The sequence below is a fragment of the Methylobacterium sp. JK268 genome, from assembly GCF_054052225.1.
In genome coordinates this window covers 56,070-112,070 of the sequence record NZ_JBSVZN010000028.1, presented here as the reverse complement: position 1 = coordinate 112,070, position 56,001 = coordinate 56,070, and the positions used below count along the sequence as shown (strand labels likewise).

The 56,001-nt window shown below is 72.9% G+C and carries 47 protein-coding genes (2 of these 47 running past the window's edge); 25 read left to right on the top strand and 22 right to left on the bottom strand.

What is annotated here, in order from left to right:
• Window positions 1-1,214, top strand: the 3' portion of a protein-coding gene (locus tag ACW9J6_RS25465) for a methyl-accepting chemotaxis protein (protein WP_457117179.1). The gene continues 457 nt to the left of window position 1, outside the view; the window shows 1,214 of its 1,671 coding nt (coding positions 458-1,671); the start codon falls outside the window, past its left edge; it ends in the stop codon at window positions 1,212-1,214.
• Window positions 1,215-1,601: 387 nt separating this feature from the next.
• On the opposite strand, the gene ACW9J6_RS25460 is transcribed toward ACW9J6_RS25465, so the two are convergent.
• Window positions 1,602-2,483, bottom strand: a complete 882-nt coding sequence (locus tag ACW9J6_RS25460; RefSeq protein WP_457117178.1) for a peptidylprolyl isomerase — start codon at window positions 2,481-2,483, stop codon at window positions 1,602-1,604.
• A 281-nt stretch (window positions 2,484-2,764) separates the two neighbouring features.
• Between ACW9J6_RS25460 and ACW9J6_RS25455 the strand changes: the two genes are divergently transcribed.
• Window positions 2,765-5,503 (top strand): bifunctional acetate--CoA ligase family protein/GNAT family N-acetyltransferase, encoded by a 2,739-nt coding sequence (locus ACW9J6_RS25455; protein ID WP_457117177.1) that lies wholly within the window; start codon window positions 2,765-2,767, stop codon window positions 5,501-5,503.
• 69 nt (window positions 5,504-5,572) lie between these two features.
• Here the strand turns inward: ACW9J6_RS25455 and ACW9J6_RS25450 are convergent, their stop codons facing one another.
• A complete protein-coding gene (locus tag ACW9J6_RS25450) occupies window positions 5,573-5,893 on the bottom strand; it encodes a hypothetical protein (RefSeq protein ID WP_457117176.1) in 321 nt (106 codons plus the stop codon).
• A gap of 101 nt (window positions 5,894-5,994) precedes the next feature.
• Window positions 5,995-7,770 (bottom strand): hypothetical protein, encoded by a 1,776-nt coding sequence (locus tag ACW9J6_RS25445; RefSeq protein WP_457117175.1) that lies wholly within the window; start codon window positions 7,768-7,770, stop codon window positions 5,995-5,997.
• Between the two features lie 378 nt (window positions 7,771-8,148).
• Here ACW9J6_RS25445 and frc point away from each other — a divergent pair, with 378 nt between their 5' ends.
• Window positions 8,149-9,426, top strand: a complete 1,278-nt coding sequence (gene frc / locus ACW9J6_RS25440) for a formyl-CoA transferase (protein ID WP_457117174.1) — start codon at window positions 8,149-8,151, stop codon at window positions 9,424-9,426.
• Window positions 9,427-9,544: 118 nt separating this feature from the next.
• A complete protein-coding gene (locus tag ACW9J6_RS25435) occupies window positions 9,545-10,477 on the top strand; it encodes a methionyl-tRNA formyltransferase (protein WP_457117173.1) in 933 nt (310 codons plus the stop codon).
• A gap of 4 nt (window positions 10,478-10,481) precedes the next feature.
• Here the strand turns inward: ACW9J6_RS25435 and ACW9J6_RS25430 are convergent, their stop codons facing one another.
• The 3 genes from ACW9J6_RS25430 to ACW9J6_RS25420 all read right to left on the bottom strand — a co-directional run bounded on the left by ACW9J6_RS25430 (window position 10,482) and on the right by ACW9J6_RS25420 (window position 15,891).
• Complete coding sequence (locus tag ACW9J6_RS25430; protein WP_457117172.1) at window positions 10,482-11,147, bottom strand: glutathione S-transferase family protein; 666 nt, start codon at window positions 11,145-11,147, stop codon at window positions 10,482-10,484.
• 181 nt (window positions 11,148-11,328) lie between these two features.
• A complete protein-coding gene (locus ACW9J6_RS25425) occupies window positions 11,329-13,779 on the bottom strand; it encodes a hypothetical protein (protein WP_457119162.1) in 2,451 nt (816 codons plus the stop codon).
• A gap of 573 nt (window positions 13,780-14,352) precedes the next feature.
• The gene (locus ACW9J6_RS25420) at window positions 14,353-15,891 is read right to left on the bottom strand and encodes a sensor histidine kinase (RefSeq protein ID WP_457119161.1); all 1,539 of its coding nucleotides are present in this window, start codon (window positions 15,889-15,891) and stop codon (window positions 14,353-14,355) included.
• A gap of 232 nt (window positions 15,892-16,123) precedes the next feature.
• Between ACW9J6_RS25420 and ACW9J6_RS25415 the strand changes: the two genes are divergently transcribed.
• The 4 genes from ACW9J6_RS25415 (at window position 16,124) to ACW9J6_RS25400 (ending at window position 20,980) form a co-directional block, all read left to right on the top strand.
• Window positions 16,124-16,579: a (2Fe-2S)-binding protein gene (locus tag ACW9J6_RS25415; RefSeq protein WP_457119160.1), complete on the top strand. Its 456-nt coding sequence runs from the start codon at window positions 16,124-16,126 to the stop codon at window positions 16,577-16,579.
• 17 nt (window positions 16,580-16,596) lie between these two features.
• Complete coding sequence (locus ACW9J6_RS25410) at window positions 16,597-18,807, top strand: molybdopterin cofactor-binding domain-containing protein (RefSeq protein ID WP_457119159.1); 2,211 nt, start codon at window positions 16,597-16,599, stop codon at window positions 18,805-18,807.
• 118 nt (window positions 18,808-18,925) lie between these two features.
• Window positions 18,926-19,540, top strand: coding sequence for a uracil-DNA glycosylase family protein (locus ACW9J6_RS25405; RefSeq protein WP_457119158.1), 615 nt, complete (start codon window positions 18,926-18,928; stop codon window positions 19,538-19,540).
• Between the two features lie 120 nt (window positions 19,541-19,660).
• Entirely contained in the window at window positions 19,661-20,980 is a 1,320-nt protein-coding gene (locus tag ACW9J6_RS25400; protein ID WP_457119157.1) for an Hsp70 family protein, read from the top strand.
• A gap of 358 nt (window positions 20,981-21,338) precedes the next feature.
• On the opposite strand, the gene hydA is transcribed toward ACW9J6_RS25400, so the two are convergent.
• A complete protein-coding gene (gene hydA / locus ACW9J6_RS25395; protein ID WP_457119156.1) occupies window positions 21,339-22,859 on the bottom strand; it encodes a dihydropyrimidinase in 1,521 nt (506 codons plus the stop codon).
• Between the two features lie 128 nt (window positions 22,860-22,987).
• On the opposite strand from hydA, the gene modB reads away from it, so the two are divergent.
• A complete protein-coding gene (modB, locus tag ACW9J6_RS25390; RefSeq protein ID WP_457119163.1) occupies window positions 22,988-23,677 on the top strand; it encodes a molybdate ABC transporter permease subunit in 690 nt (229 codons plus the stop codon).
• The gene (modC, locus tag ACW9J6_RS25385) at window positions 23,674-24,774 is read left to right on the top strand and encodes a molybdenum ABC transporter ATP-binding protein (RefSeq protein WP_457119155.1); all 1,101 of its coding nucleotides are present in this window, start codon (window positions 23,674-23,676) and stop codon (window positions 24,772-24,774) included. The genes modB and modC overlap by 4 nt, the downstream gene beginning before the upstream one ends.
• 56 nt (window positions 24,775-24,830) lie before the next feature.
• On the opposite strand, the gene ACW9J6_RS25380 is transcribed toward modC, so the two are convergent.
• The 6 genes from ACW9J6_RS25380 to ACW9J6_RS25355 all read right to left on the bottom strand — a co-directional run bounded on the left by ACW9J6_RS25380 (window position 24,831) and on the right by ACW9J6_RS25355 (window position 31,937).
• Window positions 24,831-25,523: a DUF4142 domain-containing protein gene (locus ACW9J6_RS25380; protein ID WP_457119154.1), complete on the bottom strand. Its 693-nt coding sequence runs from the start codon at window positions 25,521-25,523 to the stop codon at window positions 24,831-24,833.
• Between the two features lie 168 nt (window positions 25,524-25,691).
• Entirely contained in the window at window positions 25,692-26,477 is a 786-nt protein-coding gene (locus ACW9J6_RS25375) for a DeoR/GlpR family DNA-binding transcription regulator (protein WP_457119153.1), read from the bottom strand.
• Window positions 26,478-26,583: 106 nt separating this feature from the next.
• Window positions 26,584-27,180 carry a Dps family protein gene (locus tag ACW9J6_RS25370; RefSeq protein WP_457119152.1) on the bottom strand — a complete coding sequence of 199 codons (597 nt, stop codon included), beginning with the start codon at window positions 27,178-27,180 and terminating at the stop codon, window positions 26,584-26,586.
• A gap of 109 nt (window positions 27,181-27,289) precedes the next feature.
• Window positions 27,290-28,939, bottom strand: a complete 1,650-nt coding sequence (locus tag ACW9J6_RS25365; RefSeq protein WP_457119151.1) for a L,D-transpeptidase family protein — start codon at window positions 28,937-28,939, stop codon at window positions 27,290-27,292.
• A gap of 490 nt (window positions 28,940-29,429) precedes the next feature.
• On the bottom strand, window positions 29,430-30,635 hold the full coding sequence (locus ACW9J6_RS25360) for an acyl-CoA dehydrogenase family protein (RefSeq protein ID WP_457115206.1): 1,206 nt from the start codon (window positions 30,633-30,635) through the stop codon (window positions 29,430-29,432).
• Window positions 30,636-30,917: 282 nt separating this feature from the next.
• Window positions 30,918-31,937: a TRAP transporter substrate-binding protein gene (locus ACW9J6_RS25355; protein WP_457115207.1), complete on the bottom strand. Its 1,020-nt coding sequence runs from the start codon at window positions 31,935-31,937 to the stop codon at window positions 30,918-30,920.
• Between the two features lie 370 nt (window positions 31,938-32,307).
• Between ACW9J6_RS25355 and ACW9J6_RS25350 the strand changes: the two genes are divergently transcribed.
• The 6 genes from ACW9J6_RS25350 (at window position 32,308) to gor (ending at window position 37,264) form a co-directional block, all read left to right on the top strand.
• Complete coding sequence (locus ACW9J6_RS25350; protein ID WP_457115208.1) at window positions 32,308-32,439, top strand: hypothetical protein; 132 nt, start codon at window positions 32,308-32,310, stop codon at window positions 32,437-32,439.
• A gap of 111 nt (window positions 32,440-32,550) precedes the next feature.
• Window positions 32,551-32,991 (top strand): hypothetical protein, encoded by a 441-nt coding sequence (locus tag ACW9J6_RS25345; RefSeq protein WP_457115209.1) that lies wholly within the window; start codon window positions 32,551-32,553, stop codon window positions 32,989-32,991.
• A gap of 140 nt (window positions 32,992-33,131) precedes the next feature.
• A complete protein-coding gene (rpiA, locus tag ACW9J6_RS25340) occupies window positions 33,132-33,839 on the top strand; it encodes a ribose-5-phosphate isomerase RpiA (RefSeq protein WP_457115210.1) in 708 nt (235 codons plus the stop codon).
• Between the two features lie 200 nt (window positions 33,840-34,039).
• Entirely contained in the window at window positions 34,040-34,585 is a 546-nt protein-coding gene (locus ACW9J6_RS25335) for a DUF2059 domain-containing protein (protein ID WP_457115211.1), read from the top strand.
• 3 nt (window positions 34,586-34,588) lie between these two features.
• Window positions 34,589-35,821, top strand: coding sequence for an O-antigen ligase family protein (locus tag ACW9J6_RS25330; protein ID WP_457115212.1), 1,233 nt, complete (start codon window positions 34,589-34,591; stop codon window positions 35,819-35,821).
• Window positions 35,822-35,863: 42 nt separating this feature from the next.
• Complete coding sequence (gene gor, locus ACW9J6_RS25325; RefSeq protein ID WP_457115213.1) at window positions 35,864-37,264, top strand: glutathione-disulfide reductase; 1,401 nt, start codon at window positions 35,864-35,866, stop codon at window positions 37,262-37,264.
• 13 nt (window positions 37,265-37,277) lie between these two features.
• Here gor and mdoH read toward each other — a convergent pair whose 3' ends face one another.
• A complete protein-coding gene (gene mdoH / locus ACW9J6_RS25320) occupies window positions 37,278-39,095 on the bottom strand; it encodes a glucans biosynthesis glucosyltransferase MdoH (RefSeq protein WP_457115214.1) in 1,818 nt (605 codons plus the stop codon).
• A 147-nt stretch (window positions 39,096-39,242) separates the two neighbouring features.
• Here mdoH and ACW9J6_RS25315 point away from each other — a divergent pair, with 147 nt between their 5' ends.
• Genes ACW9J6_RS25315 through ACW9J6_RS25300 form a run of 4 tightly spaced genes read left to right on the top strand, consistent with a single transcriptional unit; the run spans window position 39,243 to window position 42,425 of the window.
• Window positions 39,243-40,103 (top strand): zinc-dependent alcohol dehydrogenase, encoded by an 861-nt coding sequence (locus ACW9J6_RS25315; protein ID WP_457115455.1) that lies wholly within the window; start codon window positions 39,243-39,245, stop codon window positions 40,101-40,103.
• Window positions 40,103-40,507: a 6-pyruvoyl trahydropterin synthase family protein gene (locus ACW9J6_RS25310; RefSeq protein ID WP_457115215.1), complete on the top strand. Its 405-nt coding sequence runs from the start codon at window positions 40,103-40,105 to the stop codon at window positions 40,505-40,507. Before ACW9J6_RS25315 ends, ACW9J6_RS25310 begins: the two co-directional genes overlap by 1 nt.
• Window positions 40,504-41,556 (top strand): glycosyltransferase family 4 protein, encoded by a 1,053-nt coding sequence (locus tag ACW9J6_RS25305; RefSeq protein WP_457115216.1) that lies wholly within the window; start codon window positions 40,504-40,506, stop codon window positions 41,554-41,556. Before ACW9J6_RS25310 ends, ACW9J6_RS25305 begins: the two co-directional genes overlap by 4 nt.
• A complete protein-coding gene (locus tag ACW9J6_RS25300) occupies window positions 41,553-42,425 on the top strand; it encodes a class I SAM-dependent methyltransferase (protein WP_457115217.1) in 873 nt (290 codons plus the stop codon). The genes ACW9J6_RS25305 and ACW9J6_RS25300 overlap by 4 nt, the downstream gene beginning before the upstream one ends.
• A gap of 16 nt (window positions 42,426-42,441) precedes the next feature.
• Here ACW9J6_RS25300 and ACW9J6_RS25295 read toward each other — a convergent pair whose 3' ends face one another.
• The 5 genes from ACW9J6_RS25295 to ACW9J6_RS25275 are packed head-to-tail and all read right to left on the bottom strand — an operon-like array spanning window position 42,442 to window position 45,311.
• The gene (locus ACW9J6_RS25295; protein WP_457115218.1) at window positions 42,442-43,221 is read right to left on the bottom strand and encodes an anti-sigma factor family protein; all 780 of its coding nucleotides are present in this window, start codon (window positions 43,219-43,221) and stop codon (window positions 42,442-42,444) included.
• Entirely contained in the window at window positions 43,218-43,775 is a 558-nt protein-coding gene (locus tag ACW9J6_RS25290) for a sigma-70 family RNA polymerase sigma factor (RefSeq protein WP_457115219.1), read from the bottom strand. The genes ACW9J6_RS25295 and ACW9J6_RS25290 overlap by 4 nt, the downstream gene beginning before the upstream one ends.
• 2 nt (window positions 43,776-43,777) lie before the next feature.
• Window positions 43,778-43,957, bottom strand: coding sequence for a hypothetical protein (locus tag ACW9J6_RS25285; RefSeq protein ID WP_457115220.1), 180 nt, complete (start codon window positions 43,955-43,957; stop codon window positions 43,778-43,780).
• Window positions 43,954-44,340 carry a cupredoxin domain-containing protein gene (locus ACW9J6_RS25280; RefSeq protein WP_457115221.1) on the bottom strand — a complete coding sequence of 129 codons (387 nt, stop codon included), beginning with the start codon at window positions 44,338-44,340 and terminating at the stop codon, window positions 43,954-43,956. The genes ACW9J6_RS25285 and ACW9J6_RS25280 overlap by 4 nt, the downstream gene beginning before the upstream one ends.
• 11 nt (window positions 44,341-44,351) lie before the next feature.
• Window positions 44,352-45,311, bottom strand: coding sequence for a metallophosphoesterase family protein (locus tag ACW9J6_RS25275; protein ID WP_457115222.1), 960 nt, complete (start codon window positions 45,309-45,311; stop codon window positions 44,352-44,354).
• Window positions 45,312-45,465: 154 nt separating this feature from the next.
• On the opposite strand from ACW9J6_RS25275, the gene ACW9J6_RS25270 reads away from it, so the two are divergent.
• The 4 genes from ACW9J6_RS25270 to guaD all read left to right on the top strand — a co-directional run bounded on the left by ACW9J6_RS25270 (window position 45,466) and on the right by guaD (window position 51,923).
• Window positions 45,466-46,293, top strand: coding sequence for an FAD binding domain-containing protein (locus tag ACW9J6_RS25270; protein ID WP_457115223.1), 828 nt, complete (start codon window positions 45,466-45,468; stop codon window positions 46,291-46,293).
• Window positions 46,290-49,070 (top strand): molybdopterin-dependent oxidoreductase, encoded by a 2,781-nt coding sequence (locus tag ACW9J6_RS25265; protein WP_457115224.1) that lies wholly within the window; start codon window positions 46,290-46,292, stop codon window positions 49,068-49,070. The genes ACW9J6_RS25270 and ACW9J6_RS25265 overlap by 4 nt, the downstream gene beginning before the upstream one ends.
• Window positions 49,071-49,252: 182 nt before the next feature.
• Window positions 49,253-50,590, top strand: a complete 1,338-nt coding sequence (locus ACW9J6_RS25260) for an NCS2 family permease (protein ID WP_457115225.1) — start codon at window positions 49,253-49,255, stop codon at window positions 50,588-50,590.
• Window positions 50,580-51,923, top strand: a complete 1,344-nt coding sequence (gene guaD, locus ACW9J6_RS25255) for a guanine deaminase (protein WP_457115226.1) — start codon at window positions 50,580-50,582, stop codon at window positions 51,921-51,923. Before ACW9J6_RS25260 ends, guaD begins: the two co-directional genes overlap by 11 nt.
• Window positions 51,924-52,192: 269 nt before the next feature.
• On the opposite strand, the gene otnK is transcribed toward guaD, so the two are convergent.
• From otnK to ltnD, 3 genes are read right to left on the bottom strand one after another with little or no spacing between them, the layout of a single operon-like run.
• On the bottom strand, window positions 52,193-53,464 hold the full coding sequence (gene otnK / locus ACW9J6_RS25250) for a 3-oxo-tetronate kinase (RefSeq protein ID WP_457115227.1): 1,272 nt from the start codon (window positions 53,462-53,464) through the stop codon (window positions 52,193-52,195).
• Window positions 53,461-54,243 (bottom strand): 2-oxo-tetronate isomerase, encoded by a 783-nt coding sequence (otnI, locus tag ACW9J6_RS25245; RefSeq protein ID WP_457115228.1) that lies wholly within the window; start codon window positions 54,241-54,243, stop codon window positions 53,461-53,463. The genes otnK and otnI overlap by 4 nt, the downstream gene beginning before the upstream one ends.
• Window positions 54,244-54,266: 23 nt before the next feature.
• Entirely contained in the window at window positions 54,267-55,166 is a 900-nt protein-coding gene (ltnD, locus tag ACW9J6_RS25240; protein ID WP_457115229.1) for an L-threonate dehydrogenase, read from the bottom strand.
• Window positions 55,167-55,435: 269 nt separating this feature from the next.
• On the opposite strand from ltnD, the gene ACW9J6_RS25235 reads away from it, so the two are divergent.
• On the top strand, window positions 55,436-56,001 hold the 5' portion of the coding sequence (locus ACW9J6_RS25235; RefSeq protein WP_457115230.1) for a LacI family DNA-binding transcriptional regulator. 481 nt of this gene lie beyond the right edge of the window; 566 of the gene's 1,047 nt are visible here — the first part of the coding sequence; its start codon is at window positions 55,436-55,438; its stop codon lies beyond the right edge, outside the window.

Here is a 56,001-nt window from a genome sequence, read left to right as displayed (position 1 = left end):
CGGTCGAGACGATCGACCGCGACACCGCCCTGAACGCCCAAGCGGCTGACCGTGCACAGAGCGAGGCCGCAGAGGCTTACGAGCGGGCGATTTGGCTGACCGGGCTGCTCTGCACCCTGGCGTTCATCTGCGGCCTCGCCGGAGTCGCTTTTGTGCTCGGCGGCGTCACGCGCCCGATCGACCGACTGATTCTGCGGATGCGGGCCCTGGCCGCCGGAGACCTGGAGCAGGTCGTGCCCTACCGCGAGCGCGATAATGAGATCGGCTCGATTGCGCAGGCTGTCGAAGGCTCGCGAGAGAACCTGATCCGCACGCGTGCTCTGGAGGCGGAGACGGCACAGGCGCGGCTGGCCGCCGAGGAACAGCGTAGGACGGGCATGCGCCAGATGGCCGACGGCTTCGAGACGGCGGTCGGCGCAGTGATCAGCATGGTCTCGACATCGGCCACCGAGCTACAGGCTACGGCCCAGACCATGACGGCCACCGCGGCCGAGACGGCCAGCCAGTCGAGCATGGTGGCGGTGGCGGCAGAGGAAGCCGCCTCCAACGTCAATACGGTGGCTGCAGCCGCTGAGCAGCTCAGCTCGTCCGTGGCTGAGATCAGCCGGCAGGTGGACGGGTCGGCCGAACTGGCGCGCACGGCGGTGGCCGAGGCGGATCAGACCGGGGCGTTAGTGCAGGAGCTATCCGGGGCGGTCGCGCGCATCGGCGACGTGGTCGGGCTGATCTCCAGCATCGCCAGCCAGACGAACTTGCTGGCACTCAACGCCACGATCGAGGCGGCGCGGGCCGGCGAGGCAGGTCGCGGCTTTGCGGTGGTCGCCGCGGAGGTGAAAGAGTTGGCCGGGCAAACGGCCAGGGCCACCGACGAGATATCGCGGCAGATCGCGCGCATCCAAGCCTCGACGGGGCAGGCGGTGGTGTCGATCGGGGTCATCACCGGGCGCATCCGGGAGATCAGTGCAGTGGCGACGTCGATAGCGGCGGCGGTCGAGCAGCAGGGTGCGGCCACCCAGGAGATCGTGCGCAACGTGAGCCATGCGGCCACCGGTACCGGCGAGGTGACCGGCACTATCGCGGGGGTGGCAGGCGCGGCCGAGGAGACGGGCGCAGCGGCCGGTCAGGTGCTTGTTGCGGCCTCCGAGCTGTCGCGTCAGTCTGAGCACCTCGCCGCCGAGGTCAGCTGCTTCCTGACCACCGTCCGTGCCGCGTGAGGTGAAGTCGTCTGGAAAGCAGACCTCGCCAAAGCCTGAGGTCGGTCGCAAGCAGCCCCTCGCATGGTCAAGCTGAGGAGGTTTTGACCCGAGCCCGAGTGAGAGAGGGGTAGCGCGATCGGAGATCGTGCAGGGTGGCTCGGCTTCAGGATTGAACTCCGAAGGTCGAGCAGCCAGCGGCACGGTTCAGACGTCTTGCTGAAGCCGAGCCACCCTCACGGGGGATCTTCGATCCCCCGGCCCCTCTCTCACGTTGGAGAGGGGAGACGTGCCTCTCCATCGCCGCGGACAGCCGGGCCGTGAAACGCTGTTCCTGTCCCGCGCGCGACGCGCCAGACGGGAGCCTTCACACCGGAGAAGGCTCCCGCCTCTGTCTGACCCGGCGCTCTACTTGGCCTCGGGCGCCTTGGCGGGCCCGTCGGGGGCCGCGGGCGTCGGCGCGGCGGGGGCCGCGGCGGTGCGCTCGACCTTCCCCTCCCCGCGCAGCTTCGTGATGATGTCCTGCTGCGTCTTGCGGGTGAGGTAGGTGTCGATCTGCTCCTTCATCTCGTCGAAGGACGGCACCGGCTTCGCGCGCTTCTCCTCGACCTTGATGACGTGCCAGCCGAACTGCGTCTTGACCGGGTCCGAGACCTTGCCCGGCTCGAGCTTGAAGGCCGCCTCGGCGAAGGCCGGGACCATCCGCTCCTTCGTGAACCAGCCGAGATCGCCGCCCTCGGCCTTGGAGCCGGGATCCTTCGAGGTCTCGGCCGCGACCTTGGCGAAATCCTCCCCGCCCTTGATGCGCGCGGCGATCTTCTTGGCGTCGGCCTCGTTGTCGACGAGGATGTGGCGGGCGTGCACCTCCTCCTCGGGCTTCATTGTCTTGACGGTGTCGTCGTAGAGCTTGTGGGCGGCCTCCTGCGTCACGGCCTTCTTGGCCTCGCGCTCCAGGTACTCGTCGAGCAGGAGCTTGTCGCGGAAATAGGCGAGCTTGCGGGTGAAGTCCGGGCTCTCGGCGATCTTGGCCTTCTCGGCCGCCTGCGCGCCGAGCTTGAGGTCGACCATGTAGTCGACGAGGAGGCCCTTCTTCTGCTCCTCGCTCACGCCCGGCAGGGACAGGGCCGGATCGTCCGCCGCCACCGCGAGGTCGCCGGCCGTGACCGGGGCGCCGTTCACCCGGGCCACGACCGTGTCAGGGGCCGGAGCGGGCGGGGTCTGCGCCGCGGCGGGCAGCGCGAGCCCGAGCGCGAGGGCGGCCGCGCGCCAGGTCAGGGAAAAGCTCTGCATCGGACGATCCTTGGGCCTCAAGTCGGGGCGAACGCGGCGGAGAGGTGGCGCAGATCGCCCGGCAACACAAGAGAGTCCCGCCGACGCACGGGCGACCGGGGACACCCCGCGGCAGCGGCGGGATGCCCGACCGGGCTCGCTCGTCCGGATGCCCTATCTCGCCCCACGAGGCTGCATCACGGGGCGCGTCGTGCGATGCAGCCCCGCGCCGGAGCGGCGGAGCCGGCCGGCGCGGGCGCCGTTTCGTCTCGCCAGGGCCGCGCCGCCGGGGAGCCGCATCGATGAGCACCTACCGCTTCGACCGCATCCTCGCCCCGCGCTCCGTCGCCCTGGTGGGCGCGAGCGACCGGCCCGGCTCCTTCGGGGGCGCGATCCTGCGCAACCTGCGCGAGGCGGAGTTCCCCGGCCCGATCTGGCCGGTCAACCCCCAGCACGACCGGGTCGCGGACCTTCCCTGCCTCGCGTCCGTGGCCGACCTGCCGGAGGCGGCCGACCTCGTCGTGGTGGTGTCGCCCGCCGAGACGGTGCCGGAGGTGGTCAGGGCGGCTGGAGAGCGCGGCTGCGGCGGCGCGGTGATCATCTCGGCGGGGTTGGGCGCGGGCGAGACTTCGCTCGCCGAAGCGGCCCGCCGCGCCGCGCGGCCGCACGGCCTGCGGCTCCTCGGCCCGGAATGCATGGGGCTCGCGGTCCCGGGTGCCCGGCTCAACGCGAGCCTCCTCGCCCACCGGCCGCCCAAGGGGGACCTCGCGCTGATCACCCAGTCGCGGACCGTGGCGGCGGGCATCGCCGAGTGGGCGGTCGGGCGGGGCTACGGCTTCTCGGGCGTGCTCTCGGTCGGCCAGGCGCTCGACGTCGACATCGCGGACTGCCTCGACCATTTCGCGGGCGACCGCACCACCCGGGCGATCCTCCTCCACCTGGAGACGATCGCGGACGCGCCGAAATTCATGTCCGCCGCCCGCGCCGCGGCGCGTGCCAAGCCCGTCGTCGTGCTCCGCTCGGGCCGGCACGCGGCGGCGGCCCTCGACGGGCGGCCGGTCACCCATAGCGGGCTCCTGGCGCGGCCCGATGCGGTCTACGACGCGGCCTTCCGGCGCGCCGGCCTGCTGCGCGTGGCGGCGCTGCACGACATGTTCTCGGCGGTCGAGACGCTCGGGCGGCAGCGGCCCTTTCCGGGAAAGCGTCTCGCGGTGGTCACGAATGGCCGCGGCGTGGGGGCCCTGGCGGTGGACCGGCTCGCCGATCTCGGTGGCACCCTCGCGACGCTCTCGCCGGCCGCCGTCGCGCGGCTGGACGAGACTCTGCCGGCGACCGGCCTGGCCGCCGCGCCCTGGGGCAACCCCCTCGACCTCGGCGCGGATGCCGACGCGGTGCGCTACGCGGCCGCGCTCGACGCGCTGATCCCCGACCGCGAGAACGACGCGGTGCTGGTGATGAACGTGCCGACGGCCCTGTCGGGCGGGGAGGCGGTGGCGGGCGCGATCGCGGAGGCGGTGCGCCGCGGGCGCAAGGCGAGCCTGCGGGCGAAGCCGGTCTTCGCGGTCTCCGTGGGCGACGAGACGGCGATCGAGGTGCTCGGCGCCGCCGGCATCCCGCGCTTCTCCACGGATGCCGAGGCGGTCGAGGGCTTCATGCACCTCGTGCGCTACCGCGAGGCGCAGGACGACCTCATGAAGACGCCCGACTCGCTGCCGAAGGACTTCTCCCCGGACGTCGCGACCGCCCGCGCGGTCGTGGAGGGGGCGCTCCGGGAGGGGCGGACCTGGCTCGACCCGCGCGAGGTCGAGACGCTGCTCACCGCCTACGCGATCCCCGTCCTGCCGGTCCGCTTCGCGCGCGACGCGGACGAGGCGGCCGAAGCCGCCTGGCCGCTGATCGCGGCGGGATGCCCGGTCGCCCTGAAGGTCGTGTCACCCGACATCGTGCACAAGTCGGACGTGGGCGGCGTCCATCTCGACCTCACCAGCGAGGCGGCGGTGCGCGAGGCCGCCGCCGAGATCCTGGCCCGCGCCGCCCGCGACCGGCCCGAGGCGCGGATCAGCGGCTTCGTGATCCAGCCGATGCGGCGGGGCCGGAAGGCCCGCGAGCTGATCGCCGGCCTCACCGACGACCCGGTCTTCGGTCCCGTGGTGGTGTTCGGGCGCGGCGGCACGGCGGTCGAGGTCATCGACGACCAGGCGCTGGCGCTGCCGCCCCTCGACCTGCGGCTCGCCGCCGAGCTGATCGGCCGGACCCGCGTCGCGCGCCGCCTGAAGGCCTATCGCGACGTGGCGGCGGCCGACGAGCACGCGATCGCCCTCGTCCTCGTCAAGATCGCTCAGCTCGCCGCCGACCTTCCGGCGGTCCGCGACCTCGACATCAACCCGCTCCTTGCCGACGAGACCGGGGTGATCGCGGTCGATGCCCGGGTGGCCGTCGCCCCGTCGGGAGCGGCGCGGCGGCGCGACGCGGGCGTCGGTCCGAGCCACGCCCGCTTCGCGGTGCGGCCCTATCCGACCGAGTGGGAGCGGCACATCACCCTCGACGCCCACCGGGTCTTCATCCGCCCTGTCCGGCCGGAGGACGAGAGATTGTTCGCGGCGTTCTTCCGCAACGTCAGCGAGACGGATCTGCGCCTGCGGTTCTTCGCGCCCGTGCGCGACTTCAGCCACGCCTTCCTGGCGCGCCTGACCCAGCTCGACTACGCCCGGGCGATCGCCTTCGTGGCCCTCGACGAGGGGGACGGGACGATGATGGGGGCGGTGCGCCTCCACGCGGATGCGAACCACGAGACCGGCGAGTACGCCATCATGATCCGCTCGGATCTCAAGGGGATCGGGCTCGGCTGGGCGCTGATGAGCCTGATGCTGGACTGGGCCCGGGCCGACGGCATCCGCTGCGTCGAGGGGCAGGTGCTGCGCGAGAACACCACCATGCTGGCCATGTGCCGGAAGCTCGGCTTCACCGTGCGCACGGACCCCTCCGACCCGGAGGTGATGCTGGTGACGCTGTCTCTGGGCGAGGAGCGGAGCGGCGCTTAGGCGGGCGACCGCGTCCCGAGCCGCCCGCGAACCCTTCCCGCGCATGGGGGGAAGGGTTCGGGTTCATGCTCAGCGGTAGCGATCGCTGCTCTGGCTCATCCTCCGGGCCACGTCGTCGCCCGACACCGAGCGCTGGCCGAACATCAGCCAGGCGAGGCCGAACCCGATGGCACCGGCCACGAACCAGCCCGTCAGAGTCGTGGCATCGACCTCGCCCACGGCCTCGCGACCGCGCCGGACGTAGTGGGAGCCGCGCTGCGAGACGTCGTCCCACTGGTCGGACGCCTGGTCGGCGAGGTTGCGCGCCGCGCTGGTCGCCTGGTCGTAGAGGCTCTCGCCGCCCTGCGGCCCCCGGCTGCGTGCGCCGCCGGCCTGAGTTCCACCCGCCATGTCCATCTCCTCCGGTCTCACCGCCGCGGATCCTGCCGATGGCGCGGCGCTGGCGACGCCCCAACGTCCCCGCGCGGGCGGGTGTTCCTGGAGGCCGGCCGTCAGGGCTCGGGCGGGCCCCAGGCCCCCAGCGTGTGGGTGTCGGCGCGGGACAGCAGCTCCCGCACGGCCCCGTCGGGGCAGTGTTCGGGCGGGCCCTCGGCGACGGCCGCCAGGGCGGCGCGGGTGTCCGGGTCCGAGAGCGCCCGCAGGAGGGCCGGACGATCCGCGCAGGCGAGCCGGCGTCCCTCGAAACGGGCGTAGACGCGCCCGGTCGCGGCCTCGGCGAAGCACAGGCGCCGCATCTGCCGCGCGCATTGGCGCAGGAACCCGGTATTGCCCGCCGGCGCCATGGCGTCCGGGCCGGGATAGACCTCGACCGGGGCGTTCGCCCCGACATTGATCCGGCGGAACCGCTCGATGTCGAGGAGGCGGCCCGGGTCGAGGATGGTCATCTCGCCGTTCCAGCCGAAGGCGACGGTGCGCGGCCGGCAATCCCGAGGCACGCTGTTGTCCAGGAACTCGGTGTGCACGCGGCGGTGCGGCCTGAGGCTCCAGGTGAAGAACAGCCGCGGCATGCCCGTGAAGGCCTCGACGTTGTGGGCGAGGAGGTCGTCCACGGCCTTGTAGCGGCCGAAGCGCTCGCCCCGCAGCCACGCCCGCTCCACGGTAGCGTCCGGCGGCGTGATCATGAACAGCATGTAGACGCGGTCGCCGAAGCGAGTCAGGAGCTGGCTGCCGTCCTCCTCCCGGGACTCCGCCGCGAAGCTGCCGAACCGGAAGCGGTCGATCAGCAGGTGCGACATCCGCCCCTCACCGGCCTTGGCCGCCATGTAGTGGTCGAGCTTGGTGTTGACGATCTCGACCTCGTGGCCGGTCAGCGTGCCGGCGTAGCGCCGCGCCGGCCCGAGGGCGGCGTAGTCGAGCAGGAACTTGCGCCAGATGTCGGGGCTGATCAGCGCGAAATCCGACCAATCCGCGCCGATGCGGCCGGCCAGCGCCCGCTGCAGGGGCCGCATCGTGCTCTTGCCGGCCGCGGAGGCGCCCTTCACGTTCATCACGACCGGGCGGGGCTGCGGGGGCAGCAGCCGGTAGCCCTCGCGGGCCGCCGCGTCGCGGAACCAGGGATCGAGGCGCCGCCCGATCTCCCGGCTGCCGTAATCGTTCACCAGGAGCGGCGCGGCGATCCGCCCGATCAGGGCGCGGTCCCGCATCAGGCGGCCCCGCTGGCGCAGGATCGCCGCCACGGCCCGGGCCAGCGCCGCGCGCGCCGCGCTCGCCAAGGCGTCCGCGTTCCCCTCCGGAGGATCGGCGAGGAGGCGCAGCGCCCGCTCCTCAACCGTTTCCGTAAGGGCAGGCGCGGGCCGCCGCCCGAGCCGAAACCGCCGGGGCCATCCCGCCGCCGCCGCCGCGGACGGCGCGAAGATCGCGTCGAGGTCGCGGTCGATCGCGGCGACGGCCCGGAGAGTCAGGTCCCGGTGGGACTCCGCGAGGTCGTCGAGGCGCGGCCGGATCGCCGTCGTGAGGATCCGCTCCGTCATGCGGCGGAAATTCACGCCGAGATCGGCGTATTCCTCGCCGGCCGGGACGCTGAGGTCGGCCGTGACGCGCACCAAAACCTCGTGCACCGCTAGTCGCTCGGGCCGGAAGCAGACGAGGTCCTGCGCCGGCAGCCCGCAGACGCCCGCCAGATCCTCCGCCTCACGCAGGGAGGTCGCGACGTTCTCGGGCCGGAACACCGTCGCGAGCGGCAGGAAGGTCCGCGGCAGCGCCGACTGGAGGCCCGGATTCCACGGGCCGTAGGGCGTCGGTGCGGGGTCGGACGCGTCGCGGAGCATCGAGGAGCCCTCCCGGCAGACGGACGCTTGTTTGACACATGGTATCTGGTATGCCAAATTTTGAACACCGACGCGACGGGGAGCCGGTCGATCGGCTCCTTCCGGGAGCCCGCCCCGGGGCCTTGTGGCCCGCGAGGCGGTGCCCCGGCAGAGTGGCGGCGTGAGCGAGGAGGCGCCCGATGGTGAGACCGCACAGGTTGATCTCGGCCGCGGCGTCGACCGGCACCCGGCGGTGCCGGCCCGGCCTCACGGTGCCCACCCGAATGCGCGCGATCCCCCGCGAGACACCCGGAGGAGCCCGGATCGCGCCCGACGCGGCCCGGGCCGTCCCCACCGGCCCCGGCCGGCCCCGCAACCGCTCACAGTGAAGACGATCCCATGACCCAGGCACTCGCAGGCGTGCGCATCCTCGATTTCACGCATGTCCAGTCCGGACCGACCTGCACGCAGCTCCTCGCGTGGTTCGGAGCCGACGTCATCAAGGTCGAGCGGCCGGGCGTCGGCGACATCACGCGGACCCAGCTGCAGGACGTGCCGGACGCCGACAGCCTGTACTTCACGATGTTGAACGCGAACAAGCGCTCCATCACCCTCGACACGAAGAACCGGCGCGGCATGGAAGTGCTGGAGGATCTCGTGCGGGCCTGCGACGTGCTGGTCGAGAATTTCGCTCCCGGCGCGCTCGACCGGATGGGCCTCACCTGGGAGCGGATCCAGGCCCTGAACCCCCGCATGATCGTCGCCTCCGTGAAGGGATTCGGCCCCGGCCCCTACGAGGAGTGCAAGGTCTACGAGAACGTGGCGCAGTGCGCGGGCGGCGCCGCCTCGACGACGGGCTTCCGGGACGGGATCCCGCTGGTGACGGGGGCGCAGATCGGGGATTCCGGCACCGGCCTCCACCTCGCCCTCGGCATCGTCACGGCGCTCTTCCAGCGCACCCAGACCGGCCGCGGGCAGCGGGTCGCCTGCGCGATGCAGGACGGGGTGCTCAATCTCTGCCGGGTGAAGCTGCGCGACCAGCAGCGCCTGAGCCACGGCCCGCTCAAGGAGTACAGCCAGTTCGGCGAGGGCGTGCCCTTCGGCGACGCGGTGCCGCGCGCCGGCAACGATTCCGGGGGCGGCCAGCCGGGCCGCATCCTCAAGTGCAAGGGATGGGAGACCGACCCGAACGCCTACCTGTACTTCATCACGCAGGCCCCGGTCTGGGAGAAGATCTGCGACGTGATCGGCGAGCCGGACTGGAAGACCCATCCCGATTACGCCAAGCCGGCCGCCCGCCTGCCCCGCCTCAACCAGATCTTCGAGCGCATCGAGCGCTGGACGATGACGAAGACCAAGTTCGAGGCGATGGAGATCCTCAACCGCGACGAGATTCCCTGCGGCCCGATCCTGTCGATGCGGGAACTGGCCGAGGAGCCGTCGCTGCGGGCGACCGGCACGATCGTCGAGGTCGAGCACCCGGTGCGCGGCCCCTATCTGACCGTCGGCAACCCGATCAAGCTCTCGGACAGCCCCACCGAGGTGAAGCGCTCGCCGCTCCTCGGCGAGCACACCGAGGAGGTGCTGCGCGACGTGCTGGGCTACGGCGAGGAGCGGCGGCTCGACGTCGCCGCCTCCGGCGCGATCGGCGACGTCCCGAAGATCGCCGCCGAGTAACCCTCTCCCCGCGACCACGGCGCCCGGCACGGCTGGGCGCCTCCCGCACCCGGAACCACGGCGCCCGCCCGGGCAGCCGAACGGGAGCCTGCGCGCCGGGCTTCCGAAGGAGGCCAGCATGCGCATCGCACTGATCGGTCAGCAGGATTTCGGCAGGGCGGTGCTCGACGCCTTCCTGAAGCGGGGCGATACGGTCGCCGGCGTGTTCTGCGCGCCGGACCGCGAGGGTGCGAAGCCCGACGCCCTGACGCAGGCGGCGCGCGAGCGGCATCTGCCCGTCTTCCAGTTCCCGAGCCTGAAATGCGTCGACGCCGCCGACACGCTGCGGGCGCTGGAGGTCGATCTCGGCGTGATGGCCTACGTGCTGCAATTCGCGCCGCAGGACTTCGTGACCATCCCGCGCCACGGGACCATCCAATACCACCCCTCGCTGCTGCCGCGCTATCGCGGCCCCTCCTCGATCAACTGGCTGATCGCCAAGGGCGAGACGCGGACCGGATTAACCATCTTCCGCCCGACCGACGGCCTCGACGAGGGGCCGGTCATCCTCCAGAAAACCTGCGAGATCGGGCCGGACGACACGATCGGGGACGTCTATTTCGGGCGGCTGTTCCCGATGGGCGTCGCCGCCCTGCTGGAGGCCGCCGACCTCGTCGCGGCCGGGCGCCACCGGGAGGTCGCGCAGGACGAGGCGCAGGCGAGCTACGAGGGTTGGTTCTCGGCCAAGGCCGCGCGGCTGCACTGGGACGCGCATGCGGACCACCTCTACGGGGTGATCCGCGCGGCCAACCCGGCCCCCGGCGCCTGGACCACCCTCGACGGCCGCAAGCTTCAGATCTTCGACAGCCGCCTGCACCGGATCGGCCGGATCGGCGACGTCAAGGGGACGCCCGGAGAGGTCGTCGCGGTCGGTGACGATTCGATCACCGTCGCGGCCCAGGGCGGCCGCATCGAGATGCTCCGGCTTAAGCCGGAGGGCGGGGCGAAGATGACGGCCGGCGCCTTCGCCCGCGAGGGCGGCGTGCGTCTCGGCCAGATGCTCGGGACCTGAGCCCTCAGCCGCCGAGCGGGGACGGGACCGGCGAGACGCCCTGCGCCAGGGCGGCGTCCCGCTCGGCCGCGAGGGCCCGCCGGTAGCCCGGCCGCTCCTGCAGGAGCGCCCAGTAGGCCCGCGCAACATCGGGCACCTGCTCGCCGAGCCCCGCGAACTCGGCCAGCATCAGCGCGTAGCCGAGGCTGATATCGGCTGCCGTGAAACGGCCCGCCGCGGCGTAGGTCCGGTCCCCGAAGAGGGTGCCGAAGGCGCGCAGCCGCGACCCGAACCAGCGGGCGTAATCCTCAGCCACCTGGGGCAGCCGCCGCTCCGGCGGCTCGAAGCGCCCGTAGCGCAGCACCAGCGTCTGCGGGAAGGTCAGGGTCGCCTCTCCGAAATGGAGCGCGTTCACGTAGGCCGCGTACTCCGCCTCCTCCGGGCGCACGCCGAGCACGCCGGGGCTGTGGCGGGCGGCGAGGTATTCGCAGATCGCCGCCGATTCCGTCATGACCGTGTCGCCGTCCCGGAAGGCCGGGATCGTGCCGAGCGGGTTGACGGCGAAGTAATCCTTGCGGTGGGCCCGCGGCGGGAACGGGAGCATGGCGAGGTCGTAGGCCAGCCCCAGTTCCTCCAGCATCCAGAGCGGCCGGAACGATCGTGCGCCGACGCAGTGATGGAGCGTGATCATCCGGCTGCCCTCCTGCCTCCCAAGTGCTGAGCCGATCCTTACACGCTTCCGCATCTCCCGGACGGAACCGCCGGCCGACACTCGGCGGACTCGTCAAGGGGGCAAGGGCCGGCGGCCCCGCGCCGGCGCTGCGGGCGGGGGAGGACGGGCCAGCCGCCGGTCCTTCGCGGGGATGGCTCGCTCAGGCGAGATGCCAGGCCTGCGTTCCCGCGTAGCCGCTCAGCACCAGGCTCTGGTGCCCCGACCCGTCCACGTCCGCCAGCGCCCGCACCGTCGTGGCGCTGTCCCAGCCCTCCTGGTAGCCGAAGTCGTTGATCTGCTTCGTCGGGTCCATCGTGAAGCTCAGGTGACCGGAGGCGTCCCGCGAGCCCAGCGCCACGAAGGTCGACGAGGCCCCGAACCCCACGATGTCCGGCGTCCCGTCCCCGTTCACGTCCCCCACCAGCCGCGGTGTCTGCGCGTTCGACCAGCCCTGGTTCGAGCCGAAATCCGCGATGGCGAGGTGCAGCGCCCCGAAGGGCTGGCCGCCGTGGCTCGCCGGGTCCTGCCCCTCGGCCACGAACACGCCCGCCGCCCCGAAGGCCAGGATGTCGTCGTAGCCCGTCACCGCGTCGTGCACGATCAGCCGCTGAGTATTCTGGTCGGTCCAGCCCTGCGCCCGGCCGAGGTCGGTGCTGCCGCCGCCGAAGGTGGCGGTCTGGACCGGGCCGAGCGTGTACTGGTGGCTGGAGGGATCCTCCTGGCCGTAGGCGAAGACGGTGCCCTGCGGGCCCATGCCGATGAAGTCGGCGACGCCGTCGTGGTTGAGGTCGACGATGCCGCCGTCGCTGTCGAGGAAGGTGCGCACGTCCGTGAGTTGGTCCCAGCCGGCGTTGTTGCCGATGCTCGCCGGCAGCACGGTGACCTGGGAGGCGTCGGCGCCCGGGGCGAAGGCCTGGCCGCCGACCACGATGCCGTCGTTGCCGAAGCCGAGGATGGAGGCGTAGGTGTCGGCCCTGCTGGTCTTGAGGACCTGGAAGCCGTTGTGCGGGGTCCAGCCCTGCTGGGTGCCGAAATTGGCGTAGAAATGCGGAGTGCTGTCGTAGGTCAAGGTGTAATACGTCTTACCCGCCGCATCGGTATGCGCCGATCTGGCGGTGGCGCCGTACCAGTAGATGCCCGCGAAACCCTGGCCGTAGATGGTGGCGGCGACGCCGTAGCCGGTATTGGCGGCGCCGCGCTGGGCCTGGGCGGTGTAGCCCTCGTTGGTGCCGAAATCGTGGATCACCGCCGCCGGCGCGGTGAAGCCCGGGCCCGTGTTCCCGCTGCCGTCCGCGCCAGTGATGCCATTGGACACGAAGGTGTACTCGGCGCCGAAGCCGAGATAGTCGGCGCTGCCGGTGAGGTCCACGTCGGCCAGCCGGCGCGGGTTGTTCGCGGAGCCCCACCCCTCGCTCAGGCCGAAATCCTGCAGGCTGACCGGCGACATCAGCCAGGGATGCGCGAGCCCGTCCTGGAACTGGAAGGTCTCGAAGTTGGACAGCACGGCGTGCGTTCCGGGGCCGTCCACGATGACGTGGCCGCTGAGATCGTAGGAGAATCGGGCCGCTGACAACGCGAAGGGCAGGATGACGGTGTCGCTGCCCGCGCCGCCATCGAGGCTGTCCGACCCGGTGCTGGCCGCGATGCGATCGTCGCCGGCCCCTCCGCTGATCGAATCGTCGAAGGGCGTCCCGGCGATGTCGTCGCTGCCGCTCCCGCCCGTCGTCGAGATGCCGGACGTCCGCGTGTCGAAGATGGCGACGTGCACCTCGTTCTGCGCCCCCGACACCGTCGTGCGCCACTCGACCTCCACCCGGCCGTCGCCGAAGGATCGCACGCGATCGACCGAGCTGGCTTGTCCGACGGTCAGGTTCTGAAGGACCGCGCTGTTCCCATCGACCTGAACCAGGTGGAGGCTGCTGTCGTTCGGGTCGACATAGGAGAAGATGCCCCCGCTGTTGTTCGGAAGGGTCGTCTCCATGATCCGCGTCGTCGGGGTGGCCCCGGCGAGGGTGACGGAACTGGTTGCGATCACGTTGTAGGAACTATCAATGGTGTCGAACTCGATCTTGGCGTTGCCGTTGACGTCGGTTCCGCCGAAAGCGAACACCTTGTTGGCCAAGTTCAGTGAGTAGGGAAGTGCGGTAATATCGTGCAGGTTCGTGTGGATGGTGCCGATCGTGGACAGCGTCCCGGACGCCATGTCGAAGTTCTTAAAGACGACGGAGGCAAGCGTCGCGCTGTTGTCTTCGACGAGCAGCGTGCTGGCGGTGCTTGAATTCGCCCTGACGGCCCAGGACGTTCCGACGGGCAGCGTCGCGACGTTGACGGCCGGGCCGAGGGCCGCACCATTCGGCGCGAAGCCCTGCATGACGATGGTCTTGGTGGTGGCGCCCGGGGCCGTCGTCTCGTAACCCAGGATGAAGCTCGAATTCGTGAAATCCCAGTCGTAGCTCGTGACGTTGCTGATGTTCGACGCGAGCGTGCTCTGACTGCCCGTGAGCGTCACGGCTGGTCCGCTCGCCGGGATCGCCGCCGTCGCGTACGTGAACCGCTGATAATTGATGTTGTAGGTGTTCGATCCGGCAGCGGTTTCGCTGAAGAAGAACACGCCTCCCGGGATCGGACCGGCCGAGTTGGTGGCCGAGCCGAACAACAAGACGCCGGCCCCGGCCCCCAGCACACTCGTATTCGTCGTGTAGGACGCAACGGTTGTTGGCGTCTCATCGAATAGTCCGAGATAGCCCTGTCCACGGAGAGAGAAGTTAACTTGATTGTCGCCAGAACTATTATACTGATTGAGAGATGTTGTTCCGAATCCATAAATGGGGTTGATGCTTCCGTTGGCGGTGGGCCTCCAATAATGCACGCCCTGGTTGACGATCAGGTTGGACCACGGCGTCAGCGTCATTGTTTCCTCCCGCCCAAATCAAGACTTGCGGCTCGAATCGGCCCGCTCTCCTCATTCATGCTCCATCAAGATGTTGCTTGCAAGTCACCGGCCTTGGTCGGCGTAATTTGCCGGTAACGATGATAGACAGGGTGCGTCATGGCGTGGAGGTGGGCGTCTCGGCGCTGCTCTTCCGCCGTCCGCGCGCGAGCGGCGGGGCCACGCAGGGTCATCGCCGCCGCGACGGCGCCCGACAGCGATGGCTCGAGAGGTGATGCTTGCCCGGGTCCGACGTCAGGCCGCGCGGGCCGGACGCGTCGGCGGGCGGTCCTCGCCGACGTCGACGGGAGGCAGCGCATCCATCACCCGCGTGGCGGGGAGCGTCACGATGACCTCGGTGCCTTCCCGCGGCTTCGACTTGAGCTGGAAGCCGCCGCCATGGAGGTCGACGAGGCCCTTCACGATCGGCAGCCCGAGACCCGATCCCTGCTCGGCCGTCTTGATCGCCAGCGAGCCGCGGCCGAAGGAGGACATCACGGTCGGGATCTCGTCCTCGGGGATGCCGGGCCCCGTATCCTTGATGCTGACGTACTGCCCACCCGACGAGGTCCAGCCGACCTTGATGGTGATCTCGCCGCCCGGCGGCGTGAACTTGATGGCGTTCGACAGGAGGTTGAGAACGATCTGGCGCAGGGCGCGCTCGTCGGCCCAGAGCCGGGGCAGCGAGGGGTCGACCAGTTCGCGGAAGGTCTGGTTCTTCGCCCGCGCCCGCAGCGCCATCATGTGGCGGCACTCCTCCGTCACGTAGGCGAGCTGGACCGCCTCCTCGTTGAGTTCGTAGCGTCCGGCCTCGATGCGCGAGAGGTCCAGGATCTCGTTGATCAGGTTGAGGAGGTGCAGCCCGCTCTCGTGGATGTCGTTGGAGTATTCCTGGTAGGAGGGCGAGGCGTGGGGGCCGAAGACCTCGTTCTTCATCACCTCCGAGAAGCCCAGGATCGCGTTGAGCGGCGTGCGCAGCTCGTGACTCATGGTGGCGAGGAAGCGCGACTTGGCGAGGTTCGCCTCCTCGGCCCGGCGACGGGCCTCGTCGGAATTGGCCTTCGCCTGTTCGAGCTCGCCGAAGATGGCGTCCTTCTCGGCGCGGGATTGCAGGGCCGCGACCGTCGAGCGGTAGAGGTGCTGCGAGAGGACGAGGAAGAAGACCTGCGCCCCCACCGCGATGCCGACGAGCAGGGCCGATTCGAAGCCCCGCACTGTCGCGAGCAGGCAAAGAGTGGCGAGGCTGAGCGGCACGAGCCCGGCCGCCGCGGCGAGCGGCACGGTGGCGGCGAGCATGGTGGTCACCGCCGCCACGATCACCAGCACGAACAGCACGAAGGTGCGGGCGTTCGACCCGTCCGCCGAGAAGGGCAGCAGCGCCAGCAGCGCCCAGAAGCTGCTCTGCACCACCTCGCCGATCGCCGCCCGCCGCCGCCACGGCCGGAGCGCGATCGAATCCGGCTCCTGGTGCAGGAAGCGCCGCGCGACCACGGTCGCGGCGCCGATGCCGGTCAGGCCGCCGCAGAACCACACGATGCTGGCGACGAGGGGCAGCCAGAAGCTGGACGCGGCCGCGACGCAGAGCGCCAGCAGGACCAGCGGCAGGAAGGCGCCGATCCGGTACTGCGCGAAGATCCGCAGCAGCTCGTAGTCGAAGGCCCGCTCCAGCCCGATCGACGACGTCAGGCGCTCGCGGGCCGAGCGCACGTCGCGGGCGAGCTGGCGGCGGCGGGCCGCCTCCTCCGCGCTCGGGCCGCGCCCTTGCCGAACCATCTGCGCCGTGACTTCGGACATGGGTTTGGGACGCGCCGCTCCGGCCTGCCGGTATCCGGATCGGAGGCTTGCGGAAAATCATTAAGGTTGCCCTTCCCTGATCGCGCGAATGCGCGGCGATCGTGGGTTCGGACGCCATTGCACGCTCCCCGCGCATGTGCGGCAGCGCACAAACGCCGCGCTTGCGCGCGTGGCAGGTGACGCGGCACACCAGCCTCGCTGGAACTTCTCCAGAGTATCGTCGGAGCGCGCGATGCCGAAGCTCACCGTCAACGGCAGGACCATCGAGGTCGATGCCGATCCCGAGATGTCGCTCCTCTGGGCGATCCGCGACCACCTGAACCTTACCGGTACCAAGTATGGCTGCGGCATCGCCCAGTGCGGCGCCTGCACGGTGCATATCGATGGCCAGCCGACCCGCTCCTGTCAGGTCCGCGTCGGCGACCTCCAGGACGCCAAGATCACCACCATCGAGGGGGTCACGGGCAAGGTCGCGGAGGCCGTGCAGGCCGCGTGGCGCAGTCTCGACGTGGTGCAGTGCGGCTACTGCCAGTCGGGCCAGATCATGTCGGCGATCGGGCTCCTCTCCGAGAACAAGACCCCGACCGACGCGGATATCGACGGCGCCATGGACGGCAATATCTGCCGCTGCGGCACCTACCAGCGCATCCGGGCGGCGATCCACGACGCCGCCCGCGCCCTCGCCTGATCGCCGGGAGGTTCCCCATGTTCCACGCTCTGAGCGCCAAGCGCTCTCTCGCGACCTCGCGCCGCGCCTTCCTAACCGGCGGCGCGGCCGCGGGCGGCGCCCTCGTGATCGGATTCTCCCTGGACCTGCGCGGCATGCCCGCCCGCGCCGCCGAGGGACCCGACCTCTCCAAGGTCCCCACCCGGCCGAACGCCTTCGTGCGCATCGCCGCCGACGACAGCGTCACGGTGGTGATCAAGCACCTGGATATGGGCCAGGGCAACACCACCGGCCTCGCCACGATCCTGGCCGAGGAGCTCGACGCCGACTGGGCGCAGGTCCGCACCGCCTTCGCGCCCGCGGATGCTTCGCTCTACAACAACACCGCCTTCGGTCCGATCCAGGGCACGGGCGGGTCCACGGCGGTGGCGAATTCCTGGATCCAGCTGCGCAAGGCCGGCGCCGCCGCCCGCGCCATGCTGGTCGCCTCGGCGGCGGCCGAGTGGAAGGTGCCGGCCGGCGAGATCACCGTCCAGAAGGGCGTGATCCGCCACGCGGCGTCCGGCCAGGAGGCGCGGTTCGGCCGCTTCGCGGCCGCGGCCGCCGCCCAGCCGGTGCCCGAGACTCCGCGCCTCAAGGATCCGAAGGACTGGACGCTGATCGGGTCCGCGCTCCCGCGCCTCGATTCCGGAATCAAGACCAACGGCAGCGCGGTCTACGCCCTCGACATCCGGCGCCCCGACCAGGTCACCGCCGTCGTTGCCCGGCCTCCCCGCTTCGGAGCGGTGCTGAAGACCCTCGACGATGGAGCCGCCCGCAAGGTCAAGGGCGTGATCGACGTCGTGCGCATTCCGATGGGCGTCGCCGTCATCGCCCGCGACACGTGGTCGGCGATGAAGGGGCGCGAGGCCCTGGCGCTGACCTGGGACGAGAGCGTCGCCGAGACCCGCTCCTCCGACCGGCAGCTCGCCGAGTACAAGGCGCTCGCCGCCACGCCCGGCCTCGTCGCCGCCAAGGCGGGCGACGCCGCATCGGGCATCAAGGGTGCGGCCAAGGTGCTGGAGGCGGAGTTCGCCTTCCCGTTCCTGGCCCATGCGCCGATGGAGGTGCTGAACGCGACCATCGAGAAATCCGCCGACGGCGGCTACCTCATCCATGCCGGCTCGCAGTTCCAGACCATCGAGCAGGTGGTGGCGGCGCAGATCCTCGGGACGACGCCCGACAAGATCCGCATCAACACCGTCTGGGCCGGCGGCTCCTTCGGGCGCCGGGCGACCAGCTCGGCCGACTACATCGCGGAGGCCGCCGCGATCCTGAAGGCCACCGGCGAGACCCGGCCGGTCCACCTCGTCTGGACCCGCGAGGACGACATCACCGGCGGCTACTACCGGCCGGCGGCCTTCCATCGCGTTCGCGCCGGGATCGACGCTCAGGGCCGCATCGCCGGCTGGGAGCACACCATCGTCGGCAAGTCGATCCTGATCGGCACGCCCATGGAGGCGATGCTGGTGAAGGACGGCGTCGACGCCACCACCGTCGAGGGCGCGGCCGACACACCCTACGCGCTGCCGGCCTACCGCTTCGAGGTGCACAACGTGCGCGACGCGGTGCCGGTGCTGTGGTGGCGCTCGGTCGGCCACTCCCACACCGCCCAGGCCATGGAGGTGTTCATCGACGAGATCGCCCACGCGGCCGGCAAGGACCCGGTCGCGTACCGGCTGGGCCTGCTGGAGAAGGCGCCGCGCCTGTCGGCGGCCCTGCGCCTCGCGGCCGAGAAGGCCGGCTGGAGCGGGCGCCAGGGCAAGCCCGGCCAGGGCCTCGGCGTCGCCGCGCACGAATCCTTCGGCTCCTACGTGGCGATGGTGGCCGACGTCACGGCCGAGGCCGGCAAGGTGAAGGTCAACCGCATCGTCGCGGCGGTCGACGTGGGCGTGCCGGTGAACCCGGACGTGATCCGGGCGCAGGTCGAGGGCGCGGTCGGCTTCGCGCTCTCGGCGGTGCTGCGCAACCGCATCACCTTCAAGGACGGAATCGTGCAGGAGAAGAACTTCGACGCCTACGAGCCGACCCGGATGAGCGAGATGCCGAAGGTGGAGGTCCACATCGTGCCCTCCTCCGAGGCGCCGACCGGCATTGGCGAGCCGGGCGTCCCGGTTCTCGCCCCGGCGATCGCGAACGCGATCTTCGCGGCGACGGGCCAGCGGCTGCGCTCGCTGCCCCTCGACCTCTCCGCCCTGCGCGGTGTGTGACAGCGCACCTCGGCCGCGCTGCGGCGCGGCTAGGGTCGAGACACCAGACGTTTCGAGACTTCCCCCAGCGCGGCCCCGGCCGCGCTGGCTTTTTTCATGGCTGTGCCCGTCCCGCCCAATGAGCGACTTCGACGCGACCGCCGCTTCCCTGCGGGCCTGCCGCCTCTGCCGCGACGCGCCGCGGTCCGGCCCACCGCTTCCCGTGGAGCCGCGCCCGATCGTCCAGGGCAGCGCCGCGGCGCGGCTCTGCATCGCCAGCCAGGCGCCGGGCCATCGCGCCTTCCGCAGCGGCCGGCCGTTCCAGGACCCCTCGGGCACGCGGCTGCGCGCCTGGCTCGGCCTCGACGAGGCGAACTTCTACGACCCGTCCCGGGTCGCGATCCTGCCCATGGGCGCCTGCTTCCCGGGCCACGACGCGAAGGGCGGCGACCTGCCGCCGCGCCGCGAATGCGCCGAGACCTGGCGACGGCCGCTGCTGGTCGGCCTGCCCGCCCTCGACCTGATCCTGGTGATCGGCCAGTACGCGCAGGCGTGGCACCTCGGCCGCTCGCCGGACGGCCTCACCGGCACGGTGGCGCGCTGGCGCGAGCTCTTCGCGGAGCCCCGTCGGCCCCGCGTCCTGCCCCTGCCCCATCCGTCCTGGCGCAACTCCGGCTGGCTGCGCCGGAACCCCTGGTTCGAGGCGGAGCTGCTCCCGGTCCTGCGCCGCGAGGTCGCCCGGCTCACGGCGTGAGAGGCCGGGCTTGACGGGCGAACGCTGCCGGAGGAAGAGCACCGCCCCCACCCCGCCAGCGACTCGCCTGCCCGCGCCCGACGCGCGGGCCCGACTCGTGCCTTCTCCGGAGCCGCCCCGATGTCCCGTCCGCCCGCCATCGGGATCGATTTCGGCACCACCAATACCGTCGTCGCCCTCGCGGACGCCGAGGGCCGCGTCGAGGCGGTCACGTTCCGGCACGGGGACGCGACGCTCCGCACCTACCTCTCGGCGCTCGCCTTCTGGCAGGAGGGTCGCGGGGCCGCCGCGGTCACCCGCGTGGCGGGCGGTCCCTTCGCGGTCGATGCCTTCCTGGAGGGCGCGCTCGGGCTGCGCTTCATCCAGTCCTTCAAGAGCTTCGCGGCGAGCGGCGCCTTTCGGGAGACCCGGATCTTCCGCGACCGGTTCCAGTTCGAGGACCTGCTCGCCACCTTCCTGCGCACGGTTCTGCGCGACGCGGGCGGCGCGCTCGATCTGGCGGGCGGGCGGGTCGTGATCGGCCGCCCGGTCCGCTTCGTCGGGCAGAATCCGGACGAGACCCTGGCCATGCGCCGCTACGGCGCCGCCTTCGGCAAGCTCGGGGCGGAGGGCGCGCTCACCGCCTACGAGCCGGTGGGGGCGGCCTTCTATTACGCGCGGCGCCTGGAGGGCTCGGCGACGGTGCTGATCGGCGATTTCGGCGGCGGCACCAGCGACTTCTCGGTGATGCGCTTCTCCCGCGGGACCGACGGCCGTCTCGACGCCGTCCCGCTCGGCCATGCCGGTGTCGGGATCGCGGGCGACGCCTTCGATGCCCGCATCGTCGACCACCTGGTGGCGCCGCATCTCGGCAAGGGCGGCACCTACCGGTCGATGGGCGGCAAGGTGCTGCCCCTGCCCTCGCACTACTACGCCAACCTGTCGCGCTGGCATCAGCTCGCGATGATGAAGATGTCGGGCGATCTCCAGGACCTGCGCGACCTCGCCCGCGTCGCCGACGACCCGGCGCCGCTGGAGGACTTCGTCGCCCTCATCGAGAACGACCTCGGCTTCGCGCTCTACCGGGCCGTCTCCGAGACGAAGATCGCCCTGTCGTCGCGGGAGGAGGCCGCGTTCCGGTTCCGCGGCCCGGAGACCGGGATCGACATCCGCGGCTCGCTCACCCGGGCGGCCTTTGAGGCCCTCATCGCGCCCGACGTGGAGCGGATCGCCGCGGCGGTGGACCAGGCGCTGGCCGCGGCGGGCGTCACCGCGGCGGCGATCGACCGGGTCTTCCTCACCGGGGGCACCTCCCTGGTGCCGGCGATCCGCGGGCTGTTCGAGGCGCGGTTCGGGGCTGCGGCGGTGGCGAGTTCCGACCAGTTCGAATCCATCGCGCACGGGCTGGCCCTGCTCGGGCAATTGCCCGACGCGGAGCGCTGGGCGGCCGGGCGCTTGTGAGCGGGCGGGCCGTCCGTATCGACCTCTCGCCAGAGACGACTGTCCCGGGAGGAGGGGCGTGCGCAGAGCGCGTCCGTTTCACCGGCTGAACGGACCTGGAAGACACTCCACTCCTCATGCTGAGGTGCTCGCGAAGCGAGCCTCGAAGCACTCCGGAACATTGATCCAGGAGAATGGCGTCTCGGACGAGCTGTTCCGGAGTGCTTCGAGGCTCCCTGCGGTCGCACATCAGCATGAGGAGGTGGTTTGTCTGCCAGCGGCGCGGTCTGTGCTGTATCTCGCCCTCGCCCCGCTGAAGAGATCTTTCGGTATTCGGCGTCGTTGGCGTCGATTGAGCCTTGCGACGCCGGACCGGTGTTCACGATGCCGTTGCAGCACCGAGCACCGCCGCCGCGTCGAACCCGTCCGGCACCCGCCCGGTCGGCCTCACCAGCGGGTACGGGCCCCGCGCGAGGAAGCGGCCCGTGCCCGGCGCGGCCAGCACTGCGCCGTCGCGCATCGCGACCTCGCCGCGCCGGATCACGATCTCCGGCCAGCCCGTCACCGCCAGCCCCTCCCAGGGCGTGTAGTCGATGGCGTGGTGCAGGGCCGCGTTGGCGATCCGCCGCTCCGCGGACGGGTTCCACAGGACGAGGTCGGCATCCGCGCCCGGCGCCAGCGTCCCCTTGCGGTCCTCCAGGCCGAACAGCCGCGCGGCATTCGCCGAGGTGAGCCGCACGAAGGTTGGCAGGTCGATCCGCCCCTTCGAGACGCCCTCCGAGAACAGGACCGGCAGCCGAGTCTCGATCCCCGGCACCCCGTTCGGGATGGCGTTGAAGGCGGGCCTCCCGTCCTCCCGCGCCACCGCCCCACCCTGCCCGTAGCCGCTGCTCCCGGGATCGCGCTTGGCCGTCGCGAAGGAGAAGCCGCAATGGTCCGAGGAGACGATATCGAGGGTTCCGTCTGCGATCCGCGCCCAGATCCGCTCGTGCTCGGCCGGCGCCCGCAGGGCCGGAGAGCACACCACCTTCGCGCCCTCGAAATCCGGGCGCGCGAGGTCCTCGGTCGAGAGCGTCAGGTATTGCGGGCAGGTCTCGCCCCAGACCTTCACGCCCCGTGCCCGGGCCCGGGCGATCTCCTCGGCGGCCTCCTCGCAGGAGACGTGGAAGATCTGGATCGGCTGGTCGACGAGTTCGGCGAGGGCGATGGCGCGGTGGGTCGCCTCGCGCTCCACCACCGGCGGGCGCGCCCAGGCGTGCTGGAGCGGGTCGGTGCGTCCCGCCGCCAGCAGCGCGCGGATCCGCCAGCCGATCGCGTCGAAATTCTCGCAATGCACCGTGACGAGGGCGCCGAGCCGCCGCGCCGTCGCCAGCACCTCCAGGTACTGACCGTCGGTGAGTCGCAGGGGATCGTAGGTGAGGAAGACCTTGAGGCTGCGGATGCCGCGCGCCACCAGCGCCGGCACCTCGCGGCCCAGCACCTCCGGCGTCGGATCGGTGATGATCTGGTGGAAGCTGTAATCCGTCCGTGAGGACCGGGCGGATTCCTCGTAGGCCGCGGCGGTCCGGGCGATCGGATGGCCCTTCCATTGGGGCACGAAGCAGATGAAGGAGGTCGTGCCGCCCGCGAGCGCCGCCGCCGAGCCCGACGCGAAGCTCTCCTCCTGCACGCCCCCGGCCTCGGAGGGCTCCTCGATGTGGCAATGCGGATCGATCCCACCGGGCGTTACGACGAAGCCGCTTGCGTCGATCTCCTCGGCGCCGGGCCGCAGCCCCCGCCCGATCGCCGCGATCCGGCCGTCCCGGATCCCGACATCCGCCGAAAAGGTCTCGGCCGCGGTGGCAAGCAGCCCCCCGCGCAGCACGAGGTCGAAGTCGCGGTCGTGGCTCGGTGTCGCCATGCTCCCCTCCGGAACCTGATCGGACCGGCGCGCGCGCTCGACACGCGGCATCGGTTTTTCGCGCCGCGGCCCCATGCCAGATCCGTGCTAGAGCGGCAGCGCCCCACCCACGGTTCCGGAGCGCCGCCCTGCCCGTCCTCTCGCCCGACGAATGGAGCGCCCTGCGCCTCAGCCTGCGCGTCGCCGCGGTGGCCACCCTGGCGAGCCTGATCCCCGGCCTCCTCGTCGCCCTGCTGCTGGCCCGTGGCCGGTTCCGCGGCCGCGCGCTCCTCGACGGCCTCGTCCACCTGCCGCTCGTGATGCCGCCGGTGGTGACGGGCTACCTCCTGCTCCTGACCTTCGGGCGCCGTGGCCTCCTCGGCGAGGCGCTCGCCGGCATCGGGATCGTGTTCTCGTTCCGCTGGACCGGCGCGGCCCTGGCCTGCGCGGTGATGGGGTTCCCGCTGATGGTGCGGGCGATGCGCCTGTCGATCGAGGCGGTGGACCGGCGCCTCGAACAGGCCGCCGCGACCCTCGGCGCCCCGCCCGCGATGGTCTTCCTCGTCGTGACGCTGCCGCTGGCGATGCCGGGCATCCTGGCGGGGGCCGTTCTGGCCTTCGCCAAGGCGATGGGCGAGTTCGGCGCCACCATCACCTTCGTGTCCAACATCCCGGGGGAGACCCAGACCCTCCCGTCGGCCATCTACGCCCTCACCCAGGTCCCCGGCGGCGAGGCCGGCGCCGCGCGCCTCACCCTGATCTCGGTGGCGGTGTCGATGGTCGCGCTCCTCGTCGCCGAGGGGCTCGCGCATCGCGCCCGGCAGCGGCTCGGCCCGTGATCAGCGTGAGCGTGCAGCACCGGCGCGGGGCCTTCGTGCTCGACGCCGCCTTCGACACCGCGGGCCGCGTCACCGCCCTGTTCGGGCGCTCCGGCTCCGGCAAGTCGAGCCTCGTCGACGTCATCGCCGGCCTGATCACGCCCGAGCGGGGCCGCGTCGCCGTGGACGGCGCGGTCCTCCTCGACACGCAGGCCGGCCTGCGGGTCCCCGCGCATCGGCGGCGGATCGGCTACGTCTTCCAGGATGCCCGCCTGCTGCCGCATCTCAGCGTGCGGCGAAACCTGCTGTTCGGGCGCTGGTTCGCGCGCGGCGCGGGCGGCCCCGGCCTGGAGGGCGTCGCGGATCTCCTCGGCCTGACCGATCTCCTCGACCGGCGGCCGGCCGGTCTCTCGGGCGGCGAGCGCCAGCGCGTGGCGATCGGCCGGGCGCTGCTCGCCCGCCCGCGGCTCCTGCTCATGGACGAGCCGCTCTCGGCCCTGGACGACGCGCGCAAGGCCGAGATCCTGCCCTACCTCGCGCGCCTGCGCGACGAGGCGCGAGTGCCGATCGTCTATGTCAGCCACTCGGTGGTGGAGGTCGCGCGCCTCGCCGACACCGTCGTGGTGCTGGAGGGAGGACGCGTGACGGCGCAGGGGCCCGCCGGGGCGATCCTGCGGCGCGCCGAGCTGCTGCCCGATCGGGAGGCCGGCGAGGCGGGCACGCTCCTCGACATGCGGGTGGCGTCGCACGACCGGGCGTTCGGCCTCACGCGGCTCGAAGGGGCGGCCGGGACGCTGGTGATCCCGCGCCTGATCCTGACGGTGGGGCGCAGCGTTCGGGTGCGGGTGCGGGCCCGCGACGTCCTCGTCGCGCTGGAGCGCCCGCGCGGCCTCAGCGCCCGCAACCACCTGCCCGGCACCGTGCGCGCGGTGGCGGAGACGCCCGGCCCCTACGCCACCGTCGAGATCGCCTGCGGCGAAGCGGTGCTGTCCGCCTCCCTCACGCGCCACGCCGTGCACGATCTCGGCCTCGTGCCGGGCTTGGCCGTCTTCGCCCTCATCAAGGGCGTCGCCTTCGACGCGGACACGATCGGCAGCAGCCTCGACGTCGCGATCTGACGCGAAACGGCGGGCCGCCCGGCCCGCCATCCGCGATGCGTCGCTCTCTGCCGCGGTCAGCGGGCGCCGGGCAGGCGCTCCGCCATGGCGAGGTGCTCCTGCATGGAGGGGAGCACCTGCTCCGCGTAGGTGCGCAGCGCCGGGTTCGGGCCACCCTGCAGGTAGGCCTGGGTCATGCCGATGGCCGTGCGGTGCGCCTGCACCTGGATCCGCGCGTAGGTCCGGTCGAAGCGCGGGCCGGCGGGCGTCCGGGCGAGTTCCGCCAGCATCGCCTGCTGCTCGGGGCTCAGGGGCACCGAGGCGGTGGCCGCGGTCGTGGTCACGTCCGCGCCCGCGAGGTCCGCACCCGCCCGCGCCCCGCGCGCCGCACCCTCACCGACGCCCTCGATCCCGCCGACCGGGCCGCCCTGCAGCGTCCCCGAGACGGCGCCGGCCGCGGCCCCGGTGGCGGCCCCGACCGCGCTGCCCGCGATCTCGAAGGGCGCCGCCACGAGGCCGCCGAGGCCACCGCCCGCCGCGACGCTCTCGCGGCCGCCCAGCAGCGCGACATTGGCGGCGCGGTGGTCGCGGATCATCTCGCGGGCGAAGTCCCGAACCCGGGGATTGCGGGTCTTGTCGAGGGCGATCTGGCTCGACCGCACCTCGAAGGCGTTCGCCATCAGCGAGGTCTCGCGGAAGTCGGTCGTCTGCGCGAGGGCCGGGGTCGCCAAGGCGGCGGCCAGCGCGGAGAGCGCGAGCTGAGTCTTCATCCAGGATCTCCGTATCGTCTTCGACGGAAGCGACAGCACAGGCCGGTGCGGATGGGCATCCGGCGCGGCGATGCGGCCGCTCTCGTCTGTTCGGCCCGACAACGATGCAGATCCAACCGGGTTCCGACGCTGAGTCATGCACTCACCGCATGGCGTTCCGGACGTCCACTACCCCTCGGGCAGGTCCGCCCCGACCTCGACCACGCTCACCTTGTGCGCTGCGCAGAGGTCGCGCAGGCGCCGCGACGGCAGCGCGTCTGTCACGAAGACGTCGAGTTCGCCCACTTCGCCGACGCGGATCGGCGCCGTCCGCTCGAGCTTGAGCTTGTCGGCGACCAGCATTACCTGGCGCGAGTTCTCGATGATCGCCCGCGCCACCCGCACCTCGCGGTAGTCGAAGTCGAGGAGCGCGCCGTCCTCGTCGATCGCCGAGGCGCCGATCACCGCGTAGTCGACCTTGAACTGGTTGATGAAGTCGACCGCCGCGGAGCCGATCACCGCGCCGTCCGCGCGCCGCACCGGGCCGCCCGCGACGATCAGGCTGATGCGCGGGTGGCGGTAGAGCAGGGTCGCGACGTTGAGGTTGTTGGTGATGACCAGCAGGTCCTCGTGATCGACGAGGGCGCGGGCCACCTCCTCGGTCGTGGTGCCGATGTTGATGAACAACGAGGCGTTGTTCGGAATGAGCTTGGCCGCCGCGAGTCCGATGGCGCGCTTCTCGGCATGGGCGACGAGCCGGCGCGCCTCGTAGGCGAGGTTCGCGACGCCGCTCGACACCACCGCGCCGCCATGCACCCGCGACAGGAGGCGATTGTCGCAGAGCTCGTTGAGGTCGCGGCGGATCGTCTGCGGCGTCACCTCGAAGCGGATCGCCAGATCCTCGACGCTGACCCGACCCTGCTGCCGCGCGATCGCGAGAATGTCCTGCTGGCGGGGGGAGATGTGCTCGCTCACGAAGGGTCCGGACTGCACGGCGACGGGGCCGCAGCATTGTCCGGGGAATCGCCGGGTCGTGCAACGCGCACCGCGACCGCGCGGGGCGGCCGCGGTGCGCCGGGCCTCAATGCCCGTCGGCGCTGCCCCGGCGGCTCGCCTCGTAGAGGAACCACGTGCGCTCCTCGGCCTGGTCGATCCACTCCTCGAGCAGGCTCGCGGTCGCCACGTCGTTGTGATCGTCGCAGAGGTCGTGCAACTCGCGCATGCGCGACGTGGTCGCCTTGTTGTCGTCGCGCAGCTCGGCCAGCATGTCGAGCGGATCGACGTAGTCGGCATTGTTGTCGACGATCCGGGCCTTCTGGGCCGCCTGACCGAGGGAGCGGAGCGTCGTCCCGCCGATCTTGCGGGCGCGCTCGGCCACGTCGTCCGTCGCGCCCAGGATCTGGGCCGCCTGCTCGTCCAGGAGCAGATGGTAGTCGCGGAAATGCGGCCCGCTCACGTGCCAGTGGAAGTTCTTGGTCTTGAGGTAGAGGGCGAGGAAGTCGGAGAGCAGGACGGTGAGCCCCTCCGAGATCTCCTTCGATGCCTCCGGCGGGAGGTCGGACGGGGTGTTCAGGCGCTCGGCCGTGACGCGCACGCGGGCATCGGCCGTGGCCGTCTTCGGCTGCGCGGCGCGGCGGGACGCCGGGGCCGCCGCCGGAGCCTTGGGAGTACGGGCCATCTGAGTGTCTCCGGATCTGCGGGCGCCGGCCTCGGCGCGCCGTTCGCTCGCCAATTCGAGCGATGCCGGATTGTTCCGCCCGCGTGGCGGCCGACTTGGCCGTGCGTCATCAGGTCCGTGGATCGGCCGCCGCCGCCCGCGGCCGGGCCGTGGAGGTCGCCCGCGGCGCGGTGGCACCCGGGGCCCGGGCCGCCGCCACCGGCTTCGGCGCCGGCTTCGGGGCGATCGACGCCGTGGTGGCCACGTCGGCGGGCTTGTCGGTGGGCTTGTCGGTCGGCGCAGGACCTCCGTCGAGGTCGTAGACGTCGTCGCGGAAATGCGCCTGCCCGTCCGGCGTGGCGTAGCCGGTGAGGTAGACGAAGGTGACCGGCACCGGCTTGGCGAGCTTGATGTCGCGCCGCTCGCCCGTCGCGATGCCGGTCTCGATCTCGATCGGCCCCCAGGCCGTGCCCGGCCCGCCCGGACCCGGCGTGCCGTCGAGGAGCCACGCCACCAGCCCCTTGACCTCCGCGACGCGCACGCAACCCGAGGAGTGGAAGCGGACGTTGCGCGAGAACAGGCTCTTCGAGGGCGTGTCGTGCATGTAGACCGCGTGCCGGTTCGGCATGTCGATCCGCACCTGCCCGAGGGAATTGTCGAAGCCCGGGTCCTGGCGGACCGTGTAGTTCACCGCCTTCTCGGTCGACCAGTCGATGCTGGTCGGCTGCACCTCGCTGCCCTGCCCGTCAAGCAGCCGGATGTGCATCTTGGCGAGGTAGCCCGGGTCCTTCCGCATGTGCGGAATGATGTCCTTCTTGATCAGTGAGACCGGGACCGTCCAGGTCGGGTTGAAGTTGACGTTGGTGATTTTGGTCTCGACCTGGGGCGAGGCGCGGTCGGGCTTACCCACCACCGCCACGTAGCGACGCGCCACCGCCCCGCGCTCCACCGCCTCCACGGTGGCGGCCGGGATATTGGCGACCACGTAGCGCTCGCCGAACGGGAAGCGCGAGCCCATCAGGCGCGCCGCGGAGGCGGCGAGCTGGCGCTGGCGCACGCCCGCCGGCACGTTGAGGGCCTTGACGGTCAGGCCACCCACGAGGCCCGTCTCCGGCAGCCCGTGCCGGTGCTGGAACCGCGTCACCGCGGCCACCAGGGCCTCGTCCATCAGGTCCGAGGCCGGTGCCTCGGCGGCGAGGTCCCCGGTGGCGGCCAGGCGGCGGCGCAGGGCGAGGACGCCAGCGTTCCGATCCCCGGGCTTGAGCGACAGGGTGTCCGGCACCCGCGGCCAGCCGCCCGCCTGGACGATGCCCTGGTAGCGCTCCGCCATGCGCAGCGTGTCGAGGAAGGTGGCCGGGGTCAGGGTCGGCGTGGGATCCTGGGAGACCTTCGCGATCACCATCGGCGGCAATTCGCGGGACGCGCGCTTCGGAGCCTGCGCGACCCCGGGCGCGGCCGCGTCCCGCGGCGTCTCGGCCGACATCGGGGCGGGCGGGAGCGGCGCCGATGGGGTCGGTGATGGGGTCGCGTCGAGCGGGCCTGCGGCCTTCGCGGGCTCGGCGGCCCGGGAGGCTCTCGCCGGTTCCGACCGCGCAGGCTCCGGTCTCGCCGGCGCCTCGGCGGCCGGAACGGGTGCCGGCGGGATGGGGGCTGCCGGGGCCCCAGCCTGGCCGGTGGCCTGACCGAAGGCCGCGCAGGCGCCGAGGAGCCAGGTCGCGGCGGCGAGCGGCGGCAGCGCGGACCGGCGCGGGGAGGACGGGGGGGCAACCTGACGCGACATGAGGGCCGGCCTTGTGATCGGACGCGGCCGGAGCATCACCTCGACATGGTTACGGAAGCCCTGCCGACGCGGCGGCGACGGGGTCGCCGGGGTTTCTCCTGCCCGCGCGGCGGCAACCCTCGCCCCTCTGCGGGCGAGCGGATACACAGAGCGAGAAAAATACAGACATGACAGATACTTATGCAAAAAAACGACGGTTCTCGGGCGTGGCGCGGGGAACCCCTCTCCCGTGCGGGAGAGGGGCAGGGGTGAGGGTCCAGGTGGTTCAGCAAGAATTCTGACGTGTCCCGCTGCCAGCACGACCGTCTTCGCTTGATGACGGCACGGTCCGGGGCCCTCACCCCTACCCCTCTCCCGCACGGGAGAGGGGATCCCGCGGGTCTCCTCGGTTCCGTTCAAGCGACTGCGAAACAAGAGCTTTTTCACGCCGCTAGGCGAGGTGTGAACACGCTCGCCTCTGCGGGGGGAGGGTTCGGATCCGCGCGGGCGCTCACGCCTTCGGCCAAGCGAAGAAGGCGCGGCCCTCCTTCTCCAGGTGGCGGTTCAGGACCATCCGGTGCACCTCGTCGGCGCCGTCGACGAGCCGGGCCTGGCGGGCGTAGCGGTAGATCCACTCCAGCACCGTGTCCTTCGAGTAGCCCCGCGCGCCGTTGATCTGGATGGCGGTGTCGGCGGCCCGGTGCAGCAGGTTGGCGACGTGGACCTTCGCCATCGACACCTCCTTGCGGGCGAACCGGCCCTGGTCGAGTTCCCACGCGGCCCGCATCACCAGCAGGCGGCCGATCTCGATGTCCATGGCGAGGCCGCCGAGCATGAGCTGGACGCTCTCGCGCTCGGCGAGCCGCACCCCGAAGCCCTCGCGCTCGGCCGCGTAGGCCTGCGCGATCTCGATGCAGCGCATGGCGAGGCCGAGCCAGCGCATGCAGTGGGTCAGCCGCGCCGGGCCGAGCCGCACCTGCGTCACCTTGAGGCCCTGACCCTCGCCGAGGAGCAGGTCCTCGGGGGCGACCTCCAGCCCGTCGAAGGCGAGTTCGCAATGCCCGCCATGCTCCTCCGGCCCCATGATCGGGATGCGCCGCACGATCTCCCAGCCGGGCTGGTCCCGGTGGAACAGGAAGGCGGTGAGCCCGTAGCGCGGATCGTCGGAGGTGCGGGCGATCAGGATGAAGTGGGCCGCCTCCTCCGCCCCGGTGATGAACCACTTGGTCCCGAAGATCCGGTAGCGCCCGTCCGGCCCGCGCTCGGCCCGGGTGCGGATCATCGAGGGGTCCGAGCCGCCGCCGGGATGCGGCTCGGTCATGGCGAAGGCCGAGCGCACCGCTCCCGACACGATCGGGTCGAGCCAGCGCCGCTTCTGCTCGGGCGTGCCCAGCGCCTCCAGGACCATCATGTTGCCGTCGTCGGGGGCGGCGGAGTTGAACACCACGGGCCCGAAGATCGAGCGGTTCATCTCCGTGTAGCAGGCCGCCATGCCGACCTTGCCGAGGCCCTGGCCGCCGGTTTCGCGCCGCAATTGCAGGCACCAGAGGCCCGCCGCCCGCGCCTTCTCCCGCAACGCTGCGAGGCGGTCGAGGCGGATGTTCTCGTGCGCGTCGTAGGCCGCCCGGTCGGCCTCCACGGGCAGGATCTCGTCGGCCACGAAGGCGGCGACGCGGGCGCGGTACGCCTCGATCTCGGGCGACAGCGTGAAATCCATGGCAAGCCTCCCAGTGTCGTCGGTCCCGCGGGCCGCCGGAGCCCGGACCGCTCCCTCTCGTCGTGCGATCCGGCGCGGGGCTCGGTCGGATACCCGACCCAACCCCGCGCCGCCGGCTTTCTCCTGCCCCGATTCACCTGTGTGCGTGGCCGGCCCGTCGCCGGGGCCCTACTCTTTGCGTCAGGAGCCCCGCTGCTCCGGCCGGCGCCTCAGGCCTGTCCTGTCCGCAGCACTCGTCCGAAGACCCGGCCACCTCGCTCCCCACACGTCGTGCGGGAGCCGTCAGGCGATCGGCCCCGTGTGCTTCTCGAGCAGCGCCCAGGCCTCCGGCCCGAACTTGCCCTTCCACTCCTTGTAGAAGCCGGCCGATTGCAGCTTGGCCTGGAACGCCTTGGTGTCGACGTCGTGGATGTCGAGCCCGCGCGCCGCGAGGTCCTTCTCGGTCGAGACGTTGCGCCGCGCCGTCTCCTCGCGCTGGGCCACCGCCTGCGCGTTGAAATGCTTGGCGATGACCCCGCGCACGTCCTCCGGCAGGCCGCGCCAGACCCGCCCGTTCGCCAGCATCCAGAAGCCGTCCCACATGTGGTTCGTCTTCGAGAGGTGCTTCTGCACCTCGTAGAGCTTGGCCGCCTCGATCAGGGCGAGGGGGTTCTCCTGGCCCTCGGCGATCTTCGTCTGCAGGGCCGAATACACCTCGGCGAAGTTGATCGTCATCGGGGCCGCGTCGAAGGCCTTGAACATCGAGGTCCAGAGCGGGCTCGCGGGCACCCGGATCTTGAAGCCCTTGAGGTCGTCCGGCGTGAGGATGGCGCGCGTCGACGAGGTCGTCTGCCGGAAGCCGTTCTCCCAGATCCTGTCGAAGGCGTAGAGGCCGGCCTTGCTGATCGCGTCGCGCACATGCGCCCCGAGATCGCCGTCGATCGCCGGCCAGAGCTTGTCGTAGGACGACCACGCGAAGCCGATGCCGCTGATCGCCGCCGCCGGAACCAGCGTCGAGAGGATCAGCGGCGACAGCGTGAAGAACTCCAGCGCGCCCGAGCGCAGCTGGCTCAGCATGTCGGTGTCGCCGCCGAGCTGATTGTTCGGGAAGACCTTGATGTCGACCTTGCCCCCGGTCTCCTCGCGGATCGCGTCGGTGGCCTTGATCATGTAGATCGTGAGCGGGTGGCTGGTCGGCGCGTTGTTCGCGACCTTGAACCCGAATTCCGCCGCCTCGGCGCGGCCGAACCGCAGCACGGCGGGGCCGGCGACGGCGCCCGCGAGGGAGAGTTTCAGCGCGTGGCGGCGGGAGATCGTTGTCATGACGGCGTCCTCTCTTGGCCCTGTCGGCCCGGCCTTTCCGGCTCGGCCCCGTTGCTCCGGCCCTGGCGGAGTCCGGCCCTCGCGGGCGGTCCGCTTCGGGCTCTCTCGGCGCGGGCCGCGCGGCGTTCCTCATCGTGCTCCCGCCGGTCGCGCCGGGGTTGCGCCGCGCTTAAAGCACGTTTCCAGTCCCGCGGCATCAGCCCGCGCGGTCGCCCACCTCGCAACCCGCTGCTTTCCCGCAGGATGGTCCCGGGACGAGCGAGACGCCGATGATCGGCACGCGCCTGCACGCCGCAATCGACGACGCCGTCCTGGCCCCGGTGCTGGCGCTCGCGGCTTGCCCCAGCCGGCGCCCGCGTCCCGTCGCCTCATGCCGGCAGTCGCGGCCTGGAACGACGCCTCGTCCGCCCTCACCGGGGACGAGGGCGCCGCCGCACTCCTGGAGCGGGTGCCGGCCCGCGCGCGCTCCTCGGCGCGATCGGCCTCGCTCAACGCGCGGTGATAGGGGCGAGCCGCCGCGGGGACGAAAGGCTCGCACCAGCCAACGACCAGTAGAAAGATCGCGAGGCCGTCCCGGCGCGGATCGGGACGGCGCCACGACGGGAGCGGCGCCATGGGCGGCAGGACGGGATTTCGGGGCGGGCTCGCGGCGGTCGTCCTGGCTGTGGCCGGCGTCTCGGCGGCGCGGGCCGGCTCCTTCGAGTTCGTGCCGGCGCCGCAGGCGGATCTCAACCGCGTCTACCGCGTCGACCGGGTCACCGGAGAGGTGACCTCCTGCCAGTACGGCCTGCAGGAGAACACCATCGGGACGACGCTCTGCTTCGGTCCCGGCGAGGGCGCCGGCCCGCAGGTGCCCTCGGAATACGGGCTCGTGGCCTCGCGCCACCTGCGCGAGGCGGGCGTGTTCCGGGTCAACCAGCGCACCGGCGCCATGAGCATCTGCTACGTCCTGGAGGAGGCGGTCGTCTGCACGCCGCAGGCCGGGGCAAGCGGCGAGGCCGCGCCGCCGCGGGCCGCCGCCAGCCTCGCGACGCCGCAACCCGCGCGCCCCTGAGCGACGCGCGGAGGCGCTTCCCGGGCGGCGGGCGGCCGTGCTAGGGCCGACGCGCCCGCGGCCCGAGCGGGCTGTCCGCTTCGAGAGACCGCGCCGATGCCGTCCGCCCGCCCCTTCCGCACATCCGCCGGAGCCCTGGCGTGAGCGCCGCCCTCAAGCGCGCCGCCGCCGCCCGCGCGGTCGACCTCGTCGAGGACGGCATGCGGCTCGGTCTCGGCACGGGGTCGACGGCGGCCGAGTTCGTCGTCCTGCTCGGCGCGCGCGTCCGGGCGGGCCTGTCGGTCGTGGGCGTGCCGACCTCCGAGGCGACCGCCCGCGCCGCGCAGGCGGCCGGCATCCCGCTCACCACCCTGGACGAGACGCCCGCGCTCGATCTCACGATCGACGGCGCCGACGAGATCGACGGCGAGCGCCGGCTGATCAAGGGCGGCGGCGGGGCGCTGCTGCGCGAGAAGATCGTCGCGGCGGCGAGCCGGCGCATGGTGGTGATCGCCGATGCGGGCAAGCGGGTCGAGACGCTCGGGCACTTTCCCCTGCCGATCGAGGTCGTGCCCTTCGGGCTCGAGGCAACCCGCCGGGCCGTGGACGCGGCCCTCGCGCGGGCGGGCTGCGCGGGCGAACTGACCCTGCGCGCCGGACCGGACGGCGCACCCTATCGCACCGACGGCGACCACCTGATCCTCGACGCGCATCTCGGCCGGATCGCCGATCCCGAGCGTCTCGCCGCGCTCCTCGCGGCGGTGCCGGGCGTGGTCGAGCACGGCCTGTTCATCGGCCTGTGCACCGGCGCCATCCTGGCGGCGGAGGAGGCCGGGGAGACCCGCCTCCTGACGCTCGGCAGCCTCTGATCCGGGATCCGCTCGCGGTGCCGTCGGGCCCTGCTCCCGGACCCTCCCTTCGCCCTCTCCGCCCCGGCGAACCCGCCGCCCCCGCGCCGGAGCCCGCTCCCGTCCTCCGCGCGGCCGGCGCCGAGATGCCGCTTCCCCTCGTCCTCGCCCGCGCCGCAATCCCGCCGGAAGACCGGCGCGTCCCACATCGGAGCCATTCCATGTTCCAGCGTCACGCGCCCGTCCTGGCGGGCCTCCTCGCCGCGCTGCTGGCGGTCGCCCCGGCGACCGCCCAGAAGGCCGCCCCGACCCCAGCCCCCGCGCCGGCGGCGCCCGCCGCCCCAGCGATCTCACCGAGCCACTTCGCCCTCGCCAAGGAGGTGATGCTGAGTTCCGGGATCGCGCGCTCCTTCGATTCGATCATTCCGGTCTTCAGCGAGCAGATCAAACAGGCCGCCGTCACGCGGCCCGAACTGACCAAGGACCTCGACGACGTCCTCACCAAGCTGCAGCCCGAACTCGAGCTGCAGAAGCAGAAGATGATCGACGCCGCCTCCCGCATCTACGCGGAGAAGCTGAGCGAGGCGGAGCTGCGCGACGTGGCGACGTTCTTCCGCTCGCCCTCCGGCAAGCGCTACGTGGAGACGCAGCCGCAGGTGCTCGACGACATGGTCCAGGCGATGCAGAACTGGACGCAGGACGTCTCCGAATACGTGATGGTCCGGGTCCGTGCCGAGATGGCCAAGCGCGGACATCAGATGCAATAGGCGATGTCGGCGCTCCCTCTGGCGGCACGGGCCGCCCTTCCCGTCTCCGGACCGGGCCGGCTCGCCGGGATCGGGGCACTCCTGCTCGGGGCGCTGCCGGCCATCATGGCGGTCGCCAACCGGTCGAGCCCGCTCGTCGTCGTGCTCGCGGCCCTGGCGCTCCTCGGATCCTCCCTCGCGGGCTCGGGGCTGCGGGGAACCCTCCTGCGTCTGCGGGCGCCGCTCCTGACGCCCCTCGGCGGCGTCGCCCTCGCCTTCATGGCGTGGTGCGCGGTCAGCGTCGCCTGGAGCCCGGTGCCGGCGCAGTCCCTGGGCATGGCCCGGGAGTTCCTGGTCTGCCTCGCGGGCGCCTACGGCGTCGCCGTGCTGGCGCCGCCGCGGCTCGGGCCGGTGGCGCGCCCCGCCGCCTGGATCCTGATCGCGACCTGCCTCTTGATCGAGGCGGACCTTGCCAGCGACGTCGCGCTCCGGCGCTGGCTGCACGAGAGGGCCTACGACTACGTGTACAACCGGCCCCTCGAACTCATCGTGATTCTCGCCATCCCGGTGGCGGCCCTTCTGGCGCGGGCGGGTCACCGCGGGCTCGCCCTGGTCACGGCCGCCGCGGCCTTCGCGTCCGGCCTCTTTTCGGCGAGCGGCGCCTCCGGGCTCGCGGCGCTCGTCGCGACGGTCACCTATGTGGCAGCGCGCCTCCTGCCGGGACGCGCAGCGCTCGCCCTGGCCGGGCTCGGCCTGACCGGCGCGCTGATCCTGGCGCCGGTCGAGGGGGATATCCTGGCGGCCGTGATGCCCCCGAAGGTCCACGACGCCATGGCGGCGAGCAACACCCGCGAGCGGCTGGTGATCGCGCAGGGATTCGGGGCGGCGGTGGCGCTCGATCCCTGGCGCGGGGTCGGCTTCGGCACGAGCGCGCATTTCGACCGCCTGCCGATCGCCGCCCGGCTGGAACCCGAGATGCGGCAGATGGTGGCGGCCGGGCACCCGCACAACAGCTTTCTGCAGGTCTGGGTCGAGCTGGGGATCGTCGGGGCGGCGCTCGCGGCGGCCGGGATGCTGCTCACCCTGCGGGCGCTCGCCGCCTGGCCGGTTCCGGAGCGGGCGGCGGCGCTGGCGGCGATCGCCGCCGCCGCCAGCATCGCCTTCGTGGGCCACGGCGCGTGGCAGGGCTGGTGGATCGCCGGGCTCGGTGCCCTCGTCGCGTGGCTGCGCGCCTTGCGTCATACTGAGGGGCAGTGAGGCAGGCGCGTCGGGCCGGAACGGCCTCGTGGGAGATGCGGGATGAGCCAGGCGACCGGCGGTGAGGGCTTCGACCTCGACCTCTTCGTGATCGGGGGCGGCTCCGGCGGCGTGCGCGCCGCGCGGATCGCCGCGGGCTACGGCGCGCGGGTGATGCTGGCCGAGGAGTACCGGGTGGGCGGCACCTGCGTGATCCGCGGCTGCGTGCCGAAGAAGCTGATGGTCTACGCGGCCCGCTTCGCCGACGAGTTCGAGGACTCGGCCGGCTTCGGCTGGAGCGTCGCGGCGCCGCGTTTCGACTGGGCGGCCCTGAAACGCCACCGCGACGCCGAGGTGACCCGCCTGGAAGGCATCTACGCCACCAACCTGATGCGGGCGGGCGTCGAGGTCGTGGCCGAGCGGGCCGTCATCGAGGACGCCCATACGGTTCGCCTCCTCGGCTCGGGCCGGACGGTGCGGGCGCGCATCATCCTGGTCGCGGTGGGCGCCCACCCGGTCAAGGAGCCCCGGATCCCGGGCGGCGAACTCGGCATCACCTCGAACGAGGTCTTCGAGTTGGAGGCGCAACCCGGCCGCATCCTGGTCGTCGGCGGCGGCTACATCGCGGTCGAGTTCGCGGGGGTGTTCGCCGGGCTCGGGACGCGCACCGCCCTGCTCCATCGCGGCGACCGGCTGCTGCGCGGCTTCGACGACGAGATCCGCGACGCCCTCGGCGAGGCCTATGCGCGGCGCATGGACCTGCGCCTCGGCCGCACGGTGCAGCGCCTCGACCGCGAGGCCGACGGCATCCGGGCAACCCTCGACGACGGGTCGAGCCTCGTCGTCGATCAGGTGCTGGTGGCGACGGGCCGCCGCCCGAACGTGGACGGGCTCGGGCTGGAGACGGTCGGGATCACCCTCGACGCGGCCGGGGCGATCCCGGTGGACCGCTTCTCGCGGACCGTCGTGCCGTCGATCTACGCGGTGGGCGACGTCACCAACCGGGCGGCACTCACGCCGATCGCCATCCGGGAGGGCCACGCCTTCGCCGACACCGTGTTCGGGAACAAGCCCTGGGCGGTGGATCACGGGTTGATCCCGACCGCAGTGTTCTCGACGCCGGAGATCGGCGTGATCGGGCACAACGAGGACGTGGCGCGCGCGCTCTACGGCGAGGTCGACGTCTACGAGGCGCGCTTCCGCCCCATGAAGGCGACGCTGTCGGGCCGCGAGGAGCGGATCCTGATGAAGCTCGTCGTGGCCCGCGACGGCGACCGGGTCGTGGGCGTGCACGTGCTCGGGCACGATGCGGGCGAGATCATCCAGGCGGCGGCGATCGCCGTCACGATGGGGGCGACCAAGGCGGATTTCGACCGCACCATCGCGGTCCACCCGACGGCCGGCGAGGAACTCGTGACCCTGCGCACCCCCGCGGCCATCAAGCGGCCGGTGGGCGTGGGGTAGCGGTCCGCCCGGCTCAGGCGGTGCAGCGGTCCGGGATGGCGCTCACCGGGGCTGGCACGGCCCCGAACTCCTCCGGGGCGTGGATCTCCTCGGGCGTGGCGCAGAGGCGCCGACGCACCATCCAGCGGCCGAGCCGCGGCGAGGCGGTGAGGACCGCGAGCGGCACGGCCAGCATCGGGCCGAGCAGGAGCGGGGCCAGCCAGGGCAGCAGGCTCGGCGCGACGAGCCCGATCGGCAGCCCCGCCGCGAGCGCGAGCGCAGTCACGTCCGCGAGGCCGGCCGCGGCCGTCCGGGCGCCGAGGGCGCGCCCGTCCCGGCGCTGCCGGCCCCAGGCCGCGCGCCGGCCGAGCAGCACGCGGGCGACGACGACGGAGAGGCGCAGCGTCGCGATGCCGTAGAGCAGGAAGCCGAACACCGTCTCCGCCGCGAGGCTCGCCAGAAAGCGCCCGGCCCCGCCATGCCGCGCCGCCCCCCCGGCGAGCAGGATCTCGGCGTATCCGGCGAATTTCGGCGCCAGCGAGAGGGCGAGCCAGCCGAGATAGAGCCCGGCCGCCAGGCCGACCGGCGTGTCCGCCGGCAGGTCGAGAAGGCGCAGCGGCAGCAGGAGCAGCGCGAGGAGCGTGGCGGGCGCCCCGCAGAACATCAGGATCGCCCAGGCGAGCTGGAACCGGCTCACCGGGCGCAGCCCCGGCAGGCCGACGAGCCGCAGGTATTGCAGGTTGCCCTGGCACCAGCGGGCGTCGCGCGCGAGGTGGTCGAGGAGCGAGGGCGGATTCTCCTCGTAGCTGCCGGTCTCGATAGGCAGCACCCGCACCTCGTAGCCCGCCCGCCGCATCAGCGCCGCCTCGACCTGATCGTGCGAGAGGATTGGGCCGCCGAGCGGCCCGGGACCGAGCGCCGGCAGCCGGCAGGCGGCGGCGAAGGGGGCGATGCGCACCAGAGCGTTGTGGCCCCAGAAGGGGCCGCAATCGCCCGTCCACCACGCCATCGCGAGGCTGTAGGGGCGCATGCCGTGGCGCATGCCGAACTGGAACAGCCGCGCGAACGGGCTCGCGGCGGGCGCCCCGACGACGAGCCCCTGCAGGATGCCGATCCGCGGATGCGCCTGCAGGATGCGCACGAGCCGCAGGATCGCCGCCCCGCTCATCAGGCTGTCCGCGTCGAGGGGCAGCATCAGCTCCTCCTCCGCGCGGGCGCAGAATTCCTGCAGGTTACCGGCCTTGAAGCCCGCATTGTGGGCGCGGCGGCGGTAATGGAGCCGGGACGCCTCGGCCGCGGGGAGCGCTGCGCGCCACGCGGCCACGGCCTCTTCCTCGCGCGCGGCGATACCCGGATCATCCGTGTCGCTGAGGATGTGGAACGTGAACCGCGCGCCGTGGCCGGTCCGCGCGAGGCTCGTCGCGACCATGCGCAGGCGCGACAACGCCCGCTCCGGATCCTCGTTGCGAAGCGTCATGACGACGGCGGTGCGCAGGCGCGGCGGTTCCGCGCGATCCTCTTGCGCCGCGTGGGGCGCCGCCGCCGCGAGCCCGGCCGGCCCCGCGCGCAGCAGCAGGAGGCCGATCACCGCGTGCCAGAAGCCGAGGATCGTCCAGGGCAGCGCGACGAGACAGCAGGCGAAGAGCGCGAGGTCGACCGCGTCCCAGCCGCCGGCCCCGAGCACCGCCGCGATGCCGAGCGCGTAGGCGGCGCAACCCGCGAGCGTGAGGCCGAGCACGAGGGCGCGGCGCCGCCGCAGCACCGCGCGGGGTTGCAGCCCCGCCGGGGTCGTGAGAGGAGCGGCCTCGGCCGGGCTGCCGTCGGCCAGCGCCGGAGAGTCAGGGTGCAGCATCGGACGCGGGCCGGGGAGCGGGACGGTTGGGGCGCCGAGGGTTCGGCGCGCGCGTTGTGGTACACGGCGCCCGGCCGGGCGGAGCTGCGACGCGAGACATTGCCCCCTCTCCGCCCCGGCGAGGTCCGGGTGCGCACGCTCTTCTCGATGGTGAGCCGCGGCACCGAGCGCCTCGTCCTCGAAGGGCGGGTCCCGGAATCCGTTCACGCGCGGATGCGCGCGCCCGCTCAACAGGGTGATTTCCCGTTTCCCGTCAAGTACGGCTATTGCGCGGTCGGCCTCGCCGAGCCGGACGGCCGGGCCTGCTTCGCCCTGCACCCGCACCAGGACCGGTTCGCGGCGAGCCCCGACGCCCTCTTCCCGCTCCCGCGCGACGTGCCGCCGCGGCGCGGGATCCTGGCCGCCAACATGGAGACGGCGCTGAACGGCGTCTGGGATGCCGGCGCCGGGCCGGGGGACCGGGCGGTGGTGGTCGGCGGCGGCGTCGTCGGCCTCCTCGCCGCCTTCCTGCTCGCGCGGATCCCGGGCGCGGAGGTGGTGCTGATCGATTCCGACCCGGCGCGCGAAGCCGTGGCGAAGGCCCTCGGCATCCCGTTCCGCCTCCCGGACGACGCGCCCGGAGAGGCCGACGCGGTCATCCACGCGAGCGGCAGCGCCGCGGGCCTCGCCCTCGCCCTCGCCCTGGCGGGCGAGGAGGCGACCGTCGCGGAGCTGAGCTGGCACGGCAGCGCCGAGGTGCCGGTGCCGCTCGGCGCGGCCTTCCATCCGCGCCGGCTGCGCCTCGTGTCCAGCCAGGTCGGGCAGGTCCCGCCCGGCCGCCGCCCGCGCTGGTCCCATCGCCGCCGGATGCTCAAGGCCATCGACCTCCTGCGCGATCCGCGCCTCGACGCCCTGATCACCGGGGAGGTCGCCTTCGCGGCCCTGCCCGACGCCCTGCCCGGCCTGCTCGCCCCGGGCGCGCCGGGTCTGTGCACCGCCATCCTGTACCCGCCCGCCGAGGTGCCCTGATGTACGCCGTCGAGGTCCGCGACCACGTGATGGTCGCCCACAGCTTCCGCGGCGCCCTGTTCGGGCCCGCCCAGGCCCTGCACGGGGCGACCTTCGTGGTCGACGTCGCCTTCTTCCGCGAGTCGCTGACCGCGGACGGCGTCGTGGTGGATATCGGGCGGGCGGGCGAGGCGCTGCGGCGGGTGCTGGCGCCCCTGAACTACCGCAACCTCGACGACCTGCCGGACTTCGCCGGGGTGAACACCACCACCGAGTTCCTGTGCGGGCACATCCACGCCGCGATGGCGCGGGCCGCCCGCGCGGGCGATCTCGGGCCCGGCGGCGAGGGCGTCTCCCGCCTGCGGGTGACGCTCCACGAATCGCACGTGGCGCGGGCGTGGTTCGAGGGGCCGGTGGCGCCGTGATCGAGGCCGTCCTCGCCGTCCCGGGCGACCTCGCGACGCCGACCGGGGGCTACGCCTACGCGCGCCGCCTCCTCGCGGGCCTGCCGGCCGCTTGCGTGCGGGCGACGCATCTCCGGCTGCCCGCCGGGTTCCCGGACCCGTCCCCGCGGGACATCGCCGAGACGCGCGCTGCCTTCGCGGCCCTTCCGCCGGGCGCCGTCCTCCTCGTGGACGGGCTCGCCTACGGCGCCCTGCCGAGGGAGGTCATCGATGCCGCGGGCCCGCGGCCCCGCATCGCGCTCGTCCATCATCCGCTCTGCCTGGAGGCGGGGCTGGCGCCCGACCGCGCGGCGGCGCTGCGGCTGAGCGAGCGATCCGCCCTGGCTCTCGCGGACCGGATCGTGACGACGAGCGCCTTCACCCGCGACCTGCTGGTGCGGGACTTCCGCGTCCCCGCCGAGCGCATCACCGTTGCGATGCCGGGCACCGCGCCGGCGGACCGCGTGCCGGTCCGGCCCGGGCCCGGCGTCGGGCTGCTCTGCGTCGGGGCGGTCGCGCCGCGCAAGGGGCAGGCCGAGCTGATCGCGGCCCTGGCGGGCCTGCGCGACCTCGACTGGAACCTCGTGATCGCGGGCGCCCTCGACCGCGCGCCCGACTATGCCGCGGCCCTGCGAGAGGCGATCGAGGCGGCCGACCTCGCCCATCGGGTCCGCCTCGCGGGCGCCGTCCCGGAGGCCGAGCGCGACCGGCTCTACGCCTCGGCCGATATCCTGGTCTCCCCGGCCCTGTTCGAGGGCTACGGCATGGCGCTCGCCGAGGGCCTGGCGCGCGGCCTGCCGATCGTGGCGAGCACCGGGGGCGCGGCGGTCGCCACGGTGCCGGACGCGGCCGGCCTGAAGGTGCCGCCCGGGGATGTCGGTGCCCTGCGGGAGGCGCTCCGACTGATGATCGTGCAGGAGGATCGGCGGCGACAGGCCGCCGCCGCGTCCTGGGAGGCGGGCCGCGCGCTGCCGCGCTGGGAGGACACCGTCGCGACCGTGGCGGCCTGCCTGCGGGAGGCGGGACGATGAGCGGATTCAGCCCCGAATGGCTCGCCCTGCGCGAGCCGGCCGACCACGCCGCCCGGGACGCCGGCCTCGTCGCCGCGCTGGCGCGGGCGCTGGCCGCGCGGCCCGGACCGGTCCGCATCCTCGACCTCGGCTGCGGGACCGGCTCGAACCTGCGGGGCCTGTCGGCCCTCCTGCCCGGGCCCCAGCACTGGACCCTCATCGACCACGACCCGGCGCTGCTGGCCGTGGCGCGGGATCGCCTGACGGCCTGGGCCGATCACGCCGCGACGGAGCGCGGGGAGCTCGTTCTGACCCGCGACGCGCGCGTGCTGCGGGTCGTCCTGCGGGTCGCGGATCTCGCTGCCGGCCTCGACGGGCCCCTCGCCGAGCACCCCGCGCCCGACCTGGTGACGGCCGCGGCGCTGTTCGACCTCGTATCCACGGACTGGATCGAGCGCGCGGCCGCGGCGGTCGCCCGGGCCGGTGCGCTGTTCTACACCGCCCTCACCTTCGACGGCGCCGAGACCTGGACCCCGCCGCACCCGGACGACGCGGCCGTTCACGCGGCCTTCCTGGCCCATCAGGGGAGCGACAAGGGGTTCGGCCCGGCCGCGGGTCCGGCCGCCACGGCCGCCCTCGCGGCGGCCTTCGGCGAGCACGGCTACCGGGTCGCGCAGGCGGACAGTCCGTGGCGGATCGGGGCCGGGCCGCTCCTCGACAGCCTTGCCGGAGGCAAGGCTTCGGCCGCGGCCGAGACCGGCCTCGTGTCCACCGACCGGGTCGATGCGTGGCGCAGGGACCGGAGCGCGGGAGCGACGGCCGCGGTGATCGGGCACCGGGATCTGCTGGCGCTCCCGCCCGCCGGCACGGCCCCGCCCGCCACGGCGTAGCGGCCCGGGGGGGCGCTCACCGCGGCGTCCGGGCGGCGAAGTCCTGCTCGAATTCCTGCAACTCGGTCGCGTTGAGGTCGGACACGGCCCAGAAGGTCAGCCCGGCCTGCGACCAGTGCATCAGCCCGTAGCCCTCCCGGGCGCCGCGCGCCGACCAGCCGCCCTCCGCGCCGGGCCAGACGAACAGGTTGATGACGTGGCCGCGTCGCCGGTAGACGAGGGCCGCCACCACCCGGCCGCCGATATAGTCGAGGCGGCCGCCGACGAGGTCGAAGCCGCGGTCAGCGAGATCCACCACCGGGGGTGCGAAATCGATCTTGCCCGCGAACCAGGGCTTGACCGTGTGCTGGTCGGAGGTCGGGATGTCCGTGAGGTGGTTGGCGAGGAGCGAGCGGACGTGCCCCGAGACCAGCTCCTCCCTCAGGCCGGCGCTCCCGTCGAGCCCGCGGGGGACCACGATCGCGACGGCGAGGCAAGCGGCCAGCGCGACGGCGAGCGGGGCGAGGAAGCGCCGGGGCACGCGGGCCGCGCCGGGGCGCGGGGCCTGGGCGGCGACCTCGGCGTCGAGGGCGGCGGCGATGCGGTGCCGCAGGGACGCGGGGGCGGGTTCGCGCACGCCGTCCCGCTGGCGCCGGTCCATGTCCTCGCGCAGGCGCCGATAGGCCGCGCGACAGGCGGGGCACGCCGCGAGATGGGCCTCGGCGTCCAGTGCATGGGCGGCGTCGAGTTCGCTGTCGAGGAGCCCGTGCAGGAGCAGCGCCCGGTCGGCACAGGGGGCGGGACGGGACGCGCTCATGACCGTTGCTGCTCCTCGGGTCGGGGTTGGGGCGCATCGTCGCCGAAGCGGCGGCGCCAGGCGGCGGAGAACAGCGCGCGGGCGCGGGCGAGCCGCGACATCACCGTCCCGACCGGGACGCCCGTCACCGCCGCCACGTCGCGGTAGGACAATTCATCCATCTCCCGCAGGACCAGCGTCTCGCGGAAGGGCTCGGGCAGGGCCGCCACCAGGGCGCGCACGGCCGCGATCTCGTCGTCGCGGGCGAGGACGGATTCGGGTGTCGCCGTCTCCCTGTCCCAGAGGTCCGGGCAGGATTCCTCGTCCGGCGGTGCGGCGCCCTCGCGACGATGCGAGGCGGCCCAGGTCCGGACGCAGTTGCGCAGGATGGCGAGGAGCCACGGCCGCGCGTCGCTGCCCCGGAAGCTGTCGAAGCCGCGGAAGGCCCGCAGCATCGCCTCCTGCACCACGTCCTCGGCCGCGGTGGCGTCCCGGGTCAGGAAGCGGGCGAGCGTGTAGGCCGCGTCGAGATGCGGCATCACCACCGCGTCGAACCGCTCCCTGTCCCGGAGCATCGTCAGGGTCCCCGCTGCGCCATCAGGGCCGCGGGGGGGCCGCAGATCGGCCCGCCGGGCAGGAGCGGGGCCGGCGCGGTCATGGGCATCGCCGCGAGCCCCAGCAGTACGGCCGCGAGCAGGACGAGGGCGCCGGCGAGGTCGGCCCAGGACGCGGCGTGGTCGCAGGGATCGTAGGTCATCGGACCTCCTCCGCCGGCGCGCCGGCCGGGGGCGACGGGGCGCCGTCCCGGACCTCGATCACGCCCACCATGTGGGGGTGGAGCGAACAGAAGTACCGGTAGCGGCCCGCCGTGGGAAAGGTCGACGCGAAGCTGTCGTCCGTGTCGAGGGGCTTCGAGCGGAAGGAGAGATCCTCCGCCACCACGGTGTGCGGGATGTCGTCCCGGTTGGTCCAGGTCACGGTGGTGCCGGGGGCCACCGTCAGGAGCGCGGGCGAGAACGCGAAATTGTCGATGCTCACCGACGCGGCGGCGGCGTGCACGCCCGACTCGCGGGCGAGGAGCGGCAGGGCGGCGGCGGCGCGCAGAACGGCGCGCCGCGTCGGGGCCGGAGGCCGGTCCATCGCGTCCTCCCTCAGCCCGCGAGCGGCGTGTCGACGATGGCGAGCGGCGTGCCCGTTGCCACGAAGGAGACGCTCGCGATCCCGAGATGGCGGCGCAGCTCCCCCGCCGGCACCTTCATCGGGCCGGGCGACGGGGCGGTGCCCGGTGCCGGCTGCGGGAAGGCCGTGGAGCGGGCGGTGTGGAAGGCGACGGTGCCCTCGACCTTCTGCATCACCTGGTGGATGTGCCCGTTGAGCACCGTCACCGAGCCGAAGCGGCGCATCAGGCCGAGCGCCCGGGCGCCGTCCTCCGTGCCCCAGCCCCAGTCCGGGTAGACGCTCCAGAGCGGGATATGGGCGAAGACCACGATCGGGGTCGAGGAGGACAGGCCGGCGAGATCGGATTCGAGCCAGGCGAGCTGCTCCGCCCCCAGCTGCCCGAGGCCGCCGGCCCTGAGATCGAGGGCGTTGACGAGGCCGACGAAGTGGACGCCGCCCTGGTCGAAGCTCGACCAGCCCGCGCCCCTGGCTTTGCGGCCGTAGCGGGCCAGATAGGCCCGGCCGCGGCCCTCGTCGATGAGGTCGTGCTCGCCGGGCACGAACAGGACCGGCAGGCCGGTCTCGCGCAGGATCTGGTCGGCATCGTCGAACTCCGCCTCGCGCGACAGGTGGCTGATGTCGCCCGTGTGCAGGATGAAGGCGGGCTTCTCCGGCAGCGCCCGGATCCGCGCCACCGCCGCCCGCAGGGTCTCCCGGGCGTCGGGATTGGCGGCCTTGTCGAAGCCGATATGGCTGTCGCTGATCTGCAGGAAGGTGAGCCCCGGCGCGCCCTCCGCCGCCCGCGCCGCCGCGAGTCCGGCCGCCCGCGGCAGGCCGCCGGTGAGGGTCCAGACGAGGCCGGTGCCCGCCCAGGTCATGCATTCCAGGAAGCCGCGCCGGTCGATCCCGTCCGCGTCCACTCCCGCCTCGTCAGGCTCGCGGTTCTGCGCCATGGTCCGGTCCTCGGGGTTCGGGGGCGTCCAGCGCCCTCCCCCGTCCAGACCGGCGGGCGCCCGGATTTATTCCCGGGATTGCGGTCGCGCTGGAAGGAATCTTGCGTCGGGCCTCGGCGCAAAGGGTCGGCGCAGGGGAAGAACCGGGGACGGGATGGACCTCACCACGATCACAGCCCATCTCGCGCCGCGCACGCGCGAGGATCTGGCGGGCTGGCGGCCGGGCGACGCGTGGCTGGCGGGGGGAACCTGGCTGTTCTCCGAGCCGCAACCCGGGACCGCCCGGTTGCAGGACCTGACGCGGCTCGGCTGGGTGCCGGTGGAGGCGGACGCCGCGGGGCTGCGGATCGCCGCGACCTGCACCATCGCGGAACTCGATCGGGTCGCCTGTCCGCCGTCCTGGCGCGCCGCTCCGCTCATCGGCCAGTGCTGCCGGGCGCTGCTCGGCTCGTTCAAGATCTGGACCATGGCGACGGTCGGCGGAAACCTGTGCCTGGCGCTGCCGGCCGGGCCGATGATCGCGCTGGCCGCTGCCCTCGACGGGACCTGCCTGATCTGGCGGCCGGATTGCGGCGAGCGGCGGATGCCGGTCGCGGATTTCGTCCGCGGGCCGCAGGACACGGCGCTCGAGCCGGGCGAGGTGCTGCGCCGCATCGATCTGCCCGCCGCCGCCCTGGCCCGGAGAAGCGCGTTCCGGCGGATCTCGCTCAGCCCGAATGGCCGCTCGGGCGCGCTTCTCATCGGCACGCGCGACGCGGGTGGGTCCTTCGTCCTGACGGTCACCGCCGCGACGCGCCGGCCCGTCCGCCTGCCCTTCCCGGACCTGCCGGACGCCGCTTCGCTGCGGGAGGCCCTCGCCGGGACGATCCCGGACGCGCTCTACTACGACGACGTGCACGGCGCGCCGGACTGGCGGCGCCACGTCACCCATCTTCTCGCGGAGGAGATCCGGGCCGAACTCGCCGGCGAGGCAGGCGCATGATCCTCACCGTCAACGGCCGCGCGCAGGAGGCCGAGCCCCGCTCCGGCCAGTGCCTGCGCACGCTCCTGCGCGACCTCGGCTGGTTCGGGGTCAAGAAGGGCTGCGACGCGGGCGATTGCGGCGCCTGCACGGTCCATCTCGACGGCGAGCCGGTGCATTCCTGCCTCGTGCCGGCCCTGCGCGCCGAGGGACGCAGCGTCACCACCATCGAGGGGCTCGCCGGCGCCTGCGCGCCGGGTGATCCGGTCCCGGACGTGCTCCATCCGATGCAGGCGGCGTTCCTCGCCGCGCAGGGTTTCCAGTGCGGCTTCTGCACGCCCGGCATGGTGATGACCGCCGCCGCCCTCGACCAGGGCCAGAAGCGCGACCTCGGCGCGGCGCTGAAGGGCAATCTCTGCCGCTGCACCGGCTACCGGGCGATCGCGGACGCGATCGCCGGCATCGCGCACGCGGAGTCCGGGATCGCGCACGCGGAGTCGGAGAGCGCGGGCGATCCCTGCGGGCGCAGCATCCCGGCGCTGGCCGGCCCGGCCCTGGTGAGCGGGCGGGAGCGCTTCACCTTCGACCTTGCGCGCGACGGGGTCCTGCACCTCGCGGTGCTGCGCTCGCCCCACGCCCACGCGGAGGTGCTGGGCATCGACCGGGCGGCCGCCCTGGCGGTGCCGGGCGTGGTGGCGGTGTTCACGCACGCGGACGTGCCCCGGCGGCGCTACTCCACGGGCCGGCACCAGGACCCGCGGGACGACGCGCCGGACACCCTGATGCTCGACCGCGTCCTGCGCTTCGTCGGGCAGCGGGTGGCGGCCGTGGTGGCGGAGAGCGAGGCCGCCGCGCAGGCCGGCGTGCGGGCCCTCGCGGTCACGTATGCCGTGCGCCCGGCCCTGCTCGACGCGGAGCGCGCCCTCGATCCCGACGCGCCGCGCGTCCACGACGCGGGGGACCCGCCGGGCGCGGACGCACCGCCCCTCGGCGCCCATCCCAACCTCGCGGCGGAGGTGCACGGCCGGATCGGCGACGTCGAGGCGGGCTTCGCGGAGGCGGATCACGTCGTCGAGGGTGTCTATCGCTCGCAGCGCCTCCAGCACGCCCATCTGGAGACGCACGGGGCGGTGGGCTGGCTCGACGAGGCGGGCCGGCTCGTGATCCGCACCAGCAGCCAGGTGCCCTTCCTGACCCGCGATGCGCTCTGCGCCCTCTTCGACCTCGATCCCGAGAGCGTCCGGGTCGCCTGCGGGCGCGTCGGCGGCGGGTTCGGCGGCAAGCAGGAGATGCTGACCGAGGACCTCGTCGCGCTGGCGGTCCTGCGCCTCGGCCGGCCGGTGAAGTGGGAATTCACCCGCTCCGAGCAATTCATCGGGGCGACGACCCGCCACCCGATGCGCGTGCGGGTCAAGCTCGGCGCCCGGCGCGACGGGACGCTCACCGCCATCGCCCTCGACGTCCTCTCCGAGACGGGCGCCTACGCCAACCACGCGGGCGGGGTGCTGCACCACGGCTGCAACGAGGTCATCGCGGTCTATCGCTGCCCGAACAAGCGGGTGGACGGGCGCGCGGTCTACACGCACACGGTGCCGGCCGGCGCCTTCCGGGGCTACGGCCTCAGCCAGACGATCTTCGCGGTCGAATCCGCCATGGACGATCTCGCCCGGGACCTCGGACTGGACCCCTACGACCTGCGCCGGCTCAACGCGGTGCGGCCGGGCGACCCCCTGGTCTCGACGAGCCTGGAGCCGCACGACGTGGAGTACGGCTCCCACGGCCTCGACCAGTGCCTCGACCTCGCGCGGGAGGCCATGCGCGCGCCCGGCGGCGCGGAGGCTCCCGGGCCCGACTGGCTCACCGGCGAGGGCATGGCGCTGGCGATGATCGACACCATCCCGCCCCGCGGGCACTTCGCCGAGGCGCGCCTGTCGCTCGCGCCGGACGGCCGTTTCACCCTCGCGGTCGGCACCGCCGAGTTCGGCAACGGGACCTCGACCGTGCACGCCCAGATCGCGGCCTCGGTGCTCGGCATCGCGCCCGACCGGGTGAGCCTGCGGCAGGCCGACACCGACGCGGTGAGCCACGATACCGGCGCCTACGGCAGCACCGGCACCGTGGTGGCGGGTCAGGCGACCCTGCGCGCCGCCGAGGCGCTGGCGGAGGCGATCCGCGGGGCGGCCGCGGCCCGCGTCTCCTGCGGCCCCGCCGCCTGCCGCCTCGCGGGCGACGCCGTCGCCACGCCCGCCGGACCCGTGCCCCTCGCGGCGCTGGCCCCCCTCGACGCGGTCGGCCGCGCGGACGGCACGCCGCGCTCGGTCGCTTTCAACGTCCAGGCCTTCCGGGTGGCCGTGCATCCGCGCAGCGGCGAGGTGCGGATCCTGCGCAGCGTCCACGCGGCCGATGCCGGCCGGGTGATCAACCCGATGCAGTGCCGCGGCCAGATCGAGGGCGGCGTCGCGCAGGCGATCGGGGCCGCGCTCTACGAGGAGGTGCGGATCGACGAGGCGGGGCGCGTCGCGACGCCGAGCTTCCGCAGCTACCACATCCCGGCCGTCGCGGACGTTCCCCGGACCGAGGTGCTGTTCGCCGACACGCATGACCGGATCGGGCCGCTCGGCGCCAAGTCGATGAGCGAGAGCCCGTTCAACCCGGTGGCGGCGGCGCTCGGCAATGCGATCCGCGATGCGACGGGGGCGCGCCTTACGCGCACGCCCTTCGCCCCGGACCGGATCTACCGGGAGGTGATGGCGGCGCAGCGGACGGGATCCTCTCTCCGCGGTGGGACAGAGCCGTAGACCCGGAAATGAGCGGTTCGACCCCTTCATCATGACGCACTCCCCTTGTCCGGATCTCCTTCCGCCGGCGCTGCATTCGTCCGAAAACAGGGAGAGATGACCAAGAGGGATACTCCTCCCTTGGCGGACGTCACGGTGCGACTCGTGAAGCCGGGGCCAATCGGTGTGGGTGTGAGGAACGGATGGACGCGAAGCGCGACTCAGACATCACGGCGCCCTGCCTCCTGGAGCGCCTGTTCGCGTTGCGGGAGCACGGCACCGATCCGCGCACCGAACTCCTCGCCGGGCTCACCACCTTCCTGACGATGGCCTACATCGTCTTCATCAACCCAAGCATCCTGGGCGATGCCGGCATGCCCAAGGGCGCCGTATTCGTGGCGACCTGCCTGGTAGCAGCGATCGGCTCGCTGATCATGGGGCTCTTCGCCAATTACCCGATCGCGCTCGCCCCCGGCATGGGCCTCAACGCCTATTTCGCCTACGTCGTCGTGCTGCAGATGGGCTTCACCTGGCAGGCGGCGCTCGGGGCGGTGTTCATCTCGGGGGTTTGCTTCCTCGTCGTGACGCTCACCGGCCTGCGCCGCCTCATCGTCGAGGGCATCCCCCGCGCGATGCGGATCGCCATCACGGTCGGGATCGGGCTGTTCCTGGCCCTCATCGCGCTTCGCAACGCCGGCGTGGTCGCGGCGAGTCCGGCGACCTTCGTGACCCTCGGCGACCTGCACCGGCCGGGCACCGTCCTGGCGATGCTCGGCTTCCTCGCCGTGGCGGTGCTGTCGGTGCGGGAGGTGAAGGGGGCGTTGCTGATCAGCATCCTGGTTGTGACCGTCCTCAGCTTCCACCTTGCCGGGAACACCTATCAGGGCTTGGTGTCGCTGCCGCCCTCGATGGCCCCGACGCTGTTCGCCCTCGATTTGCGGGGGGCACTGGCGGGCGGGCTCCTCAACATCGTACTGGTGCTGTTCCTCGTCGAGTTGTTCGACGCCACCGGCACGCTGATGGGCGTGGCGAGCCGGGCGGGCCTCCTCACCGCGGGACGCATGGCGCGCCTCGACCGGGCGCTCGTCGCCGACAGCTTCGCGATCTTCCTCGGCTCCCTCCTCGGCACGTCGAGCACCACGGCCTACCTCGAGAGCGCGACCGGCGTCGCCGAGGGCGGTCGGACAGGCCTCACCGCGGTGACCGTGGCCGTCCTGTTCCTGGCCTGCCTGTTCTTCGCGCCGCTCGCCGGCGCGGTACCGCCCTACGCGACGGCGCCGGCCCTGTTCTACGTCGCCTGCCTGATGCTGCGGGATCTCGTCGACCTCGACTGGGACGACATCACCGAGGTGATTCCGGCCTGCGTCACCGCGCTCCTGATGCCCTTCACCTCTTCGATCGCCAACGGCGTGTCCTTCGGCTTCCTCACCTACGCGGCGCTGAAGCTGCTCACCGGGCGCGGCCGCGAGGTGAAGCCGATCGTCTGGGGCATCGCGGCCCTGTTCCTGTTCAAAGTCGTGGAGGTGGGCGGTGGACACTGACGGTGCGGTTACGGCGGTCCGCGGGCAGGCGGTCAGCTTCTCCGGCAACCCCTTCCTCGCCGCGCCGCGCGACTGCTTCGTGCATCACCCGGACGCGCTGATCCTGATCGCGCAGGGGCGGATCCGGTCGGTGAGCGCCTACGACCCGGCCCTGGTGCCGCCCGGCGTGACGCCCGTGCACTACGAGAACGCGCTGATCAGCGCGGGCTTCGTGGACACGCACGTGCATTACCCGCAGATCGGCATGGTCGGCGCCTACGGCGAGCAGCTCCTCGCCTGGCTCGACCGCTACACCTTCCCGGAGGAGCGCCGCTTCGCGGACCCGGCCCACGCGGCTACCGCGGCCCGGGTCTTCCTGCGCGAGATCCTGCGGGCCGGCACGACCACGGCCGCGGTCTACTGCACGGTGCATCCGCACTCGGTCGAGGCCTTCTTCGCCGAATCGGCGCGGTTCAACACCCGCATGATCGCCGGGAAGGTCCTGATGGATACGCACGCCCCGGAGGATCTGCGCGACACGCCCGAGCGCGGCTACGCGGAGAGCCTGGCGCTGATCCGGCGCTGGCACGGAAGCGGCCGCCAGCATTACGCCGTCACGCCGCGCTACGCGGGAAGCTGCAGCCCGGCGCAGCTCGAGGCGGCCGGCGCGCTCCTGCGCCAGGACGACAGCCTCTTCCTGCAGACCCATCTCAGCGAGAGCCCCGCCGAGGTCGCCTGGGTGCTCGACCTGTTCCCGGGCCGGGCGAGCTACCTCGACGTCTACGCGCAGGCCGGGCTCGTGCGGCCCCGCGCGGTGTTCGGCCACGGCATCCACGTGAGCGAGGCGGAGTTCTGCACCTGCCACGCCACCGGCGCGGCCCTGGCCCATTGCCCGACCTCAAACCTGTTCCTCGGCTCCGGCCTGTTTCGGCTGTTCGACGCCCTCGATCCGCGCCGCCCGGTCCGGGTCGGGATCGGCACCGATCTCGGCGCCGGGACGAGCTTCTCGGCCCTGCGCACGCTCGGCGAGGCCTACAAGGTGGCGGCCCTGCGGGGGACCCCGCTCGACTCGCTGCGGGCCTTCTACCTCGCGACGCTGGGCGGCGCCGCGGCCCTTCACCTCGACGACCGGATCGGCGGGATCGCGCCGGGTCACGACGCGGACCTCTGCGTGCTCGCCCTCGACGCGACCCCCTTCCTCGCCTTCCGGACGGCGCGCTGCGAGAGCATCGAGGAGTTGATGTTCGTGCTGATGACGCTCGGCGACGAGCGCGCCGTGCGGGCGACCTGGGTCGCCGGGGAATGCGTCTACGACGCCGCGCGGGCGGAGCCGTTCCGCTACGCCGGCGGGTAGCCGGACGGCCTTGGAGCTTGCAACCTCCTCATGCGGAGGTGCTGGCGCAGCCAGCCTCGGAGCACCCCTGAAGGTTCGTCCAAGAGGATGGCGCCTCGGACTGGGTGTTCAGGGGTGCTTCGAGGCCGCCGGCGGCGGCACCTTAGCATGAGGAGATATGTTGGCTCCCAATCAGCGGGATCCAGTGCGATGGGGTACCATCGCATCACGGGTGGAACTGTCCGAGCAGAAGGTGGACATCGCGGCCCGCGGCGACGCTAGAGATCCGCTTACGGCATCAGCTTCAGCGCGTCGGAGAAGAAGTCCCGCCCGCCGAAATTCCCGGATTTCAGGGCGAGCCGCATCGGCCGGTCGACCGTGTCGAGCACCGGGACGCCGGGCGCGATCTCGGGTCCGACGCGGAAGGCCGTGATGCCGAGCGCGTCGACCACGGCGCCGGAGGTCTCGCCGCCCGCGACGACGAGGCGGCGCAGGCCCCCGCGGAGCACCAGGCCCTCCGCGATGCGAGCCATCGCCGTCTCGATGGCGTGCCCGGCCGCCTCCCGCCCGTGGCGGGCCTGGAGCGCGGCGACCGCTTCCGGGCCGGCGCTCGACGCAATCAGGACGGGGCCGGCGGCGAGGCGCTGGCCGGCCCAAGCGAGGGCCGCCTCGACCTCGTCGTCGCCCGCCATCAGCCGCTCGGCGTCGAGGCGGCGCACCGGCATCACCGCTTCGGCGGCGGCGATCTGGGCGAGGGTCGCCTGCGAGCAGCTGCCCGCGAGGCAGGCGGCCGGTCCCCCGACCGGCTCGCCGCGCGCCGCATCGGCGGCGGTCGCCGGGACGCGCCCGCTCGCGACCAGCGCCCGCGCGAGGCCGAGCCCGAGGCCCGAGGCGCCGGTCGAGACCGGATCGGCGAGGCAGGCCTCCCCGAGGGTGGTGAGGTCGGCCTCGAACACCGCATCGGCGATCGCCGCCCCCTTGCCCTCGGCCGCGAGGACGGCGAGGCGCGCGCGGACCGCTTCCGGCCCCGCCGCCACGGTGGCGAGGTCGACGAGGCCGACCGGCGCGCGGCTCTGCCGGGCGAGGACCCGCACGAGGTTCGAATCCCGCATCGGGTTGAGCGGGTGGTCCTTGAGCGGGCTCTCGTGCAGCGGGACGGCGCCGACGAAGAGGTGGCCCTGGTAGACCGTGCGGCCCGTCTCCGGGAAGGCCGGCGTGACGAGGACGATCCCCGCATCGGCATCGGCGCGCAGCGCGTCGGTGACCGGGCCGATATTCCCCGCGTCGGTGGAATCGAAGGTCGAGCAAACCTTGAACATCACGTGGCCGGCGCCGCGGGCGCGCAGCCAGCGCTCGGCCTCGCGGGAGCGCGCCACCGCCTCGTCGGCGGCGATCGAGCGGCTCTTGAGCGCGACCACCACCGCGTCGACATCCGGCAGGGCGAGACCGGGATCCGGCACTCCGATGGTCTGGACCGTGCGCAGGCCGGCCCGGGTCAGCGTGTTCGCGAGGTCGGACGCGCCCGTGTAGTCGTCGGCCACGCAGCCGAGGGAGAGGGTCATGGCTGGGCTCCCCGGTAGGGCGCGAACCAGCCGAGACCCGCCTCGGTCCCGGCCTTGGGGTTGTACTCGCATCCGACGAAGCCGTCGTAGCCGAGGCGATCGAGTTCTGCGAACAGGAAGGCGTCGTTCATCTCGCCGGTGCCGGGCTCGTGGCGGTCGGGCACGCTCGCGGTCTGCACGTGGCCGACGAGCGGCATCAGGGCGCGCAGCCGCGTGGTCACGTCGCCGTGCAGGATCTGGCAGTGGTAGAGGTCGAACTGGAGCTTGAGGTTCGGGAGCGCGAGGTCGCGGATCAGGTCCGCCGCGTAGCCGAAATCGTTCAGGAAGTAGCCCGGCATGTTGCGGGCGTTGATCGGCTCCAGCACGACGTCGAGGCCCTCGCGGGCGAGGCGCTCGACGGTCCAGGCGACGGCGCGCCGGTAGGCCTCCCGCGCCGCCGGGTCCGCCCGGTCCGCCATGCCGGCCATCAGGTGGAGGCGGCGCACCCCGGTCTGCGCCGCGTAGGCGAGCGCGGTCTCGACCCCCGCCTTGAGCTCCGCGAAGCGGTCGGGCAGGGCCGCCAGCCCGCGCTCGCCTGCGGCCCAGTCCCCGGGCGGCAGGTTGAACAGGGCCTGGGTGAGGCCGTGGCGGCGCAGGCGCTCACCGATCGCCTCGGGCGGGTGGTCGTAGGGGAAAAGGAACTCCACGGCCGTGAAGCCCGCCCCGGCCGCCGCGGCGAAGCGGTCGAGGAAAGGATGTTCGGTGAACATCAGCGTGAGGTTGGCGGCGAAGCGCGGCATGGTCTCCTCCCGTGCGCGGCGCGTCAGGGCAGCGCGGTGCCGGTGACCCGGGCATAGAGGCGGGCCACCGAGGAATCGTCGTCGCGCCCCATGCCGGCTGCGGAGGTCATCAGGAACATCTGCAGGGCGGCCGCGGCCACCGGGACCGGGAAGCGCTGCGCCCGCGCCATGTCCTGCACGATGCCGAGATCCTTCACGAAAATCTCGACCGCACTGCGCGGCGCGTAATCGCCGGTGAGGACCCGCGGCATGCGGTTCTCGAACATCCAGGAATTGCCCGCCGAGGCGGTGATGACCTCGTAGACCTTGTTCAGGTCGAGCCCCTGCCGGGCCGCGAAGGCCATGGCCTCGCTCGCCGCGGCGATGTGCACGCCGGCCAGCAGCTGGTTGATCATCTTGAAGGCGGCGCCCTGCCCGGCCGCGTCGCCGAGTTCGTAGAGGGTGGCCGCCATGGCGTCGAGGGCCGGCCGCGCCCGGGCGAAGGCCTCGGCGCTGCCGGAGGCCAGGATCGTCAGGGCGCCTTCCGCGGCGCGCTGGGCGCCGCCGCTGATCGGCGCATCGAGATAGTGCCGCCCCTGCGCTTCCAGGCGGGCCGCGAGGCGCCGCGCCACGTCCGGGTCCATCGTGGCGCAGGAGACGAAGACGCCGCCCTCCGGCATCGCCGCCGCGACGCCGCCCTCGCCGAACAGCACGCCTTCCGTCTGGGCGGCGTTCACGACGACGCAGACGACAACCTGCGCCCCCGCGGCGGCCTCCGCCGGGCTCGCGGCACTCCGTCCCCCCTCGGCCGCGAGGCGGGAGACGCGCTCGCCGTCGAGGTCGAAACCCGCCACGTCGAGGCCGGCGCGACGCAGCGACTGCGCCATGCCGTAGCCCATGGAGCCCAGGCCGATCACGGCGGCACGGACAGACCCTGCGGTCATCGCGGCATTCCCTCCCTGTGGCGCCGTCTCACCCCGGGGACGGGTCCCCGAGACGCGACGCTTGCTGCACTCTGGCACGACGGCCCGCGAGGTCGAACCCCACCATCGTCCGCACCGGTCGGCCAAGGCATAACAAGCTCTGGCAGCGCTGCCAATCTGCGGTTGCGGAACACGCGCCGCCGCGTTGAGCGGGACCTGAAGTCGTGACATCGTAGCGGACCGGCTGGCGGAAGGGGGGCCTTCGACGCCGTCCCGGGCGGGGAGGAACCATGCAGGATGTCGACGGGCCCGACGGGCCCGCGGCGGCCCCGCCGGGCCGCGACGCGATCCCGCGCCGGGCCGTGACGCTGGCCGACGTGGCCCGCGAGGCGCGGGTCGGGGAGAGCACGGTCTCGCGGGTGCTGCGCAGCCACGGCTCCTTCTCGGAGCGCACCCGCGCCCAGGTCGAGGCGGCTGTGGCGCGCCTCGGCTACGTGCCGAACAGGATCGCCGGCACCCTCGCCTCGACCGGGTCGCGCCTGATCGGGATCGTGATCCCGTCGCTCACCAACATCGTGTTCCCGGACGTCCTGCGCGGGGCGACGGGCGCTCTCGACGCCGAGGGGTTCCAATCGGTCATCGCTGTGACGGATTACGACGACGACCGCGAGGAGGATCTCGTCGCCTCGCTGCTCAGCTGGCGTCCGGCCGGCCTGCTCGTGACCGGGCTCGAGCACACGCCCGGGACCCTGCGGCGGCTCGCCGCCAGCGGCGTGCGGGTGGCGGAGCTCCTCGACGTGGACGGCGCCGGGATCGACATCGTGGTCGGCTACTCGAACCGCGCGGCGGGCGAGGC

What these genes read in the sequence shown, in the direction of transcription:
- ACW9J6_RS25405 (WP_457119158.1), top strand. Translation starts at nt 18,926, where the DNA reads ATGAGCGACTTCGACGCGACCGCCGCTTCCCTGCGGGCCTGCCGCCTC.
- ACW9J6_RS25415 (WP_457119160.1), top strand. Translation starts at nt 16,124, where the DNA reads ATGCCGAAGCTCACCGTCAACGGCAGGACCATCGAGGTCGATGCCGAT.
- ACW9J6_RS25275 (WP_457115222.1), bottom strand. Translation starts at nt 45,311, where the DNA reads ATGGCGCAGAACCGCGAGCCTGACGAGGCGGGAGTGGACGCGGACGGG.
- hydA (WP_457119156.1), bottom strand. Translation starts at nt 22,859, where the DNA reads ATGGCGACACCGAGCCACGACCGCGACTTCGACCTCGTGCTGCGCGGG.
- ACW9J6_RS25270 (WP_457115223.1), top strand. Translation starts at nt 45,466, where the DNA reads ATGGACCTCACCACGATCACAGCCCATCTCGCGCCGCGCACGCGCGAG.
- ACW9J6_RS25455 (WP_457117177.1), top strand. Translation starts at nt 2,765, where the DNA reads ATGAGCACCTACCGCTTCGACCGCATCCTCGCCCCGCGCTCCGTCGCC.
- ACW9J6_RS25450 (WP_457117176.1), bottom strand. Translation starts at nt 5,893, where the DNA reads ATGGCGGGTGGAACTCAGGCCGGCGGCGCACGCAGCCGGGGGCCGCAG.
- ACW9J6_RS25335 (WP_457115211.1), top strand. Translation starts at nt 34,040, where the DNA reads ATGTTCCAGCGTCACGCGCCCGTCCTGGCGGGCCTCCTCGCCGCGCTG.
- ACW9J6_RS25300 (WP_457115217.1), top strand. Translation starts at nt 41,553, where the DNA reads ATGAGCGGATTCAGCCCCGAATGGCTCGCCCTGCGCGAGCCGGCCGAC.
- ACW9J6_RS25345 (WP_457115209.1), top strand. Translation starts at nt 32,551, where the DNA reads ATGGGCGGCAGGACGGGATTTCGGGGCGGGCTCGCGGCGGTCGTCCTG.
- ACW9J6_RS25410 (WP_457119159.1), top strand. Translation starts at nt 16,597, where the DNA reads ATGTTCCACGCTCTGAGCGCCAAGCGCTCTCTCGCGACCTCGCGCCGC.
- ACW9J6_RS25355 (WP_457115207.1), bottom strand. Translation starts at nt 31,937, where the DNA reads ATGACAACGATCTCCCGCCGCCACGCGCTGAAACTCTCCCTCGCGGGC.
- ACW9J6_RS25265 (WP_457115224.1), top strand. Translation starts at nt 46,290, where the DNA reads ATGATCCTCACCGTCAACGGCCGCGCGCAGGAGGCCGAGCCCCGCTCC.
- ACW9J6_RS25435 (WP_457117173.1), top strand. Translation starts at nt 9,545, where the DNA reads ATGCGCATCGCACTGATCGGTCAGCAGGATTTCGGCAGGGCGGTGCTC.
- ACW9J6_RS25380 (WP_457119154.1), bottom strand. Translation starts at nt 25,523, where the DNA reads ATGAAGACTCAGCTCGCGCTCTCCGCGCTGGCCGCCGCCTTGGCGACC.
- frc (WP_457117174.1), top strand. Translation starts at nt 8,149, where the DNA reads ATGACCCAGGCACTCGCAGGCGTGCGCATCCTCGATTTCACGCATGTC.
- ACW9J6_RS25370 (WP_457119152.1), bottom strand. Translation starts at nt 27,180, where the DNA reads ATGGCCCGTACTCCCAAGGCTCCGGCGGCGGCCCCGGCGTCCCGCCGC.
- ACW9J6_RS25360 (WP_457115206.1), bottom strand. Translation starts at nt 30,635, where the DNA reads ATGGATTTCACGCTGTCGCCCGAGATCGAGGCGTACCGCGCCCGCGTC.
- ACW9J6_RS25330 (WP_457115212.1), top strand. Translation starts at nt 34,589, where the DNA reads ATGTCGGCGCTCCCTCTGGCGGCACGGGCCGCCCTTCCCGTCTCCGGA.
- ACW9J6_RS25365 (WP_457119151.1), bottom strand. Translation starts at nt 28,939, where the DNA reads ATGTCGCGTCAGGTTGCCCCCCCGTCCTCCCCGCGCCGGTCCGCGCTG.
- ACW9J6_RS25420 (WP_457119161.1), bottom strand. Translation starts at nt 15,891, where the DNA reads ATGTCCGAAGTCACGGCGCAGATGGTTCGGCAAGGGCGCGGCCCGAGC.
- otnI (WP_457115228.1), bottom strand. Translation starts at nt 54,243, where the DNA reads ATGCCGCGCTTCGCCGCCAACCTCACGCTGATGTTCACCGAACATCCT.
- mdoH (WP_457115214.1), bottom strand. Translation starts at nt 39,095, where the DNA reads ATGCTGCACCCTGACTCTCCGGCGCTGGCCGACGGCAGCCCGGCCGAG.
- ACW9J6_RS25315 (WP_457115455.1), top strand. Translation starts at nt 39,243, where the DNA reads ATGGTGAGCCGCGGCACCGAGCGCCTCGTCCTCGAAGGGCGGGTCCCG.
- ACW9J6_RS25445 (WP_457117175.1), bottom strand. Translation starts at nt 7,770, where the DNA reads ATGCTCCGCGACGCGTCCGACCCCGCACCGACGCCCTACGGCCCGTGG.
- ACW9J6_RS25460 (WP_457117178.1), bottom strand. Translation starts at nt 2,483, where the DNA reads ATGCAGAGCTTTTCCCTGACCTGGCGCGCGGCCGCCCTCGCGCTCGGG.
- ACW9J6_RS25285 (WP_457115220.1), bottom strand. Translation starts at nt 43,957, where the DNA reads ATGACCTACGATCCCTGCGACCACGCCGCGTCCTGGGCCGACCTCGCC.
- ACW9J6_RS25310 (WP_457115215.1), top strand. Translation starts at nt 40,103, where the DNA reads ATGTACGCCGTCGAGGTCCGCGACCACGTGATGGTCGCCCACAGCTTC.
- ACW9J6_RS25350 (WP_457115208.1), top strand. Translation starts at nt 32,308, where the DNA reads ATGCCGGCAGTCGCGGCCTGGAACGACGCCTCGTCCGCCCTCACCGGG.
- ltnD (WP_457115229.1), bottom strand. Translation starts at nt 55,166, where the DNA reads ATGACCGCAGGGTCTGTCCGTGCCGCCGTGATCGGCCTGGGCTCCATG.
- ACW9J6_RS25400 (WP_457119157.1), top strand. Translation starts at nt 19,661, where the DNA reads ATGTCCCGTCCGCCCGCCATCGGGATCGATTTCGGCACCACCAATACC.
- ACW9J6_RS25430 (WP_457117172.1), bottom strand. Translation starts at nt 11,147, where the DNA reads ATGATCACGCTCCATCACTGCGTCGGCGCACGATCGTTCCGGCCGCTC.
- otnK (WP_457115227.1), bottom strand. Translation starts at nt 53,464, where the DNA reads ATGACCCTCTCCCTCGGCTGCGTGGCCGACGACTACACGGGCGCGTCC.
- ACW9J6_RS25295 (WP_457115218.1), bottom strand. Translation starts at nt 43,221, where the DNA reads ATGAGCGCGTCCCGTCCCGCCCCCTGTGCCGACCGGGCGCTGCTCCTG.
- ACW9J6_RS25280 (WP_457115221.1), bottom strand. Translation starts at nt 44,340, where the DNA reads ATGGACCGGCCTCCGGCCCCGACGCGGCGCGCCGTTCTGCGCGCCGCC.
- ACW9J6_RS25260 (WP_457115225.1), top strand. Translation starts at nt 49,253, where the DNA reads ATGGACGCGAAGCGCGACTCAGACATCACGGCGCCCTGCCTCCTGGAG.
- ACW9J6_RS25290 (WP_457115219.1), bottom strand. Translation starts at nt 43,775, where the DNA reads ATGCTCCGGGACAGGGAGCGGTTCGACGCGGTGGTGATGCCGCATCTC.
- gor (WP_457115213.1), top strand. Translation starts at nt 35,864, where the DNA reads ATGAGCCAGGCGACCGGCGGTGAGGGCTTCGACCTCGACCTCTTCGTG.